46 protein-coding genes (2 of these 46 only partly in view) are annotated in these 57,671 nt (G+C 69.2%); 30 read left to right on the top strand and 16 right to left on the bottom strand.

All coding sequences use genetic code 11. From position 1 onward, the window contains the following. Positions 1–797 carry the 5' portion of a trypsin-like serine peptidase gene (locus ACGFSB_RS27890; protein WP_393404756.1) on the bottom strand. 436 nt of this gene lie to the left of the window's left edge, so 797 of the gene's 1,233 nt are visible here — the first part of the coding sequence; it begins with the start codon at positions 795–797; its stop codon lies off the left edge, out of view. A 553-nt stretch (positions 798–1,350) separates the two neighbouring features. Here ACGFSB_RS27890 and ACGFSB_RS27885 point away from each other — a divergent pair. Continuing rightward, the gene (locus ACGFSB_RS27885) at positions 1,351–2,265 is read left to right on the top strand and encodes a serine protein kinase RIO (RefSeq protein ID WP_393404753.1); all 915 of its coding nucleotides are present in this window, start codon (positions 1,351–1,353) and stop codon (positions 2,263–2,265) included. A gap of 33 nt (positions 2,266–2,298) precedes the next feature. On the opposite strand, the gene ACGFSB_RS27880 is transcribed toward ACGFSB_RS27885, so the two are convergent. Together ACGFSB_RS27880 and ACGFSB_RS27875 are read right to left on the bottom strand one after the other, a co-directional pair. Continuing rightward, a complete protein-coding gene (locus ACGFSB_RS27880; RefSeq protein WP_393404751.1) occupies positions 2,299–2,634 on the bottom strand; it encodes a hypothetical protein in 336 nt (111 codons plus the stop codon). A 648-nt stretch (positions 2,635–3,282) separates the two neighbouring features. Then, entirely contained in the window at positions 3,283–3,642 is a 360-nt protein-coding gene (locus ACGFSB_RS27875) for a hypothetical protein (RefSeq protein WP_393404900.1), read from the bottom strand. 523 nt (positions 3,643–4,165) lie between these two features. On the opposite strand from ACGFSB_RS27875, the gene ACGFSB_RS27870 reads away from it, so the two are divergent. The 5 genes from ACGFSB_RS27870 (at position 4,166) to ACGFSB_RS27850 (ending at position 12,638) form a co-directional block, all read left to right on the top strand. Next, positions 4,166–5,704 (top strand): diaminobutyrate--2-oxoglutarate transaminase family protein, encoded by a 1,539-nt coding sequence (locus ACGFSB_RS27870; RefSeq protein ID WP_393404749.1) that lies wholly within the window; start codon positions 4,166–4,168, stop codon positions 5,702–5,704. 238 nt (positions 5,705–5,942) lie between these two features. Next, complete coding sequence (locus ACGFSB_RS27865; RefSeq protein WP_393404897.1) at positions 5,943–7,865, top strand: IucA/IucC family protein; 1,923 nt, start codon at positions 5,943–5,945, stop codon at positions 7,863–7,865. A 36-nt stretch (positions 7,866–7,901) separates the two neighbouring features. Next, a complete protein-coding gene (locus ACGFSB_RS27860) occupies positions 7,902–8,651 on the top strand; it encodes a GNAT family N-acetyltransferase (protein ID WP_393404747.1) in 750 nt (249 codons plus the stop codon). Between the two features lie 59 nt (positions 8,652–8,710). Further along, positions 8,711–10,618, top strand: coding sequence for an IucA/IucC family protein (locus ACGFSB_RS27855; protein WP_393404744.1), 1,908 nt, complete (start codon positions 8,711–8,713; stop codon positions 10,616–10,618). A 40-nt stretch (positions 10,619–10,658) separates the two neighbouring features. Then, positions 10,659–12,638 (top strand): ATP-dependent DNA helicase, encoded by a 1,980-nt coding sequence (locus tag ACGFSB_RS27850; RefSeq protein ID WP_393404742.1) that lies wholly within the window; start codon positions 10,659–10,661, stop codon positions 12,636–12,638. Positions 12,639–12,715: 77 nt separating this feature from the next. On the opposite strand, the gene lexA is transcribed toward ACGFSB_RS27850, so the two are convergent. Continuing rightward, positions 12,716–13,501: a transcriptional repressor LexA gene (gene lexA / locus ACGFSB_RS27845; protein WP_393404739.1), complete on the bottom strand. Its 786-nt coding sequence runs from the start codon at positions 13,499–13,501 to the stop codon at positions 12,716–12,718. Between the two features lie 495 nt (positions 13,502–13,996). Here lexA and nrdR point away from each other — a divergent pair, with 495 nt between their 5' ends. Then, positions 13,997–14,551, top strand: coding sequence for a transcriptional regulator NrdR (nrdR, locus tag ACGFSB_RS27840; RefSeq protein WP_393404737.1), 555 nt, complete (start codon positions 13,997–13,999; stop codon positions 14,549–14,551). Between the two features lie 133 nt (positions 14,552–14,684). After that, positions 14,685–17,576, top strand: a complete 2,892-nt coding sequence (locus ACGFSB_RS27835) for a vitamin B12-dependent ribonucleotide reductase (RefSeq protein WP_393404734.1) — start codon at positions 14,685–14,687, stop codon at positions 17,574–17,576. Between the two features lie 124 nt (positions 17,577–17,700). Here ACGFSB_RS27835 and ACGFSB_RS27830 read toward each other — a convergent pair whose 3' ends face one another. From ACGFSB_RS27830 to ACGFSB_RS27815, 4 genes are all read right to left on the bottom strand, one after another. Beyond that, positions 17,701–18,483 (bottom strand): MerR family transcriptional regulator, encoded by a 783-nt coding sequence (locus tag ACGFSB_RS27830; protein WP_393404731.1) that lies wholly within the window; start codon positions 18,481–18,483, stop codon positions 17,701–17,703. 23 nt (positions 18,484–18,506) lie between these two features. Continuing rightward, positions 18,507–19,313, bottom strand: coding sequence for an ABC transporter permease (locus tag ACGFSB_RS27825; RefSeq protein ID WP_393404728.1), 807 nt, complete (start codon positions 19,311–19,313; stop codon positions 18,507–18,509). After that, a complete protein-coding gene (locus tag ACGFSB_RS27820) occupies positions 19,310–20,269 on the bottom strand; it encodes an ATP-binding cassette domain-containing protein (RefSeq protein WP_393404895.1) in 960 nt (319 codons plus the stop codon). The genes ACGFSB_RS27825 and ACGFSB_RS27820 overlap by 4 nt, the downstream gene beginning before the upstream one ends. Positions 20,270–20,347: 78 nt before the next feature. Continuing rightward, the gene (locus ACGFSB_RS27815; protein ID WP_393404725.1) at positions 20,348–20,875 is read right to left on the bottom strand and encodes a TerD family protein; all 528 of its coding nucleotides are present in this window, start codon (positions 20,873–20,875) and stop codon (positions 20,348–20,350) included. Positions 20,876–21,023: 148 nt separating this feature from the next. Here ACGFSB_RS27815 and ACGFSB_RS27810 point away from each other — a divergent pair, with 148 nt between their 5' ends. The 5 genes from ACGFSB_RS27810 to ACGFSB_RS27790 all read left to right on the top strand — a co-directional run bounded on the left by ACGFSB_RS27810 (position 21,024) and on the right by ACGFSB_RS27790 (position 26,104). Continuing rightward, positions 21,024–21,848 carry an arylamine N-acetyltransferase gene (locus tag ACGFSB_RS27810; protein ID WP_393404723.1) on the top strand — a complete coding sequence of 275 codons (825 nt, stop codon included), beginning with the start codon at positions 21,024–21,026 and terminating at the stop codon, positions 21,846–21,848. A 33-nt stretch (positions 21,849–21,881) separates the two neighbouring features. Further along, positions 21,882–22,487, top strand: coding sequence for a YdbC family protein (locus ACGFSB_RS27805; RefSeq protein ID WP_393404720.1), 606 nt, complete (start codon positions 21,882–21,884; stop codon positions 22,485–22,487). Between the two features lie 134 nt (positions 22,488–22,621). After that, the gene (locus ACGFSB_RS27800; RefSeq protein ID WP_393404718.1) at positions 22,622–23,281 is read left to right on the top strand and encodes a histidine phosphatase family protein; all 660 of its coding nucleotides are present in this window, start codon (positions 22,622–22,624) and stop codon (positions 23,279–23,281) included. Positions 23,282–23,293: 12 nt separating this feature from the next. Further along, positions 23,294–24,202: an ADP-ribosylglycohydrolase family protein gene (locus ACGFSB_RS27795; RefSeq protein ID WP_393404716.1), complete on the top strand. Its 909-nt coding sequence runs from the start codon at positions 23,294–23,296 to the stop codon at positions 24,200–24,202. A gap of 126 nt (positions 24,203–24,328) precedes the next feature. Further along, positions 24,329–26,104: a DUF4153 domain-containing protein gene (locus ACGFSB_RS27790; RefSeq protein WP_393404893.1), complete on the top strand. Its 1,776-nt coding sequence runs from the start codon at positions 24,329–24,331 to the stop codon at positions 26,102–26,104. Positions 26,105–26,152: 48 nt separating this feature from the next. Here ACGFSB_RS27790 and ACGFSB_RS27785 read toward each other — a convergent pair whose 3' ends face one another. After that, the gene (locus ACGFSB_RS27785; protein ID WP_393404714.1) at positions 26,153–27,709 is read right to left on the bottom strand and encodes an MFS transporter; all 1,557 of its coding nucleotides are present in this window, start codon (positions 27,707–27,709) and stop codon (positions 26,153–26,155) included. Positions 27,710–27,834: 125 nt separating this feature from the next. Between ACGFSB_RS27785 and ACGFSB_RS27780 the strand changes: the two genes are divergently transcribed. The 3 genes from ACGFSB_RS27780 to ACGFSB_RS27770 all read left to right on the top strand — a co-directional run bounded on the left by ACGFSB_RS27780 (position 27,835) and on the right by ACGFSB_RS27770 (position 29,947). Further along, a complete protein-coding gene (locus tag ACGFSB_RS27780) occupies positions 27,835–28,449 on the top strand; it encodes a TetR/AcrR family transcriptional regulator (protein ID WP_393404711.1) in 615 nt (204 codons plus the stop codon). Between the two features lie 47 nt (positions 28,450–28,496). Next, positions 28,497–29,198: a ribonuclease HII gene (locus tag ACGFSB_RS27775; RefSeq protein WP_393404708.1), complete on the top strand. Its 702-nt coding sequence runs from the start codon at positions 28,497–28,499 to the stop codon at positions 29,196–29,198. A 77-nt stretch (positions 29,199–29,275) separates the two neighbouring features. Continuing rightward, complete coding sequence (locus tag ACGFSB_RS27770) at positions 29,276–29,947, top strand: hypothetical protein (RefSeq protein WP_393404705.1); 672 nt, start codon at positions 29,276–29,278, stop codon at positions 29,945–29,947. Between the two features lie 119 nt (positions 29,948–30,066). Here the strand turns inward: ACGFSB_RS27770 and ACGFSB_RS27765 are convergent, their stop codons facing one another. Continuing rightward, the gene (locus tag ACGFSB_RS27765; RefSeq protein ID WP_393404702.1) at positions 30,067–30,705 is read right to left on the bottom strand and encodes a hypothetical protein; all 639 of its coding nucleotides are present in this window, start codon (positions 30,703–30,705) and stop codon (positions 30,067–30,069) included. A gap of 212 nt (positions 30,706–30,917) precedes the next feature. Beyond that, entirely contained in the window at positions 30,918–33,107 is a 2,190-nt protein-coding gene (locus ACGFSB_RS27760; RefSeq protein ID WP_393404699.1) for a RecQ family ATP-dependent DNA helicase, read from the bottom strand. A gap of 133 nt (positions 33,108–33,240) precedes the next feature. Between ACGFSB_RS27760 and ACGFSB_RS27755 the strand changes: the two genes are divergently transcribed. The 7 genes from ACGFSB_RS27755 to ACGFSB_RS27725 all read left to right on the top strand — a co-directional run bounded on the left by ACGFSB_RS27755 (position 33,241) and on the right by ACGFSB_RS27725 (position 43,915). Further along, positions 33,241–34,578 carry a DUF4192 domain-containing protein gene (locus ACGFSB_RS27755; protein ID WP_393404696.1) on the top strand — a complete coding sequence of 446 codons (1,338 nt, stop codon included), beginning with the start codon at positions 33,241–33,243 and terminating at the stop codon, positions 34,576–34,578. Between the two features lie 207 nt (positions 34,579–34,785). Then, on the top strand, positions 34,786–36,846 hold the full coding sequence (locus tag ACGFSB_RS27750) for a glycogen debranching N-terminal domain-containing protein (protein ID WP_393404693.1): 2,061 nt from the start codon (positions 34,786–34,788) through the stop codon (positions 36,844–36,846). Between the two features lie 117 nt (positions 36,847–36,963). Continuing rightward, positions 36,964–37,725, top strand: a complete 762-nt coding sequence (locus ACGFSB_RS27745; RefSeq protein WP_393404691.1) for an NUDIX domain-containing protein — start codon at positions 36,964–36,966, stop codon at positions 37,723–37,725. 193 nt (positions 37,726–37,918) lie between these two features. Beyond that, complete coding sequence (locus ACGFSB_RS27740) at positions 37,919–39,886, top strand: ATP-binding cassette domain-containing protein (protein WP_393404688.1); 1,968 nt, start codon at positions 37,919–37,921, stop codon at positions 39,884–39,886. A 161-nt stretch (positions 39,887–40,047) separates the two neighbouring features. Beyond that, positions 40,048–40,935: a FadR/GntR family transcriptional regulator gene (locus ACGFSB_RS27735; RefSeq protein ID WP_393404686.1), complete on the top strand. Its 888-nt coding sequence runs from the start codon at positions 40,048–40,050 to the stop codon at positions 40,933–40,935. Between the two features lie 419 nt (positions 40,936–41,354). Next, positions 41,355–42,899, top strand: coding sequence for an RNA polymerase sigma factor (locus tag ACGFSB_RS27730; RefSeq protein WP_393404683.1), 1,545 nt, complete (start codon positions 41,355–41,357; stop codon positions 42,897–42,899). A 185-nt stretch (positions 42,900–43,084) separates the two neighbouring features. Beyond that, positions 43,085–43,915 (top strand): S1 family peptidase, encoded by an 831-nt coding sequence (locus ACGFSB_RS27725; protein ID WP_393404680.1) that lies wholly within the window; start codon positions 43,085–43,087, stop codon positions 43,913–43,915. Positions 43,916–44,095: 180 nt separating this feature from the next. Here ACGFSB_RS27725 and ACGFSB_RS27720 read toward each other — a convergent pair whose 3' ends face one another. Beyond that, entirely contained in the window at positions 44,096–44,320 is a 225-nt protein-coding gene (locus ACGFSB_RS27720) for a hypothetical protein (RefSeq protein WP_393404677.1), read from the bottom strand. A 440-nt stretch (positions 44,321–44,760) separates the two neighbouring features. Between ACGFSB_RS27720 and ACGFSB_RS27715 the strand changes: the two genes are divergently transcribed. From ACGFSB_RS27715 to ACGFSB_RS27690, 6 genes are all read left to right on the top strand, one after another. Beyond that, positions 44,761–46,884, top strand: coding sequence for a type IIA DNA topoisomerase subunit B (locus ACGFSB_RS27715; RefSeq protein ID WP_393404674.1), 2,124 nt, complete (start codon positions 44,761–44,763; stop codon positions 46,882–46,884). Between the two features lie 183 nt (positions 46,885–47,067). Further along, complete coding sequence (locus tag ACGFSB_RS27710) at positions 47,068–47,580, top strand: DUF1453 domain-containing protein (protein WP_393404672.1); 513 nt, start codon at positions 47,068–47,070, stop codon at positions 47,578–47,580. Continuing rightward, a complete protein-coding gene (locus ACGFSB_RS27705) occupies positions 47,577–48,719 on the top strand; it encodes a sensor histidine kinase (RefSeq protein ID WP_393404669.1) in 1,143 nt (380 codons plus the stop codon). Before ACGFSB_RS27710 ends, ACGFSB_RS27705 begins: the two co-directional genes overlap by 4 nt. Continuing rightward, positions 48,716–49,417 (top strand): response regulator, encoded by a 702-nt coding sequence (locus ACGFSB_RS27700; protein WP_393404666.1) that lies wholly within the window; start codon positions 48,716–48,718, stop codon positions 49,415–49,417. The genes ACGFSB_RS27705 and ACGFSB_RS27700 overlap by 4 nt, the downstream gene beginning before the upstream one ends. A 143-nt stretch (positions 49,418–49,560) precedes the next feature. Then, positions 49,561–50,112 (top strand): DUF485 domain-containing protein, encoded by a 552-nt coding sequence (locus ACGFSB_RS27695; protein WP_393404663.1) that lies wholly within the window; start codon positions 49,561–49,563, stop codon positions 50,110–50,112. Further along, positions 50,109–51,701: a cation acetate symporter gene (locus ACGFSB_RS27690; protein WP_393404660.1), complete on the top strand. Its 1,593-nt coding sequence runs from the start codon at positions 50,109–50,111 to the stop codon at positions 51,699–51,701. The genes ACGFSB_RS27695 and ACGFSB_RS27690 overlap by 4 nt, the downstream gene beginning before the upstream one ends. Positions 51,702–51,708: 7 nt before the next feature. Here ACGFSB_RS27690 and ACGFSB_RS27685 read toward each other — a convergent pair whose 3' ends face one another. From ACGFSB_RS27685 to ACGFSB_RS27670, 4 genes are read right to left on the bottom strand one after another with little or no spacing between them, the layout of a single operon-like run. Continuing rightward, the gene (locus ACGFSB_RS27685; RefSeq protein WP_393404657.1) at positions 51,709–52,389 is read right to left on the bottom strand and encodes a response regulator; all 681 of its coding nucleotides are present in this window, start codon (positions 52,387–52,389) and stop codon (positions 51,709–51,711) included. Further along, on the bottom strand, positions 52,386–54,068 hold the full coding sequence (locus ACGFSB_RS27680) for an ATP-binding protein (protein ID WP_393404654.1): 1,683 nt from the start codon (positions 54,066–54,068) through the stop codon (positions 52,386–52,388). Before ACGFSB_RS27680 ends, ACGFSB_RS27685 begins: the two co-directional genes overlap by 4 nt. Before the next feature lie 28 nt (positions 54,069–54,096). Then, positions 54,097–55,044, bottom strand: a complete 948-nt coding sequence (locus tag ACGFSB_RS27675) for a sucrase ferredoxin (protein WP_393404651.1) — start codon at positions 55,042–55,044, stop codon at positions 54,097–54,099. 36 nt (positions 55,045–55,080) lie between these two features. Continuing rightward, positions 55,081–56,385, bottom strand: a complete 1,305-nt coding sequence (locus ACGFSB_RS27670; protein ID WP_393404648.1) for a citrate synthase family protein — start codon at positions 56,383–56,385, stop codon at positions 55,081–55,083. A gap of 122 nt (positions 56,386–56,507) precedes the next feature. Here ACGFSB_RS27670 and ACGFSB_RS27665 point away from each other — a divergent pair, with 122 nt between their 5' ends. Beyond that, on the top strand, positions 56,508–57,671 hold the 5' portion of the coding sequence (locus ACGFSB_RS27665) for a citrate synthase/methylcitrate synthase (protein WP_393404644.1). Its footprint extends 12 nt past the window's final position; only the first 1,164 of its 1,176 coding nucleotides appear in the window; the start codon lies at positions 56,508–56,510; its stop codon lies beyond the right edge, outside the window.

Below are 57,671 nucleotides of genomic sequence, written 5' to 3'. Positions count from 1 at the left end.
TTGCCGCCCGTCGGGCCGCCCCCTTCGATCCACTGGTCGGAGGTCTGTGCCCAGTCACCCCACCAGACGCCGTGCGGAGCGACCTCTTCCTTGGGGGTGTTCTCCAGCTCGTCGACCGACTTGCCCGTGTTGTTGTACGAGGGCACGAAGGCGATGTTCCTGTACCAGCCGCCGTCCGCGCCCGCGTGCACGCAGTGGCCCGCGGTCCACACCATGTTGGACTTGCCCGGGTGGGCCGGGTCCTTGACGACGGTGGCGGAGCAGACCATCGAGCCGTCAGGGCTGTCGAAGAACAGCTTGCCCGACGCCGGAACACTGGCCTCGTACGGCGTCTTCACGGCCGCGGCCTTCACCGGCGCGGGCGTCGGGTCGGTCACGCCCTGGTCGCCGGAGATGTCGTTGTCGTCGACTCCGCTGTCGGGGTTCTTGTCCGCGCCCCGCATCCGGTCGGAGTCCCACAGACCGTCGATGATCGGGTTGACGAAGTCCTTGGCGTCCCGCAGCCATTCCTTGTCGAAGTTCTTCCAGCCACCGTTCTTCCACTTGTCCAGGTCGATGCCGTGCTCTTTAAGCCGGTCCTGGATGTCGTCCGGGATCTTGACCTTGCCGTCGTCGTTGCCGTCGTCGGCGGGCTGGGACGCGGACGGTTCGTCGCCCGCGTTGTCCTCACTCGGGCCACAGGCCGTCGCGGTCAGAACGAGCGCCGCGCCGATGGCGACAGCGGCCGCCACGGGGGAGGTTCTGACGCGCGCGCTCCTGCCACGACGAGCGGTATTGAGCGGGCGTATGGGTCGCATAGAGAGATTCCCCCTGGGCTTCGAATTCGTTCCACGTACCGGACACCGCATGCCGCGCGGGTGCGTTGAGCAGGTGCGTTGAGCAGTGTGTTGCCGTGGCGCAGCGCACCCTGTTGCTGGTGAACGGCACCCCACACTATGCCGGTGCCGTAGGGGACCGCCGACGGAACGGCAACGGTTTCGCTACGACCTCGCTGACCTGGCAACTATCCAGAGATCTACCGATTTGGCAGCTTCTTGTGTCTGGGCCTGTCGGTAGATGTCGGATCCCGTTGACGTCAACGACTGATGTCAACAACCGATGTCAATAACTGACGTCAATAACTGATGTCAGCACCTGCGTTGAGATCAAACCGTGGGTCACGCCGGGAACCTACGGCACCGCTGGGCCGCTCGGCTTTATTCGGTTGCCGCTCCCCATGTCCGCCCCTCACCATGGGCGAGACACCGGGAGCTGCCCGGTGCTCCACGAGAGGAGGCACGACCGTGACCACAACTGTCCTCGGCCTGCCCGCAGACCGTCCCTCTCGCACTTCATGGAGCACCTCCAGCGATGTCTCACGACCATCTCTCGCAGCACGCCCGGCACACTCAGAACCCCCAGCCCCCTGCGTTTCCTGACGGCCTGGGCGACGTCGACGACCGGTTCATCTTCGACTTCCGTTCCTACGACGACCTCGAGGACGGCCAGCGTTGGTCGACTTGGCTCAGCGTCGAACCTCTCTGCCGGGGCCCCGAGCCGCTCCCGGACTGGGTGGTGACCTCGCAGGGCGCGATTGACACCGAGCTCGGCGTCCTCAAGACCGGCAAAGAGGCTGACGTCCATCTCGTCGAGCGCGCCGACCGGCTCGACCCCGCCGCCGGCGTGGTCATGGCTGCCAAGCGGTACCGCTCTCCCGAACACCGGACCTTCCACCGTGCCGCGTCCTACACCGAGGGCCGCTCGATGAAGCGCTCCCGTGACGAGCGGGCGGTCAAGCGGAAGAGCACCTTCGGCCGACAGGTCGCGGCCGGCGAGTGGGCGGTGTCCGAGTGGGGCGCTCTGGTGCGGTTTTGGGGCCTCGGGCTGCCAGTTCCCTACCCGGTCCAGATCGACGGCACCGAGATCCTGATGGAGTGGATCACTGTCGTCGACGAGGACGGCGCGGTAGAGACCGCGCCTCGGCTCGCCCAGACTCGACCTTCCCCCGAGCTGCTGGCGGCGTACTTCGAGCAGCTCACCGATGCGCTCGCGACCATGGTGCAGAACGGCATCGTGCACGGCGACCTCTCCGCGTACAACATCCTGGCGGCGGGCGAGCGGCTGGTCATCATCGACCTGCCACAGATCGTCGACCTGGTCGGCAACCTCAACGGGATGGCCTTCCTCCAGCGCGACTGCGCCAACATCTGCGGCTGGTTCCGCTCGCGGGGTCTCGAGGCCGACGAGCACGCGCTGTTCGCGGAGCTGATGGCGCACGCCTTCTGAGCCGGGCGGCGCGTCATGTCCTGTCCAGCGTGGTCAGAGGCGGCGCACGCGTCCGGCGATCGCGTGCCCGACGAGCAGGTAGATCACGGCGGGCAGGCCGTAGTTGAGGGTGACGCGCAGCCCTTCGGTGTCCATGGTGAAGATGTCCCGCGCCCACCAGGAGAGCGAGTCGGCCATGCCCTCCACGAACTGGACGAAGACATTCGCCTGGTTCGCTCCGAGCAGGTGGAGCAGGATCCACAGCGCCAGGAACGCGGCGGCGACGTCGGCAACGGTGTGGATGATCAGGGCCGCACGGTTGGCGGTGGTGCCGCCCCGGCCGCGGTTGTACTGATCATTGACGGGCCTGGATTCGGGGACGTTACTCACTGGATGTCCCAATCTGGCGCAGACAGCGCCTCGACGGCAGGGAAGAGCGATCACGGCCAGGGCAGCCACCCCCCACAGGAGTCACCCTGGCCGTGATCGGATACGGGTCACTCGCGCGCCCGCACTTAGCTCTGCGCCACCTGGGTCCTGCCGCGTTACTCGCCGAGTAATACGTCCGATATGCACGTCCGTTCGCGGTAGCGCGCATCCTTCAGTCTTCCGAACGCAAATCGTCGATCGAGGGATTTCGGGCTTCGGGCAACGTGGCGCCATTGCTGCACAGGCGGCATCGGCACCATCCGAATGAACCACTGCACTGCAATGTGAACCACTGCACTGCAACGTGAACCGCCGCCCTGCAATAGGTGCGCGCCAAATCAAAACGCCGAGCGCACTGCTCGCCGCAGATCTGAAAGAAGTCACCCAATGGCGACACACGTCTTAACGCGCACGTATCCCTGATAAGCCCTTCGATGCCGTCGTGTTCCGCGAGTCACGTCGATCCTGGGTTCGCCGGCTCGCCCCGCACCTCCCTCTGCGCCCGGGGGGTCGATCGTGTTACCGAGGCGTTCCGCCGACGCCTCGGAACGCGGTCCACACCGGCCCCGAGAGGAAGCGCTCGCGGCGGGACAGCCACACGCCCGCTACTCAAAGGCGCCGCAGCCAGGCGGCGGCACCATGGCCGACCGCAAGGTAGATCACCGCGGGCAGGGCGTGGTTGAAGAAGACGCGCAGGCCTTCGGTGTCCATGATGAAGATGTCCTGCGACCAGCCGGCGAGCCAGTTGGCCACGCCGTGCACGAAGTCGACGAAGGCGTTCGCCTGATTCGCTTCGAGCAGATACATCAGGATCCACAGCCCGAGGAATACCGCGGCGATATCGGCAAGACTGTGGATGATCAGGGCCAGTCGGTCCGTCCCGACGCCCTTTCGGTTGGCTGCCGGGCGCCTTGGGGCATCGTACGGAGCGTTCGGAGCTCCTCCGTGCGGGGCATAACCTCCAGTCACCGGCAAAGGGGCCGTATCCCCGCGCTGCGGGGCGTTTGGGCTGCCCTGGTAGCGGGGATTTGCATTGGGGTCGTATGGGGCATTTTGGGGTATGCCGTCGTTGGTGTGATTCACGATCCGGTGTGTTGCCCGTCCAGTATTTCCCAAACCCCCTTCACGGTCATTTCACATTCATGCCTTGAGGTGGCCACTTTACCTTTGCAGGAAGCCGACCGATCGCGACGGAGATGTGCAATACACCGAGTTCGGTGGCAAGGAAAAGACTGAGTTGTGGCGGGGCAGCCGACTGGAGGCCGCCCGGGGCCGCGCGCGACGATCTTGAACTGGCGCATGGGGTTCCGCCTTCGACGGCGCCGGGCTCCGGCACGGCAAGGATCTTCTGATTACCCGTGATCCCCCGCAGCCCCCGTCGTTGGTACGTATGGGGGACTGGCGGCCTGCGTTCATCTCCCCTGCCAACTCGTCGGTGTGCTCGCCCAGATCGAGTGGGAAGCGCCCATTCCCAGCGGGAGGACCAACAGTCGTGGCCGTGACCGAACCGGCGCTCGCGGCGGTTTCCGCCGGACAGCCCGCAGCACACTCCTCGGCCCACTACGCGGCACAGTCCGGGGCCCACGAGGGGATTCTGAGACGCCAGTCGGCGCGCGAGTCGGCGGCGCGCACCTATGCGCGTGCCCTGCCGATCGTGCCGGTACGGGCGCGGGGTCTGACGATCGAGGGCGCCGACGGACAGCGCTACCTCGACTGCCTCTCGGGCGCGGGGACCCTGGCCCTCGGGCACAACCATCCGGTCGTGCTCGAAGCGATCAGAAATGTCCTCGACTCGGGGGCACCCCTGCACGTCCTGGACCTGGCCACGCCGGTCAAGGACGCCTTCACCACCGAGCTGTTCCGCACGCTGCCGCGTGGGCTCGCGGACCGCGCACGGATCCAGTTCTGCGGTCCCGCGGGCACGGACGCGGTAGAGGCTGCGCTCAAACTCGTGCGTACGGCGACCGGGCGCGACGGCATGATCGCCTTCACCGGCGCCTACCACGGGATGACGGCAGGGGCGCTCGAAGCATCGGGCGGCGCACCCGATGTACGCGTCGCGCGCCTGCCCTACCCGCAGGACTACCGCTGCCCGTTCGGGGTCGGCGGGGACCGCGGCGCTGAACTCTCGGCCCGCTGGACCGAGAGCCTCCTCGACGACCCCAAGTCGGGCGTACCGCATCCGGCCGGGATGATCCTCGAACCGGTGCAGGGCGAGGGCGGTGTGATCCCGGCCCCTGACGGCTGGCTGTGCCGGATGCGCGAGATCACCGCCGCACGCTCCATCCCGCTCATCGCGGACGAGGTGCAGACCGGCGTCGGGCGCACCGGCACCTTCTGGGCCGTGGAGCACAGCGGCGTCGTCCCGGACGTGATGGTGCTCTCCAAGGCCATCGGCGGCAGCCTGCCCCTCGCCGTCGTGATCTACCGCGACGACCTCGACGTCTGGCCGCCCGGAGCCCACGCGGGCACCTTCCGAGGCAACCAGCTCGCCATGGCGGCAGGCGCGGCCACGCTCGCGTACGTCCGCGAGAACGGCCTCGCGGAACGCGCGGGAGTCCTGGGCGCCCGCATGATCACCCAGCTGCGGTGCCTGGCCGCCGAGCACCCCTGCATCGGCGACGTCCGTGGCAGAGGCCTGATGATCGGCGTCGAGCTCGTGGACCCGGCTGCCGCGGACCGGCCCGGCGCGGGCACTTCTGACGGCACCTCGGTCGGCGACCATGCGCCTGCCGGTTCCACCGAATCCACCGGTTCCACCGGTTCCACCGAATCCACCAGTTGCACTCAACCCACGGGTTCCACCGGAGCCCTGGACCGCCCCACCCGCCCGCTTCCCCCGGCACCCGAACTGGCCGCCGCCGTACAGCGAGAGTGTCTGCGGCGCGGGCTCATCGTAGAACTGGGCGGACGCCACTCCAGCGTCGTACGCCTCCTTCCTCCTCTCACCATCACGGACGAGCAGGCGACCGCGATCCTCGACCGCCTCGCCGACGCGCTCTGCGCGGTGGCGCAACCGCACCACGGATAGTCACGTCGGCCCCGGGCCGTCCCGCGGACGGCCAAGAGGCATCAGCACAGCTCCAGCCCCCGTCGCCACGGAGTCCGAACGACCCCACAAGGAAGCTCTCTTGAACGCCACCCCCACATCCGACGGCCCACCCCACCCCCACGTGCCAGGCGCGTGCGGTACGCAATCCTCGCTGGTGGCAGAGCACGACACGGTCCCCCGGCAGAAGGGAAGCCGGCAGGCCGAGCATCTGGGAGGCATGACCGCCGACCTCCTGGAGCACCCGGATCCGCACACCGCCGCGCAGCTGGCCGCCATCGAGAACCTCCTGCGCTGCTGGGTACGCGAGAACGACCTGCCCGCCCCGGAGCAAGGCGCCCTGCGCATCCCGCTGGACGCCAGTGGCACCGCCCTCCTCGTCCCCGTGAACTACTGGTCGGCGACCGGCTGGCACCGGTTCGGCCTCCCTTACCTGGAAGACGGCCCTCGGAGCGCACCTCCGGCCGACGCCGTCACCGTCGCCGCACTCCTGGGCCGTGAGACGGGCCAACAGAGCGAGGCCACCGAACCGGACGGCGCGGATGGGGTGGGTCGCGTGGGTGGCGTGGGTGCGGAGCACCAGCGGCTTCAGCAGCCAAGGCAAAACCAGCACTCCCAGCACCCCCTGCGTCCCCAGCAGAACCCACACAGCGAGCGCGTCGAGGGAGCCCAGGGCGTCGAGGGCGTCGAGGGAGGGGACCTTGTCGGCCGTGTCGCCGACTCTGTGCGGCGCACCGCCACCTTCATCGCCGAACGCCGGAACAATCCGGGGGAGGAGCCCGACCTCTTCCTCGCCGCCGAACAGTCCCTGCTCCTGGGCCACCCCCTGCACCCCACTCCGAAGAGCCGCGAGAGCCTCTCCGACACCGAATCCCGGCTCTACTCACCGGAGTTGCGCGGCGCCTTCGCGCTGCACTGGCTCGCCGTCGACCCCTCCGTGCTCGCCACGGACTCGGCGTGGACCGAGCGCGGCCGCACCCTCCCCGCCGAGCGGCTCACTGCCCGACTCGCAGGTCCGGAGCTCCCGCTGCCGGAAGGCCGCGCCGCCCTGCCTGTGCATCCGTGGCAGATCCGTGAACTCAGGCACCGCCCGGCGACCGCCGCGCTCCTGGAAGCCGGACTTCTCCAGGACCTCGGCCCGCACGGCGCACCGTGGTACCCCACCTCCTCCGTACGCACCCTCTATCGCTCGGGTGCCGCCGCCATGCTGAAGCTCTCGCTCGGCCTGCGCATCACCAACTCCCGTCGTGAGAATCTCCGTAAGGAACTCCACCGAGGCGTCGAGGTCCACCGGCTGCTGCGCAGCGGCCTCGCCGAGCAGTGGCAGGCGGTCCACTCGGGCTTCGATGTGATCCGCGACCCGGCCTGGCTCGCTGTGACCGGTACTGACGGCGTGCCTGTCCGCGGGCTCGACGTCATGATCCGGCACAACCCCTTCGGCCCCGGCGACGACGCCACCTGCATCGCGGGACTCGTATCGCCAAGGCCGTCGCCGCAGTCCACTGGACACGACCGCCCCGCGATGCGCTCCCGGCTCAGCGAGATCGTCATCCGCCTCGCCGGACGGACGGGCCGCTCCCGGGGAGCCGTCGCCACGGAGTGGTTCCTGCGCTACCTGGAGAACGTCGTGCGTCCCGTGCTCTGGCTGGACAGTGAGGCAGGTGTCGCCCTGGAGGCGCACCAGCAGAACACTCTCCTCCTGCTCGACTCCGACGGGTGGCCCGCGGGAGGGCGGTACCGCGACAATCAGGGCTACTACTTCCGAGAGTCGCGCCGTGCCGAACTCGACCGACGGCTTCCCGGCATCGGTGAGCACAGCGACACCTTCGTCTCCGACGCGGTGGCGGACGAGCGCTTCGCCTATTACCTCGGCATCAACAACATCTTCGGTCTCATCGGGGCCCTCGGTGCCGAACGTCTGGCTGACGAAAGGCTGTTGCTCGCCGCGTTCCGCCGTTTTCTCGGCGACACCGTCTCCGGCACCGCTCCATTGCGTACCCCCCTACCTGCCGTGCTTCTCGACTCGCCCGTGCTGCGGTGCAAGGCCAATCTGCTGACCCGGCTGCGCGGCCTCGACGAGCTCGTGGGTCCTGTCGACACCCAGTCCGTCTACGTCAACATCGCCAACCCCCTTCATTCCTGAGGAACATGCCCCACCCTCTCTGAGAGGAGCGACGCCGTGCCTCCCACTGATGCGAGCACCGACGCCGGAACCGAGCCCGCCACCGAGTCCGCCAGGGCCGCAAGGGCTGATGCTCAAGACACCTTGGACCTGCACCTTCCGGACGAACTCATCGCTCTGTTCGGCGCGCGCACGGGAGGCTGTGCCCCAGCACCGCCGGCCGTCTCGTCGGCCGATGACCTGCTCGACAACGTCGCCGACTGGGGCCCCGCGACCACTCCTGCCGGTGTCTTCCAACTTGTCCCCGTACGCATTGAACGCGATCTCCCTCTGATCAGCCGATGGATGAACGACCCCGCCGTGGCGGCGTTCTGGGAGCTGGCCGGTTCCGATGCCGTCACGGAGGCGCATCTGCGTCATCAGCTCGACGGTGACGGACGCAGCGTCCCCTGCCTCGGCGTCCTGGAGGGCACACCGATGAGTTACTGGGAGGTCTACCGCGCCGATCTCGACGCCTTGGCCCGCCACTATCCGGCACGCCCTCACGACACCGGTATCCACCTCCTCATCGGTGGTGTCGCCGACCGCGGCCGAGGGCTTGGCAGCTCCCTGCTGCGAGCCGTGGCCGATCTCGTGCTGGACCACCGCGCCGCATGTGCACGCGTCATCGCAGAACCCGATCTGCGCAACACCCCCTCTGTCTCAGCATTCCTGAGCGCCGGCTTCCGTTTCGCCGCCGAGGTGGATCTCCCCGACAAGCCCGCTGCACTCATGGTCCGTGACCGGACCCTGCGCACAGTGCTCTGATCCACTCACTCTCAGTAACGACGCTCGACCTGATCCGGTTCCCTCCCTCAGGAGTCCCCGTGCCGAATCCGTCCGTTCCTCCGACGTTCCGCGAACCGTCCGCTCTCTACGACCCGCCCGAGCTGACCCCGGACAGGTGGGTGCGGAGCGGACGCCGACTGCTCGCCAAAATGGTCGGCGAGTTCGCCTATGAGGAGATCATCAAGCCTGTCCCCACCGGGCCGGGCGATCCACGCAGCTACAGCCTCCGCCTCGACGGCGACAGCGAGGAGGGCGAATACAGCGAGGAGGGCCAACACAGCGAAGAGAGCGAAGGGCGCGAGGCCCGGCAGCCGACGGCGCCCCGTCTCACCTTCCGCGCCCGCCGCGGCTCGTACGGCAGTTGGCACGTAGACCCGGCCACCCTCGCCCTGGCCGAGGGTGAAGGGCCGCCGGTTCCCTTCAGTGATCCCCTCCGATTCCTCACCCGAGCACGCCGCACCCTGGGAATCGACGGCGCCACGCTCGGCCATCTCATCCGAGAGCTGACCGTCACGCTTTCCGCCGACACCCGGCTCGACCAGACCGCCCTCAGCGCGGCGGAGCTCGCCGACCTCGGCTACGCGGAACTCGAAGGCCATCAGACCGGCCACCCCTGGATCGTCCTCAACAAGGGCCGCATCGGCTTCTCCGCGAAGGATGCCGCCCGCTGGGCACCGGAGGCCCGTCTCTCCTCGCCACTGCCCTGGATCGCGGTCCACACCGACCTCGCCACGTACCGAGGCGTCACTGGCCTGGACACAGCGGAGAGGCTCTACGCCCGTGAACTCACGCCCGGCACAAGGGAGTCCTTCGCAGGCATACTCAGGGGACGCGGCCTCGACCCGCACGCTTATCTCTACTTGCCGGTGCACCCGTGGCAGTGGGACGACATCGTCCTGCCCCTCTACGCCCCTTCCGTTGCCGCGGGCGCGATCGTGCCCCTCCCCACCGACGGCGACGTGCGACTGCCTCAGCAGTCCATTCGTACGTTCCTGAACATGTCCCGTCCGGACCGGCACACCGTCAAGCTGCCGCTGTCGGTCCTCAACACCCTGGTATGGCGCGGGCTGCCGACCGAGCGCACCCTGGCCGCTCCGGCCGTGACCGCCTGGATGCACGCCGTGCGCGACGCCGACCCCTTCCTACGGGACGAATGCAGGGTGATCCTCCTCGGCGAGGTCGCGTCAGTGACCGTCGAGCACCCGCTGTACGAGGGCCTCGCCGAGGTCCCCTACCAGTACAAGGAGCTGCTCGGTGCGATCTGGCGTGAACCGATCACCCGGTACCTCGCTCCCGATGAGCGCGCCCGCACGCTCGCCTCCTTGTTGCACACCGACCCGCACGGCAGAGCCTTCGTCGCCGAGCTGGTCGACCGCTCGGGCCTGGCACCTGAGGCCTGGCTGAGGCGCCTCTTCGCCGCCCTGCTGCCTCCGCTCCTGCAGTTCCTGTATCGGTACGGCACTGTGTTCTCCCCTCACGGGGAGAACGCCATCGTCGTCTTCGACGACAAGGACGTCCCCGTCCGGCTCGCGGTGAAGGACTTCGTAGACGACGTGAACGTCAGCGCAGAGGCCCTGCCGGAGCACGCGTCGATGCCGGACGACGTCCGTGACGTACTGCTCACCGAGCGCCCCGACTTCCTCACTCAGTTCATCCACTCCGGGCTCTTCGTCGGGGTCTTCCGCTACCTCGCCCCGCTGTGCCAGGACCAGCTGGGCGTCCCGGAGTCCGCCTTCTGGTCCTTGGCCCGTGCCGAGATCCTCCGCCATCAGGCACGCGCCCCGCAGCTGAAGGAGCGGTACGAGATGTTCGACCTGCTCACCCCGCGAATCGAGCGGCTGTGCCTCAACCGGAACCGGCTCCATCTGGATGGGTACAGGGACCGTCCCGAGCGCCCGCACGCCGCCGTGTACGGGAGCGTGCCGAACCCTCTCCATCAGCCTTGATCGCGGGATTGTCAGTGGGGACCCGTAGGGTAGTCGCGCTATGACAAAGCCCTCCCTCCCCGAGCTCCTGCACGCCGCCGTCACCGCTGTCGGCGGCACGGAGCGCCCTGGCCAGGTGACCATGGCCGAGACCGTCGCCGAGGCGATCGACGACGGGTCCCACCTGCTGATCCAGGCCGGTACCGGCACGGGCAAGTCCCTCGGCTATCTGGTGCCCGCCCTCGCGCACGGCGAGCGCGTGGTGATCGCGACAGCCACGCTCGCACTGCAGCGCCAGCTCGTGGAGCGCGACCTGCCGAGGACGGTGGACGCCCTGCATCCGCTGCTGCGCCGCCGCCCTCAGTTCGCCATGCTGAAGGGCCGCTCGAACTACCTGTGCCTGCATCGCCTCCACGAAGGAGTGCCGCAGGAAGAGGAGGAGGGCCAGGGCCTCTTCGACCAGTTCGAGGCCGCCGCCCCCACCAGCAAGCTCGGTCAGGATCTGCTGCGGATGCGCGACTGGTCGGACGAGACCGAGACCGGCGACCGCGACGACCTCACTCCCGGGGTCTCCGACCGTGCCTGGTCCCAGGTGTCCGTCTCCTCCAGGGAGTGCCTGGGCGCGACGAAGTGTGCCTACGGAGCGGAGTGCTTCGCCGAGGCGGCGCGTGAGCGGGCCAAGCTCTCCGAGGTCGTGGTCACCAACCACGCGCTCCTCGCGATCGACGCCATCGAGGGTGCCCCGGTCCTCCCGCAGCACGAAGTGCTGATCGTGGACGAGGCCCATGAGCTGGTCTCCCGAGTCACCGGCGTCGCCACCGGCGAGCTCACCCCGGGCCAGGTCAACCGCGCTGTGCGCCGATCAGCCAAGCTCGTCAACGAGAAGGCCGCCGACCAGCTCCAGACCGCCTCCGAAGGCTTCGAGCGGGTGATGGAGCTAGCTCTGCCGGGCCGCCTCGAGGAAGTCCCGGAGGACCTTGGCTACGTCCTCATGGCCCTGCGTGACGCTGCCCGTACGGTCATCTCGGCGCTCGGCTCCACCCGCGACAAGTCGGTCCAGGACGAGGACGCCGTCCGCAAGCAGGCCCTGGCCTCCGTCGAGTCGATCCACGACGTGGCGGAGCGCATTACGAACGGCTCCGAGTGGGACGTCGTCTGGTACGAGCGCCACGATCGTTTCGGAGCCTCACTGCGGGTGGCGCCCATGTCCGTATCGGGCCTCCTCCGGGAGAAGCTCTTCAGCGACCGCTCCGTAGTCCTCACGTCGGCCACCCTCAAGCTCGGCGGCGATTTCAACGGGGTGGGAGCGTCCCTGGGACTCGCTCCCGAGGGCACCAAGGCCGAGGACGCCCCGGCCTGGAAGGGCCTCGACGTCGGCTCGCCCTTCGACTACCGCAAGCAAGGGATCCTGTACGTCGCCCAGCACCTGGCCCGACCGGGCCGTGAGGGCACGCGCAGCGACATGATCGAGGAGCTGGCCGAGCTGATCGAGGCGGCAGGCGGCCGCACGCTCGGTCTGTTCTCGTCCATGCGCGCCGCTCAGAACGCCGCCGAGGAGCTCCGTGGCCGCCTTGACATGCCCATTCTGCTGCAGGGCGAGGAGACGCTCGGTGAGCTGATCAAGAACTTCGCGGCGGACTCACAGACCTGCCTTTTCGGGACGCTCTCGCTCTGGCAGGGCGTCGACGTGCCGGGCGTCAGCTGCCAGCTGGTGGTCATGGACAAGATCCCCTTCCCACGCCCGGATGACCCGCTGATGAGCGCCCGCCAGAAGGCGGTGGACGACGGGGGTGGCAATGGCTTCATGGCCATCGCCGCGACACATGCGGCACTCCTGATGGCGCAGGGTGCGGGGCGGCTCGTGCGGGCCTCCGAGGACCGCGGAGTGGTCGCGGTCCTGGACCCCCGGCTCGCCACCGCGCGCTATGGCAGCTATCTGCGGGCTTCGCTGCCCGACTTCTGGTACACGACGGACCGTAATCAGGCCCGCCGCTCCTTGGCCGCGATCGACGCGGCGGCCAAGGCCCCCGGCGAGGGCTGACTCGCGTACCGCCGCAGGACGCAGCAGGGCCCCGGAACCGGCGCAGTTGGTTCCGGGGCCCGGTCAGGGGCGCAGACTCACACCCGGCGCAGCACCGCCACCACCTTGCCGAGGATCGTCGCCTCGTCACCGGGGATGGGCTGGTACGCGGAGTTGTGAGGCAGCAGCCACACGTGTCCGTCCTCGCGCTTGAACCGCTTGACCGTCGCTTCGCCGTCGAGCATGGCGGCGACGATGTCCCCGTTCTCCGCGACCGGCTGACGGCGGACCGTTACCCAGTCGCCGTCACAGATCGCGGCCTCGATCATCGAGTCGCCGACGACCTTGAGGACGAACAGTTCGCCGTCGCCGACGAGCTGCCGAGGGAGGGGGAAGACATCCTCCACCGACTCCTCGGCGAGGATCGGGCCACCTGCGGCGATGCGGCCGACCAGCGGGACGTACGAAGCGGCGGGCTTGCCTGCCGTGTCCGTGGGCTGGCTGCTCGGCTGGTCCGAGCCCCGCACCTCGTACGCACGCGGGCGGTGCGGGTCGCGGCGCAGGAAGCCCTTGCGCTCCAGGGCCATCAGCTGGTGTGCGACCGATGACGTGCTGGAGAGCCCCACCGCCTGTCCGATCTCCCGCATCGACGGCGGGTAACCCCGCCGCTGCACCGAGTCCCTGATGACCTCGATGACACGGCGCTGCCGGTCGGTGAGCCCCGAGCTGTCGGCGCGGATTCCAGGAGGTCGGCCCGGCAGGGAGCGTGTGGGCTTGGGGCCCTCCTGGTTCGTGGCTGCGTCATTCATGGCATGCACCGGCTCGAGTCGGCTCTGGCGGTCCTGGGCAGTGATGATGGCACTGTCTGCGGCGGTGGTGGTCACGTCGGTCGGCCCCTCTCGAGATGTTCTCCCTAGTTAGCCAACGGTAGTTGCTTTCGAAAGGTTGCGCCAAACACACGTTCGAGTGAAAAATCGCAGATTGCCTGTTGTGATCACGCGTCTGGGTGTATGGCTCACTCTGGGGCCGAAAGGCATTTCGGTTCATTACGGTACGCTTCACCGCCGGGGTCGCGACCCCCTCAGCAGGGCTCCCATAGTGCCACTCGGTGCCCCGTCGACCCGGCACCGGCCCCCTTCTCGTGCGGCGCGTCCGGCGGGCTCGTAACGTCCGCTGCGGGCCGTGGGTGCGCGACACGCGATGGTGTCGAATTTTCAGTCAAACCCTAGATCTAGTGGTTGGATTGCATCCGCAGCCCAGAAGTAGTGGTCCCCGGTCTTCCTGAGCCTCGGGCATCGCCTATGCTTGGGGCTGCTTCGAGGGCCTCAAGGGCCTGTTGAGGCCTATGAGTCGTGCCATGAAGGAGGGTTGGGAGTTCCATGCACTGCCCCTTCTGCAGGCACCCCGACAGTCGCGTAGTCGACAGTCGCACCACGGACGACGGCACGTCGATCCGCAGGCGCCGTCAGTGCCCCGACTGCTCCCGTCGTTTCACGACGGTGGAGACGTGTTCACTGATGGTGGTCAAGCGCAGCGGCGTGACCGAGCCCTTCAGTCGTACGAAGGTGATCAACGGCGTACGCAAGGCGTGCCAGGGGCGGCCGGTGACCGAGGACGCCCTCGCCCAGCTCGGCCAGCGGGTCGAAGAGGCGGTGCGTGCCACCGGAAGTGCCGAACTGACCACGCATGACGTGGGTCTGGCCATACTCGGTCCGCTGCAGGAGCTGGACCTAGTGGCCTACCTGCGCTTCGCGTCTGTGTATCGGGCGTTCGATTCACTTGAGGACTTCGAGGCTGCCATCGGGGAGCTGAGGGACCAGCGGGAAAAGCGGCTCGACGATGAGCCGCTGGGCGCCGGCGGCGAGCGCGGCGCGAAGGACTGCGGGCCCGGAGGGACTGTCGAAGTCCCGGTGCCCGCCACTGCCGCCGACTGACCGGCTGGACGGCCGACGGCGGCACACAGACCTGTTGCGGATGACCTTCGCGGGCTCCGCGGCACCAGACAACACCGTGTCACGGGAAGAACGTGGCACTTCAGGACGTTTTAGCCTGTTACAGGGAGGCGGCATGACCGAGACGACGAGCGGCCCGGCACGAGGTTCCCGAGCCAAGGGATCCAAGGCCAGCAAGGGTCTGCGTATCGAGCGCATCCATACGACGCCCGGCGTGCATCCGTACGACGAGGTGGCCTGGGAGCGCCGAGACGTCGTCATGACCAACTGGCGCGACGGCTCGGTCAACTTCGAGCAGCGTGGCGTCGAGTTCCCCGACTTCTGGTCGGTGAACGCGGTCAACATCGTCACCAGTAAGTACTTCCGCGGGGCCGTTGGCACCCCGCAGCGCGAGACCGGCCTCAAGCAGCTGATCGACCGCATCGTGAAGACTTACCGCAAGGCCGGCGAGGACTACAGCTACTTCTCCTCGCCCGCCGATGCCGAGATCTTCGAGCACGAGCTGGCGTACGCCCTCCTGCACCAGATCTTCAGCTTCAACTCGCCGGTCTGGTTCAACGTCGGTACGCCCCAGCCGCAGCAGGTCTCCGCCTGCTTCATCCTGGCCGTCGACGACTCCATGGACTCGATCCTCGACTGGTACAAGGAAGAGGGGATGATCTTCAAGGGCGGCTCGGGCGCCGGCCTGAACCTCTCCCGCATCCGTTCCTCGAAGGAACTGCTGTCCTCCGGAGGCAACGCCTCGGGGCCGGTCTCCTTCATGCGAGGTGCCGACGCGTCCGCAGGAACGATCAAGTCGGGTGGCGCCACGCGCCGCGCGGCCAAGATGGTCATCCTCGACGTCGACCACCCCGACATCGAGGGCTTCATCGAGACCAAGGTGAAGGAAGAGGAGAAGATCCGCGCCCTGCGTGACGCGGGCTTCGACATGGACCTGGGCGGCGACGACATCACGTCCGTCCAGTACCAGAACGCCAACAACTCGGTCCGCGTGAACGACACGTTCATGAAGGCGGTCGAGGAAGGCGGCAAGTTCGGCCTGACGTCCCGCATGACGGGCGACGTCATCGAGGAGGTCGACGCCAAGTCGCTCTTCCGCAAGATGGCCGAGGCCGCCTGGGCCTGCGCCGACCCCGGCATCCAGTACGACGACACAATCAACGCCTGGCACACCTGCCCGGAGTCCGGCCGGATCAACGGCTCGAACCCGTGCAGCGAGTACATGCACCTGGACAACACGTCCTGCAACCTCGCCTCGCTGAACCTGATGAAGTTCCTCAAGGACGATGGCCTGGGCAAGCAGTCCTTCGACGCCGAACGGTTCTCCAAGGTCGTCGAGCTGGTCATCACCGCGATGGACATCTCGATCTGCTTCGCGGACTTCCCGACGCAGAAGATCGGCGAGAACACCCGCGCCTTCCGTCAGTTGGGCATCGGCTACGCCAACCTCGGCGCCCTGCTGATGGCCACCGGCCATGCGTACGACTCCGACGGCGGCCGCTCCCTGGCCGGCGCCATCACCTCGCTGATGACGGGTACGTCGTACAAGCGCTCCGCCGAGCTCGCCGCGGTCGTCGGTCCCTACGACGGCTATGCCAAGAACGCGACGCCGCACAAGCGCGTCATGAAGCAGCACTCCGACGCCAACGCCACGGCGCCCCGTGTGGACGACCTGGACACGCCGATCTGGGCCGCCGCCACGGAGGCCTGGCAGGACGTGCTCCGCCTCGGTGAGAAGAACGGTTTCCGTAACTCTCAGGCGTCGGTCATCGCCCCGACCGGCACCATCGGTCTCGCGATGTCCTGCGACACCACCGGCCTCGAGCCCGACCTCGCCCTGGTCAAGTTCAAGAAGCTCGTCGGCGGCGGCTCGATGCAGATCGTCAACGGCACCGTGCCGCAGGCGCTGCGTCGCCTGGGCTACCAGGAGGAGCAAATCGAGGCGGTCGTCGCCCACATCGCCGAGAACGGCAACGTGATCGACGCTCCGGGTCTGAAGCCCGAGCACTACGAGGTCTTCGACTGCGCGATGGGCGAGCGTTCCATCTCCGCGATGGGTCACGTCCGGATGATGGCGGCCATCCAGCCGTGGATCTCCGGCGCGCTCTCCAAGACGGTCAACCTCCCGGAGACCGCCACCGTCGAGGACGTCGAAGAGGTCTACTACGAGGCGTGGAAGATGGGCGTCAAGGCGCTCGCCATCTACCGCGACAATTGCAAGGTCGGCCAGCCCCTCTCCGCCAAGAAGAAGGGCGACGACAAGGTCGAGGTCACCGCGAAGGCCGAGGACACGATCCGTGCCGCGGTCGAGAAGGTGGTCGAGTACCGCCCGGTCCGAAAGCGTCTTCCCAAGGGCCGTCCGGGGATCACCACCTCGTTCACCGTGGGTGGCGCCGAGGGCTACATGACCGCCAACTCCTACCCGGACGACGGTCTCGGCGAGGTCTTCCTGAAGATGTCCAAGCAGGGTTCGACCCTCGCGGGCATGATGGACGCCTTCTCGATCGCCGTCTCCGTAGGCCTGCAGTACGGCGTCCCGCTGGAGACGTACGTCTCGAAGTTCACGAACATGCGCTTCGAGCCGGCCGGCATGACGGACGACCCGGACGTGCGGATGGCGCAGTCGATCGTCGACTACATCTTCCGTCGCCTGGCGCTGGACTTCCTGCCCTTCGAGACTCGCTCCGCGCTCGGTATCCACTCGGCCGAGGAGCGTCAGCGTCACCTGGACACCGGTTCGTACGAGGCGTCACTGGACGACCCGGACGTCGAGGGCCTGGCCCAGTCCGCCCCCCGGCAGGCCGAGCCTCTGAAGTCGGTCGCTGTGCCGAAGGTCGAGGCCGAGAAGGCCGCTCCGCAGCAAGCTCACACCAGCGCCGAGCTGGTCGAGATGCAGCTGGGCATCCAGGCCGACGCGCCGCTGTGCTTCTCCTGCGGTACGAAGATGCAGCGTGCGGGATCCTGCTACATCTGCGAGGGCTGCGGCTCGACCAGTGGCTGCAGCTGAGAACGAGCGCAATGGCGTCTGATGCAGCCTTGAGAACCTGCTGCTGAGGGTGCTGAGCCGCACGTGAGAGAGGGTGTCGACCATCGGTCGGCACCCTCTCCGGCGTTTCGGATCCCGCCCGTAGTCACCGCCGACGGGGTGGCTCCACGCGCTTGAGCTTGGTCCAGCCGGTCCAGCCTCGCTTCTTCAGCAGCTCGATCAGTCGACGGGCCGGTGGCGCGGTGTCGAAAGCCAGTGCGTCCATCAGCTTGACGAACGGTGGCTCGATGTCGGCATCGTCTACGTAGTCCTCGCCCTGCTCGTCGGCCATCCGCGTGATGTACGCGGCCAGCTTGTCGGCAAGCTCGACAAGGCGTGGGTCGTCGTCGGTCCGGTCGAGAGCCTGGCTCAGGGTGAGATAGAAGTCGATGAGCTGCGGGTCGGCGATCTGCTCCCGCTTGCGCGCCACCCACTCCGCGACTCGCTCGGGTGAGTGCGCGACCAGCGGGATCCAGCCGTCACGTTCGACCTGGACGATCCGCTCGTCCACCCCGAGCGCCCGCAGCCGGTCAAGAAACTCGACCACCTCCGGGGGCAGCGCCAGGTTGTCCCCGGAGGCGAGACGGGCGACCCGCTCGCGGTGGCGTTGCCGCTCACCGATCTCCGCACGCAGGCGCTTGTCGATGTCCGCGACCGCCGCGGCGAACTCCTCCTCGTCGGCCTGGAGCAACTCCCGTACGCGCGCCAGCGGGACCCCGGCCTCGGCGAGGGTCCGGATCTTGATCAGCTCGACCACGGCGCCTGCGTCGTACCTGCGATAGCCGGAGTGATCCCGCTCCGGCTCCGGCAGCAGCCCCTTGGCGTGGTAATGCCGCACCGCGCGCACCGTCACTCCGGCGTACGACGCCAGCTCGCCGATGGTCAGCATCGGACCAGTCTCCTAGTTCGCGGTTAGTTCGCTGCTCGGGTCCGGTAGAGGCGTCGCGACCAGAGGTAGCCGAAGCCTCCGATCACCGCACACCAGCCGATGGCCCAGAGCGTGTCCGAACCACGCGGCGTACCGGCCAGCAGACCACGGAAGGCGTCCATGACCGGCGTGAACGGCTGGTTCTCGGCGAACCACCTCAGTCCGGTGGGCATCGAATCGACCGGCACGAATCCGCTGCCCACGAACGGCAGCATCACGAAGATCATGGGCCAGTTGCTCGCGCTCTCCGGGTTCGGGCTCGCAAGACCAAGACCCACGGTGAACCAGGTCATCGCCAAGGAGAGCAGCGTGAGCAGACCGACAAGGCCCCACCACTGCATCACCGAGGCGGCGGTCTCCAGACCGAGCAGGAACGCCACTCCGAAGACCACCGCGAGCGTGAGCGCGGTCTGGATCATCGCGCCGAGCACGTGGCCGGTGAGCACCGAGACCTTGGCGATGGGCATGGTCCGGAAACGGTCGATGATCCCGCTTGTCATGTCGGTGGAGACCGAGACGGCGGTGGCGATGGACACACTGGCCACCGCCATCATCAGGATTCCGGGAGTGATGTACGTCAGGTAGTGGCTCCGGCTTCCCGCCGGGCCTCCCGGCAGACCGGCACTGATGCTGCCGCCGAAGACGTAGACGAACAGCAGCAGGAACAGCAGCGGTTGGCAGATCAGTATCAGCGTCATCGACGGGTACCGAGCCATGTGCTTCACGTTGCGGCGCAGCATGGTCGCCGAGTCGCGGGCGGCGCACTTCGCGGTGCCCGTACCGGCGCTCATACCGGCACTTCCTTAGGAAGACCCTTGGTGGTGGGACGGCCGGTGAGGGCCAGGAACACGTCATCGAGGTCCGGGGTGTGCACGGCGAGCCCGGTGACCCCGCCGTCGTCGTGGATCCCGTCAAGCAGTCGTCGCAGCGCGGTGAGGCTGCCGTCGTGCGGCAGGGTCAGAGTGAGTGCCTCGGGGTTCGGGCTCGCTCCGGGCAACTGGCACGCAAGCTCGGCGACCCGCTCGCTGTCGGCGACCTGGAGTTCGATGTGGCCGCCGGGGACAAGACGCTTCAGCTCGGCCGCGGTGCCCTCGGCGACAAGGCGGCCCCTGTCGAGCACACCGATCCGGTCGGCGAGCTGATCGGCCTCCTCGAGGTACTGGGTGGTGAGGAACACGGTGATCCCGTCGGCCACCAACTCCCGAACGATCCCCCACAGATCACGCCGGCCGCGCGGGTCGAGGCCGGTGGTCGGCTCGTCGAGAAAGATCAGCCGCGGCCTTGCCACCAGCGTCATTGCCAGGTCAAGGCGCCGCTTCATGCCGCCGGAGTACGTCACCGCACGCCGGTCGGCGGCATCGACCAGGGAGAAGCGCTCAAGGAGTCGCCCGACCATGGTCTCCGCGCGGAGCCGGCCCAGGTGGCCGAGGTCGGCCATCAGCCGCAGATTCTCCCGCCCGGTCAGCAACTCGTCCACGGCGGAGAACTGTCCGGTCACTCCGATCGACGCGCGCACCAGGTCGGCCTCGCGGCGTACGTCGTACCCGGCGACCCGAACCTCACCGGCGCCCGCGGGAAGCAAGGTGGACAGGATCCGGACCATGGTGGTCTTGCCGGCCCCATTGGGTCCGAGCAGGGCGTAGACGGTGCCTGCGGGGACGGTCAGGTCGACTCCGGCGATCACCTCATGGTCGCCGTACGACTTGCGCAGTTCCGCGACCTCGATCGCATTGGCTCTCGTAGTCATGGTCATGCGAACCATGCTGAGAGGTTGCCCCTGCGTCAGGGTCAACCCTCGAGGGCCCCTAGACCCTTCACTGCGTTCTCACGTCTCGCTGCCCATCAGCGCTGCGAAGGACGTCGGGTCGGCGTCGAACCCGCGGACGATCTCGCGGAACGACCACGCCCCCGACTCGTCCCGGGTGAACTCGGCGACCGTGGCAGCCGTGTACCCGGAGACCGCTGAGAGGTCGTTCAGTGCGAGGTCCGCGTACCCCTCGCGGATGCGTACGGAGGTGTTCGCCACGTCGCCGAACACCTTCGGATCCTCGTGAGGCTGTATGGCCACACCGATCACCACGCGCGCGTACGTGTCGGCGAGTCGGTCGAGCTCCAGGGTCATGACCTCATCGAAGCCGAAGCCCTGACCTGTCTGGCTGTCCCGGTTGAGGGTGATCGTCCCGTCAGGGGCGCGGCTGTCGAAGTGCACCAGATACACGGGGGTGCCGTACGGAGCGTCCGCGGAGTAGGTCGCGGCGATGATGTCGAGGTCGTGCGGCGTGGCCCCCACAGGGCTCGGGTCCCATTTGAGCCCCACCTCGACCTTCTCGATCCCCTTGCTGACACTGCTCACCAGACTTCCCCCTCCTTGTGGTCCGGGCTGATGCTGCTGCCCGGAGTGCGTCCAAGAGACACGCTACGACGTATCACTGACATCACCGAAGTTTCCTGGTCGGCACCGCTGTTGGCGGACGGAGGCGGTCGTGTGAATCATTGTCCCCATGACATGGAACGGGGAAGAACTGGACATCGCGGCCTACTTGGCCAAGGTCGGCTACGAAGGCGAGGCGAAGCCTGATTTCGACACACTCCGTGCGCTCCACAGAGCGCATGTGGCCGCGATCCCCTTCGAGAACCTGGAGATGATGGTCGGCCGCCCTGTCCCGCTGGATCTGGCGGCGCTGCAGGACAAGCTGGTGCGGCAGCGCAGAGGCGGCTACTGCTACGAGCAGAACCTGCTGTTCGCGGCGGCTCTGGAGCGTATCGGCTTCCCCGTCACGGGACTTGGCGCCCGGGTCCGGGCGGGAGCATCGTCGCGTCGCGCGGTGACGCACATGCTCCTCAAGGTCGAGGCGGACGGGCAGCAGTGGCACTGTGATGTCGGCTTCGGCGCCGAAGGGCTGCTCGAACCGATCCTCATGGGGGACGACGAGGTCGACGTACGACAAGGAGCGTGGCGATTCGGGATCGTCCAGGCAGCGAACGGAGCGCGGGTGCTGCGGACCGAGCACGCGGACGGCTGGTTCGATCTCTACGAGTACACATGGGAAGAACGTCTTCCTGTCGACTACGTAGTGATGAACCACTACACATCGACCCACCCCAAGTCGTCGTTCATCCGCCGACCGGTGCTCCAGAGGGCCGCCCCGGACGCGCGTCGTATGTTGGTCGGCGAGCACTTGACGGTGACGCGACCGGACGGCACATCGGGCGAACGGGACGTATCCGCGGATGAGTTGGGGGACGTTCTCGCTCGGGAGTTCGGTATTGAACTGAACGCCGACGATTACGCCGAGTTGATCCGAAAGCACTACGCCGGAGCGTGACCTCGGCCACGCTCAGCGCCGTACGATGGCGCGGTGCTGGTCAAGTGGATTCGCTGCACCGTGGTGGACCGACGGGGGTTCGAGCGGGGACAGCGAAAGTGGGCGGGGCTTCTGGGGGAGCCGGGGTTCCGGGGACAGGGCGGGGGGTGGAGCAGGGGGCGGCCGGGCGTGGCTCACGTCTTCGCCTTCTGGGAGAGCCGGGCCTTCTACGACTCCTTCATGGCACGCTCCCATGACCGGCTCGCCGCCACACAGTCGGGCACCTTCAAGGACATCCAGGTCAAGCTCTTCGATCATCGTTTCGATGTGAAGACGGGGTTCGAGCCGCGCTTCACGGACGCCGATGTGGTCCGGGTGGCGCACTGCCGGGTCCGTGAGGCGCGGGTGGAGCACTTCGCGCTGATGCAGGAGAAGGTCTGGAATCCGGCGATGGCGGGCTCTCCCGGGATGCTGCGCGGGCTCTTCGGAGAGGCGCCCGGACACGAGTTCCTCATCCTCTCGATGTGGAAGTCGGCCGCCGAGCACGGCAAGTACCGCAGTGAACGGGTGGAACGCCTTTCGCTGCGCGCCCAGACGGACGCCGATGTCGCGGCGCTCGCCGGTGACATCGTCGAGCTGGAGCCGTCGTGGACGGTGTGACGTCGCGCGCGGTCGAGGGGGCCAAGGCCCAGGCCAAGACCGACCCTCTCCTTTGCCGTCGTCGCCTACGCCGGATGGAGCCCGTACGGCCGACCGGTTGAGCCGCCCGGGGTGGGCCGATCTAGGGTTTCCGTATGGCACGTCCGCGGCGCATCTTCCTGGTCCGGCACGGCGAGTCGGCCGGAAACGCCGACGACACCGTGTACGAACGCGAGCCCGACCACGCGCTGGCGCTCACCGAGAAGGGGTGGCGGCAGGCGGACGAGACGGGCGAGCAGCTGCGGGACGCGGTCGGCCGGGAGCGAGTGAGCGTGTATGTCTCGCCGTATCGCCGCACCCATGAGACCTTCCGCGCGCTGCGGCTCGACCCCGATCTTGTGCGGGTGCGCGAGGAGCCCCGGCTGCGGGAGCAGGACTGGGGGAACTGGCAGGACAGGGACGACGTCAGGCTGCAGAAGGCGTACCGCGACGCGTACGGCCACTTCTTCTACCGCTTCGCACAGGGCGAGTCGGGGGCTGATGTGTACGACAGGGTGGGTGCGTTCCTGGAGAGCCTGTACCGGAGCTTCGAGGCTCCGGATCATCCGCCGAACGTCCTTCTTGTCACCCATGGCCTGACCATGCGCCTGTTCTGTATGCGCTGGTTCCACTGGTCGGTGGCGGATTTCGAGTCGTTGTCCAACCCGGGGAACGGCGAGATGCGGACGCTGGTGCTCGGCGACGACGGCAAGTACGTACTCGACAGGCCATTCGAACGTTGGCGCGAACCTGAGCCCTACGGGGTCACCGGATAGAGTGGCAGGGCGATGACCGCTGACTCCTCTCCCGACCGGCGCCTGGCCCGCGCTCTGGCCAGCCTGCGTGGACTGGCGGTGGGGGACGCACTGGGCTCTCAGTTCTTCGTGCCCGCGAACTACCCGCTGCTGAAGCGCCGGGAAGTGCCCTCAGGCCCCTGGCAGTGGACCGACGACACCGAGATGGCCTGCTCCGTGCTTGCGATCCTGGTCGGACACGACCGGATCGACCAGGACGCGCTCGCCCTGTCCTTCGCCGAGCACCACGACTTCGACCGCGGCTACGGCCCCGCCGTGAACCGGCTGCTCAGGCAGGTCAGGGAGGGCGGGGACTGGCGGGAGCTGGCCTCGGCGCTGTTCAAGGGCCTTGGCTCCTGGGGGAACGGGGCGGCCATGCGGATCGCACCGCTCGGCGCCTGGTATGCGCATGATCCGGAGCAGGCGACGCACCAGGCGGAGATCTCGGCGTACCCCACGCATCAGCACCGTGAGGCGGTCGTGGGAGCCATGGCGGTGGCCGCCGCCGCTGCCCTGACGGCCGATCCCTCCGGGCCGCCGGCCCCGAAGGCACTGCTCGACGGTGTCATCGACCTGGTGCCACGCAGCGCCGTGGGGGCGGGGCTCCGCCGGGCTCGGGACATGCTCGACTACGGGGACGCGGGCACGGTCGCCGCGGTCCTCGGGTGCGGTCGCCGTACGACCGCTCATGACACGGTGCCGTTCGCGCTCTGGTCGGCCGCTCGCGGCCTCGGCGACTATGAGCGGGCCATCTGGGCCACCGCCCAGGTAGGCGGCGACATGGACACGACCTGCGCCATCGTGGGCGGTGTCGTGGCTTCCGGTGAGGGCGGGGCTCCGTCCGCTGAATGGCTGGAGCGGACCGAGGCGCTGCCTGACTGGATGCCGGTCGGGACGGCCTGACTTCGGGGCGCCGACGTGACTGTCACGGTCATGCCACAGCATGGCCGGCTCGGGGGCAGCTGCCGGCCGCGCGGCTACGCTTGCCGCGGGCCGTGAGTTGATCTTGACTTGCGTGCTCTCAACGAGATGCCGGTCCCCCGGCGGCCCCGCCACGCGTGCGTGCCGTCTGCTGCGTGTGCGGACCGGCCGGGAGGGGGTCCCGTGTCCGATACACCGTCACCGTCGAGTACACCGTCCACGCCTGAGCCATCAGGTAGGGAAGTGCCATCCGACGTGCCATCCGACGCCGCAGGCGCGTACGGCCCGCTCGGCGAAGCGGAGGAACCTGAGGACGTCGAGGATGCCGTGCCCGCGCAGCGCGCCGCAGAAGGCGGCTCACGGCCCCCACGGCCCCGTGCCGACTGGGAGTACCCGGCGGGCGCGAGCCCGCGTGAGCCGTTGCTCGCCGATCTGCGGGCCGGGCCGCCCTCCGCTGTCCGCACGGGAACGCTCTGTGCGGCACTCGCCACCGGCCTGCTCGCCATGCTGCTACTCGGCGACGGGCTTGCCCTCAATCTGCTGATCGTCGCCGTGCCGACCGCGCTCGCCGCTTACTTCGCCGCCGAGCAGGCCGGTCGCAGGCCGCGCCCCTGGACGCTGGCCTGGGCGATCGGGGGCCTCGCGCTGCTTTCCGTACCCGCGCTCCGGGATGCGGGCTTGCCTTCGTTCCTGGCCATCGTCTCCGCCATCGCGCTCGGCTCGCTCGCCCTGCACGGCTGCCGTACCTGGCCCGGGGTGCTGCTCGGCCCGCTCGGCCTCTTCGACGCGGTGCTCTCCGGCCTTGGCTGGGGCTGGCGCGGGGTGCGGGGGCGCGCGAGCGGCACCCGGAGTGCGCCCGTACTGAGGGCGGTCAGCGTGACGGTTGTGCTGCTGCTGGTCTTCGGCGCACTGTTCGCCGGAGCCGATGCCGCCTTTGCGGGTCTGCTGGGCGATCTGATGCCCGATGCGTCCGTCTCCGAGGGGCCGTGGCGACTGCTGCTCTTCGCGGCCGGTGTCGTCGGAGCGCTCGCGGTGGCGCACACCGCCGCCGCGCCGGTGCGCTGGGACCGGCTCGTCGTGGAACCTGGCCGGGCACGCGGACGCGTCGAATGGGCGCTGCCCTTGATCGTGCTCAACCTGCTGTTCGCGGCGTTCAACGTGGTGCAGCTTGCCGTGCTCTTCGGCGGGTACGACGCAGTCCTGGAGAAGACCGACCTCTCGTACTCCGCGTATGCGCGCCAGGGGTTCTGGCAGCTTCTTGTGGCCACGCTGCTGACCCTGGTCGTCATCGTCCTCGCCCAGCGCTGGGCACCGCGTGACGGAGCCCGCGACCGAAATCTGGTGCGGGCGGTGCTCGGTACGCTCTGCGCCCTCACGCTCGTCGTCGTGGCCTCGGCGGTGCGGCGCATGGACATGTACGTCGAGGCGTACGGCCTGACCAGGCTGCGGGTCTCGGTCGTGTCCGTGGAGCTCTGGCTCGGCCTGGTCGTCGTATTGATCATGGCGGCCGGAGTCTGGGGCGCCCGCTGGCTGCCGCGCGCGGTTGCCGCGGGGGCCGCGGCCGGAGTGCTGGCCTTCGGGCTCCTCTCGCCCGATGGACTCATCGCCGAGCGCAATGTCCAGCGCTACGAGGACACCGGAAAGTTCGACCTGGAGTACGCGCGCGGGCTTTCCGCCGATGCCGCACCGGCCTTCGACGGTCTGCCGGAGCCGCTCCGTTCCTGCGCGCTTGAGGGCATCGCGAACGGACTTGGAGCCGAGCAGGGCCCTTGGTACGCCACAAGCCTGGGGGAGTCGAGGGCCCGGGAGATCATCAAGGAGCGGCCACCGATGGCGGACTCGCAGTCCTGCCGCGAGTCCGGCCAGGAGAGCGCGTACCGCTGAGGTCCCTCCCCTTGCCGTATGACGGCAGGGGGCCGCACGCAACGCCCGTCAGCCCGCTGCGGGACCCGTGGCGCTCGCCGCCCCGGACAGCGCGTCCAGGTCGCTCTTACGCACACGGACCACCAGGAGGGCAGTGGCCAGGGCGAGCACAGCCATGGCGACGGCCGGAATGAAGGCCGTCGAGATCCCTTGGGCCAGCACCTCGTGCCCCCAAGGCGCGGGCAGCTCACCGGATTTGGCGAAGGCGGCCTTCTGCGCCGGTGAGGCGTTCGCCATGAAGTCCGCGACCTGTTCCTTGCCTTCGTCCCGGCTCGCTGTGCCGAACACCGTGGTCAGGATGGAGAGGCCGAGTGAACCGCCCACCTGTTGCGTCGCGTTGAGCAGTCCCGATGCCGCTCCCGCCTCGTGTTGGGCCACTCCGGAGACGGCTGTCAATGTAAGGGTCACGAAGTTCAGACCCATGCCGAAGCCGAACAGCAGCATGGGGCCGAGCACGCCGCTCACGTACGTACTGTCCGGGCTGACAAAGGTCTGCCAGCCGAGTCCGACGGCGACAAGGGACGAGCCGGTCACCATGAACGGCTTGGGGCCGAGGACCGGAAGCAGCCGCTGGGAAATGCCCGCGCCCGCCACGATCGCGACCGTGACCGGCAGGAAGGCGAGGCCCGCCTCGATCGGTGTGTAGCCCAGTACGTTCTGGACGAAGAGCACGATGAAGAAGAACATGCCGAACATCGCCGCGGCCAGGCTCAGCATGATCACGTACGTGCCCGAGCGGTTGCGGTCGGCGAACATCTTCAGCGGAGTGATCGGTTCCTTGGCCCGGCTCTCGATCAGGGCGAAGGCCAGGAGCAGCACGATCGCCGTGCCGAACGACCCCATGGTGAGGCTGTCGCGCCAGCCGTCCTCGGACGCCCGGATGAATCCGTAGACCAGGGAAGCCATGCCCAGGGTCGACGTGAGCGCGCCCGCGATGTCGAAACGGCCCGGATGGCGCTCGGATTCGTTGATGTAGAGCGGAGCGAGGAAAGCGATCAGCAGGCCGATGGGTACGTTCACGAACAGCACCCAGCGCCAGTCGAGCCACTCTGTCAGCATGCCGCCGGCCAGCAGGCCGATGGCGCCGCCGCCCGCTGAGACGGCCGCGAAGACACCGAACGCGCGGTTGCGCTCGGGTCCTTCGGGGAAGGTCGTGGTGATAAGTGCCAGGGAGGTTGGCGATGCGATCGCGCCACCTGCGCCCTGAAGGGCACGTGCGGCCAGCAACTGCCAGGGTTCCTGGGCGAATCCGCCCAGGAACGAGGCGAGTGTGAAGACCAGGATGCCGGTCATGAAGACCCGGCGGCGGCCGAGGATGTCACCGGCGCGCCCACCGAGAAGCAGCAGGCCACCGAAGGTGAGCGTGTACGCGCTGACGACCCAAGTGAGGTCAGTTGTCGAGAATTTGAGCGCGTCCTGAATGTGCGGAAGCGCGATGTTCACAATCGTCGCATCGAGGACCACCATGAGTTGGCAGGCAGCGATGACGGTCAGTGCGATGCCGGGCCGGCTTCCGCGGCGGGCGGCGCCAGGCTTTTGATCTTGAACTAGCTGAGAGGTTGTCACTATGGATCCCCCATAAGTGCACTAGTGAACGGTACCGTTCACTGTCCTGTAAAAGGTAGTGACTCCCCATCAGTGAACGCAACCGTTCACTGACACTGCCTCGATCGTTCAACGGAGAGATCTAGATGGCTACTTCGCGCTGGAGCGCCGCTGCCGCTCAGACGGCCTCCCTGCGCCGCCGGGGCCCCGTACTCGAACGGGCGATCCTCGAGGCTGCGCTCGAACAGCTCAGTACCGTCGGCTGGAACGGCCTGACGATGGAGGGTGTGGCAGCGGGCGCCCAGACCGGCAAGGCGGCGGTCTACCGCCGCTGGCCCTCCAAGGAAGACCTCGTCGTGGACGCGCTGCAGGCCGGCCTGCCGAAGCTCGACTCCGCACCGGACTGCGGCGGGGTCAGGGAGGATCTCCTCCAGTTGTGCCGGCAGATGCGTGAGGCGATGTTCTCGCGCCCCGGATTCGCTCTTCGTGCAGTGCTTCACGAGTGCGACACGCGTACGGCCGAGCGTTTCCACGGAGTGATCTTCGAAGGGGTCGTCGGGCCGAGCGTAGAGCTGATCAAGGACGTCATCGGCCGCGGAGTCGAGCGCGGCGAAGTGCGTGCCGAGGCCATCGATCCCTATGTATGCGACGTCATTCCGGCGATGATGATGTATCGCTCCAAGGTGTGCGGGAGTGAATGGGGAGATGAGGAATTCGCCGATCTGATCGACCAGGTCATGGTTCCGCTGCTGCGCAGGTAGACCTGGGTGTCGCGGGTGGCGTCCGGCGGCGTACGCTGTCTGGCGCCATGCCGTACGAACCACCCACCCACACCGTCGAGCGCTCCCTTCGCGCTACCACCGGAGCGAAGGTCATCGCTGGCGTCGACGAAGTCGGACGCGGTGCGTGGGCGGGCCCGGTCACCGTCTGTGCGGCGGTCACGGGACTGCGCAGGCCGCCCGAAGGGCTCACCGATTCCAAGCTGATCAGCCCCAAGCGGCGCACCGCGCTCGCCGGGGAGCTGGAGGGCTGGGTCACGGCCTACGCCCTGGGGCACTCCTCGCCGGAGGAGATCGACCAGCTGGGGATGACTGCCGCGCTGCGGCTCGCCGCGGTGCGCGCCCTCGAGGAGCTGCCGGTGCGTCCGGAAGCCGTCATCCTCGACGGGAAGCACGACTATCTCGGCATTCCCTGGCGGGTTCGTACGGTGATCAAAGGCGATCAGTCCTGCGTGGCTGTCGCCGCGGCTTCGGTGATCGCCAAGGTTCGGCGCGACAAAATGATGGCCGAACTGGGCATCGAACATGCAGACTTCGGTTTCGCGGCCAACGCAGGCTATCCGTCGCCGGTGCACAAGGCCGCTTTGGAGGAGCGGGGACCCACCCCGTACCACCGGATGTCGTGGGCGTATCTTGATTCGCTGCCCCAGTGGCGTCATCTCAAGAAGGCCCGCAGCTGGGCGGATGGAAGCGTTCCGGAAATCGAGGGCCAGCTCGGCTTTGAGTTCTGACGTCTCCGGCAGTTCCACTCGCACTCATGTGCCACCCGCCGATGCGACTCGCACCGGCGTTTGATAGACAACAACGCATGCCTCTCAGTCCCGAGGAGCCTCAGATTCACGAGAGTGCCCAGGGTCCCCGCGTGACCCCGGCCAGTGGCCGCACCACGCCGACCCCCCGCCCCGTACCCGGCCCGCGTCCCGCGACCGCGCCGCGTCCCGGCCGACCGGGCCCCGCCCGGCCGACGCCGCCGGCGCAGCGCACACCGCGTGAGCCGGCCGTCAAGCCAGGGCCTTCCGCCCCGGCTGCTTCCGGACCTTCCGCCGTTTCCGCTGGTCCCCCTGTGGGCGCCGCCGCGGATGCGGCTGCTTCGGTCCCGCAGATCCAGCTGATCCCCGCTTCGGCCGAGGGGGCGCTCGACGCCGCCGAGGAGGCCGTTGACCTGCTGCTCGACTCGGGTCGTGCTCCGGGTGAGGTCCTGGTGATCACCACCGGCGATCCGCACCCGTGGGCCACGCACGAGCTGTCGTTCGGCGAGGCTTCCTACTGGGCGCAGCACGACGCGGGGGACGACGTCTTCTACGCCGATGCCGTCGCCCTGGATCGTGCCGTGTCCCGCCCCGTGGTCGTCGTCGCCATCAACGGCAGCGAGGAGACCGCGGTGGGCGCGCTGCCGACGGCGCTCACCCGGGCCGGAGCCCTGCTGATCGTGTGCGGTGACCCGCAGCGGATCAACGCGATGCTGGGCGCCGGCGTCTGACGTTCGCGGCATGGCCCGGTGGGCCCGCCGTTGTGTGTGTCGCGCGGTGCGCGGCACGGGCGGCGACGCGCACCGGTCCATGCCTGGGGCCCGCCTCGTGGCGGCGGGCGGCGGACACTTCAGCGTGCCGCCGCCCGGCGCAGTACGTCCGAGGCGGCGCCGCCGGTACGTGGCGGTGGCGGATCGGTCTCGGCGAACGCCTCCGGACGTGAGCCGGAACTGGGCCGGCGGCCGCCGCGGCCCTCGCCGAGCACCTGCCAGCCGTCACGGGTCAGTGTGATGTAGGCGCCGCAGCGCAGCCCGTGCAGTGTGCAGGCGTCCCGCAGTCCCCACATCCACGCCCCGTCCTCCTGCGTCCAACGTGCGTCGCCGTCACGGCAGTAGAGCAGGACGGCGGTGCGCACCGGCGTACGGCGCCGGAGGTCGTGCGGAATGACTCGCCGCAACTGCGCGAGCAGTGCGTTACGGAACACCCAGCCGTCCGCCGCGCTCGGCCGCCGGGTGAACGAAGCGCTCGCCCGGAGCCGTTCCTCCGAATCGAGGACAGCGACTACAGCTGTCTCGGGCATCGGACGATGCCGGGAATGCAGGCCGCTGACGACCTCACGCGGATTGCGCAGCAGGGGAATTCCCGCGGCTGACCACTCCGCGGGCTCGAGCATCCGGGCCAGTCGGTTGGCGGAATCGGCGGACAACTCGGCCGGCGTCGAAGACTCCGACATCGATGCCGCAGCGGACGGAGTGAATCCGAAGGTCACGGTCCTCCCTTCGGCTACGCGCCCAGAGGGCGGGGTCGGACTGGGGAGCGCACCGCGGCACAGCCCTACCGGACCACGAGGGCCGCGCGGGGAGCAGTGCCGATTCTTCCCGTCGTACTGGCTTGCGGCAACGAGCAATTAGGTCCGCCGACCGGTATCTGGCGATGCGCCGCGTATATCCCTGCCCAAGGAGGCTCGCATCGACGCTTCCGTCAACCTTGCACGGCCAGGACCAGCGGCAACACCCCCTTGGCTCCGGCCCGGCGGAGCATGCGCGCGGCCACCGCCAGGGTCCAGCCGCTGTCCGTCAGATCGTCGACGAGCAGAACGGGACCATCCGCTTCCTGAAGTGCCGCGGCGAGCCCCGGGGGCACGATCAGCGTTCCGTCGAGGGCACGCAGGCGCTGCGCACTGTTGCTTCTCGGCACATGTGCTGTGTCGGCGCCGACGGCGTACTCGATGGATCCGAGGTGCGGCAGGCGGCCGATCTCGGCGATCCGCGCGCCCAGCGACTGGATCAGCTGGGGCCTGGTGTGCGAGGTCATGGTCACCACGCCCGCCGGCCGAGGCTGGGCGTCGGCTCCGCCTGAAGCCCAGCCACCGGGGCCCTTCGCCCAGTCGGCGAGCACGCCGACCACGGCCTTCGCCACATCGTCCGGTACCGGCCCGTCCGGTGCTTGCGGGGTGAGCATCGGACGCAGGCGGTTGCCCCACCCGATGTCCGAGAGCCGTCCCAAGGCCCGGCCCTGGAAAGCCTGTTCGCCCGCGGGAATGCGTCCCTTGAGGTCGACGCCGACCGCGGAGAGGCCGGTCGGCCACATCCTCCGGGGCTCCACATCGACACCCGCACGGACCAGCTCGCCCTTTGCCGTGTCCAGTGCTCCGGAGGACACGGCGTCCGTGAAGCGCGCGCCCACGCAGTTGTCGCAGCGTCCACAGGGGACCGCCGCCTCGTCGTCCAGCTGCCGTCGCAGAAATTCCATTCGGCAGCCGGGGGACGTGGCGTAATCACGCATCGCCTGCTGCTCGGCCTGCCGCTGCTTGGCGACCCAGGCATACCGCTCGGCGTCGTACGCCCAGGGCATCCCCGTGGAGATCCAGCCGCCCTTGACGCGCCGGACCGCGCCGTCCACGTCGAGGACCTTGAGCATCGTCTCAAGGCGTGACCGGCGCAGCTCGACCAGCGGCTCAAGCGCGGGCAGCGACAGTGGCCTGCCTGCCTGCGCCAGCACGTCCAGAGTGCGCCGGACCTGCTCTTCGGGCGGGAAGGCGAGCGAGGCGAAGTAGTTCCAGATCGCCTCGTCCTCCTTGCCGGGAAGGAGCAGTACCTCCGCGTGATCGACACCGCGGCCCGCGCGCCCCACCTGTTGGTAGTAGGCGATCGGCGAGGAGGGGGAGCCGAGATGTACCACGAAGCCGAGGTCGGGCTTGTCGAAGCCCATCCCCAGGGCGGAGGTGGCGACCAGAGCCTTCACACGGTTGGCGAGCAGATCCTCTTCGGCCTGCTGGCGGTCCGCGTTCTCCGTCTTTCCGGTGTACGACGTGACGGTGTGCCCGCACTGCCGCAAGAAGGCGGTGATCTCCTCGGCGGCGGCGACCGTGAGCGTATAGATGATCCCGGAACCCGGCAGCTCGTCCAGGTGGTCGGCGAGCCAGGCCAGCCGGTGTGCGGCGTTGGGCAGCTGGAGCACGCCCAGGCTAAGGCTCTCGCGGTCGAGGGGCCCGCGGAGCACGAGCGCGTCCGAGCTGCCGCCCGTACCCAGCTGCTCGGCCACGTCGGCCGTCACGCGCGCGTTGGCCGTCGCGGTGGTGGCGAGGACGGGGACGTCCGGCGGCAGGTCGGCGAGCATCGTGCGCAACCGCCGGTAGTCCGGCCGGAAGTCGTGGCCCCAGTCGGAGATGCAGTGGGCCTCGTCGACCACGAGCAGGCCGGTCGCCGCGGCGAGCTTGGGCAGGACCTGATCGCGGAAGTCCGGGTTGTTCAGCCGCTCCGGGCTGACGAGGAGGACGTCCACGTCGCCGGAGGCCACCTCGGCCTGGATGGTGTCCCACTCCTCTGTGTTGGAGGAGTTGATCGTGCGGGCGCGGATTCCGGCTCGCGCCGCGGACTCCACCTGGTTGCGCATGAGCGCGAGCAGCGGGGAGACGATCACGGTCGGGCCGCTGCCCCGCTCCCGCAACAGTGCGGTCGCGACGAAGTACACGGCGGACTTGCCCCAGCCCGTGCGCTGTACGACCAGCGCCCGGCGCTTGTCGGCGACCAGTGCCTCGATCGCACGCCACTGGTCCTCGCGCAGTCGAGGACTGTCCGACGGTGGTGCGTCGCCGGATGCGGCCGCGGGGCCGCCGACGAGGCGGGCGAGTACGGCATCGGCCGCCGTGCGCAGATCTTCGTTGCTCATGCCCCCATGCAACCCGATGGGTCTGACATTAGGCGAACGAGTCCGCCGAGCTGTGGATAACTCTTGGCGTGCCCCTGACTGCAGTTATCCACAGGGCAAACCGGAACCTTGTGATCTGCGGGAGAGTCGGCACATGACGAACCACAGCGAACAAAACGCCCCGATCGACTCCATCGACCAGACCCTGGTCACCCTGCGCACCCCGGCCGAATTGGCGGACGCACTGCCGTATTTGCTCGGGTTCCGGCCCGAGGAGAGCGTCGTCCTCATCGCTCTGCACGGAGAGCGGGGGCGGTTCGGCGGCCGGGTGCGCCTCGGTATTCCCGGGCGCGCGGAGGACTGGCCGCCCATCGCGGAGCAGCTCGCCCAATGCCTGGTGGGAGGCTGCGAGCGGCGCGGAGACCGGCCTGACGGCATTGTCGCTTTCCTCTGCGCGGAGCCTGTCGGCGCAGAGTCCGGACGGCAGGTCATGGAACGCCTGCGGCCGCTGGCGCAGGTGCTGCGCACCGCGTGCGGCAGCCTCGACGTCCCCGTGTTCGAAGTCGTCTGCATCTCGGCAGGCAACTTCTGGACCTACTGCTGTCCGAACGAGCAGTGCTGCCCGGCGGAGGGCGTCCCGCTGCTCCGCCCCGGCACGTCCGTCCTTGCCGCGGCCACGGCCTATGCCGGTGTTCAAGTGGGTGTCACCCCACGGGAGGTGCGAGCGCGGCTCACCCCATGGGAGTCCGTCGCGGCGGCGGACCAGGAGGCCGCACTCGACGCGGCGGGCATGGCGATCGTGCACCGGATCCTGGAGGAGGACGGGCATGCCGAAGTCGCCGCCGAAACGCTCGACCTGGCCAGCAGGATCATGGCGCGCCTCGACGCCGCACCGTCGGTCACCGGCACGCTGGAGGCGGATCTCCAGGACGACGAACTCCTCGCGCACGACGAGGCCGCGGCGCTGATCCTCGGCCTCCAGGACCGTACGACGCGCGATCAGGCGGCGGAATGGATGGAAGGCGCCGCCGCGACACCGGCGCTTCGCCTCTGGAGGGCCCTGGCACGCCGGTGCGTCGGCGCCTATGGAGAGCACGCCGCGGCACCGCTTTCCCTCGCGGGCTGGGTCGCGTGGTCCATCGGTGACACCACGGAGGGCCAGGAGGCCCTGGACATGGCGCTGTGCGCCGATCCCGGTTACGCCTTCGCCCAACTCCTGCACCACGCCTGTAACGGAGACCTGGACCCCGAGCCGATCCGCCGCTGCCTGCGCGGGCAGCGGACTGACGTCGGCGCGGCACAGACGCAGCCCGAACTGCCGCTCCCCGTCGAGTCGTTGGATTCCGCTGGGGATCCCGTGGGTTCCGCTCCCCGACGCCACCGCCCCGCACGTTCGAAGGGCGGCGCCGGGTCACGGGCCACGGACCGGCCGAGCACCGGGCCGCAGAACCGTCGTCGCACCATCCGGCGCAGTGCGAGGAACGACACGTGAGCGTGGGGGTGCGGCACCGGAGAGTAAAGGCGCGAGGGGCCTCGGCCGGGGAGACGGGGGCCGGAGACCGGGGCCGACCGAGTGGCTTCCCGCCCCGCGGGCGTGACTTGGAGCGGGACCGGTCCGTTCACCTGAGTGGCGGTACCTGTGTCCGGGTCGCGCCGTCGTACGACCTCCGACTCCCGGCAGCGCGGAAGAAGCCGCCTCATGCCCCTGCCCGCCCCGTCTTCTGTCTCCGGCAGAGACGGTCACCAGCGGCCCGCCTCGGCCTCGCCACGTCTGTCCGGTGGGCCCGCGTCGGGGCCCGCGCCGCGTCGCCCCGCACAGCTGCCGCCCGCACATGCCGCACTGGTCTGCGTCGCCCTGCCTGCCCTCGCGATCTCTCCGGACCAGGGGCAGTTGACCGGCCAGGGGCTCGAGGGGTTCTACCGCGCTGGGCGTCGGCTGCTGTCCCGCTGCCAGGTGCGGGTGGCCGGGCGCGAGCCGGTAGTCGTGCAGGCCCGGATGCTCTCGGCCGACAGCGCCCGCTTCGTCGCGACATTGCGTCCGTCCGCGGACGGTGGCCCGGATCCGGACGTCGTCGTCGAGCGGACCCGATACGCCGACGGTACGGAGCGGGTCATCCTGCGCAGTTCCGCCGGCCGCCACCTGCGGCTGCCCGTCGAGGTCTCGCTCGGCACGGATCTGGCGGAACTCGCTGCGGTCGCATCCGGCCATACGGGTCCCGAACTGCCCGCCAGCGTCCACGATTCCGGTATGCGGTGGTCCTCCCCTGCGGGCCACTGTGTGGTCACCGCCCACCCGGCGCCCGCGGACGCGCTGGCCTCCGCCGGGCTGCTGCGCTGGGAGGTGGAGCTGCCCCCGGGTGGCTCCTGGAGCCTGGAGCTGCGGGTACGGCCGGAAGGCGCGGGCCCGGTGAGGCCGGCCGGGCACGGTGCGTCGCTCTCTCTCGCCACGGCGCGGGCCGGGGGAGATGACCCCAGGGCCCGGACTCTGCTGGAGAGGTCCGTGGAGGATCTGCAGGCGTTGCTGCTGCGCGACCCCGAGCACCCGACCGACGTCCACTTGGCCGCGGGGGCACCGTGGCGCTGTGGTCTGGCTCCGGCGGAGGCGCTCGCGGCCGCCCGGATGGCCTTGCCGCTCGGCACTCGGATCGCCGCGGGGACGCTGCGCACGCTCGCCCGCCGTCAACTCGTGGGCAAGGGGCCGAGAGCCGGCATGATCCCGGGGCCGCTGCGGAACACGGGACCGCATCTGCCGCCGGGATGCACGGGGACCGAGGCGACGCTGCTCTTCCCGGTGCTCCTTGCGGAGGCGTGGCGCTGGGGGCTTTCGGCGCAGGAGACGGAGGAGTTGCTGCCGCCGGCCGAGCGTTGCCTGCGATGGCTGCTCGCCGCGGCGGACGATGGAGGGTGCTTGCCGGACCCGCATCCGGGTGGCCCCATGCGGTGTGAGACCCAGGCCCATGCCCACCGGGCGGCGCTGCTCGGGGCCGAGCTGCTCGACGCGCACGGTCGAGCGGGTGGCGCCGACCTGCGGCAGTGGGCGGAGCGGCTGAAGGCCACCTTCCGGGAGGATTTCTGGGTGGAGGACCGGGCGGGTGGCCGACCCGCCGCTGCCTGCCTGGCCGACGGGCGCCCCGTGCCCCTCCTCACCTGCGGTGCGGCCCACCTCCTCGACACGGGCCTGCTCGGGTCGGGGGCGCTCGCACCAGGGCTGCTCGACAAGGTGCAGACCGAACAGCTCGCCCGGCTGCTCGGGGGGCCCGCCATGGACTCGGGATGGGGGCTGCGCAGCCTGGGCGCCAAGGAAACCGCGTACAACCCCTTCGGTCATCGTGGGGGAGCGGTGCGCGTCCATGAAACGGCGGTCGCCGTCTCGGGTCTGGCCGCCGCGGGCTACGAGAAGGAGGCGAATTCGCTGCTGAGAGGGGTGCTCGCGGCAGCCGAGACGTTCGGCTACCGGCTGCCTGAGATGTACGCGGGGGAGCAGCGCACGGAGGACGGCGCTCCATTGCCGCACCCCGCAGCCTGCCGTCCGGCGGCCACCGCCGCGGCCGCCGGGGTGCACCTCCTCACGGCGCTCGCGGGGATCCGGCCGGACGCGCCGTCGGGCACGGTGACGCTGAGCCCTGTCCGGAGCGCCCCCCTGGGGGAGCTGGGCCTTACGGCGCTGCGCGTCGCGGGCGCCCCGTTCTCGGTACGTGTCAGCAGGCTCGGCCTCGCGATGGTGGAGGAGGCGGCCGAGGGGTTGCAGCTGGGCGTGTGACGCCTCGGAGCAGGGAGTGTGGCGCGTCGTGGGCCTGAAGCAGGGCTCTGGTGAATCGAACCGGGATCGGACGCCGGGGGAGCTGTTTATCGTCAGGAAGACGACTATGATCGCGGCATGTCGCCCTACGACCCGTCGGCCTTCCCGCCCTTCGCTGTCACCGTCGACCTGGTCGTGCTGACCGTGCGCCGTCACGCGCTCTGTGCGCTTGCCGTCCGTCGTGGTGAGCCGCCGTTCCAGGGCCGTTGGGCGCTTCCCGGTGGATTCGTGCGCGACGACGAGGATCTGTCGTCGGCCGCGGCGCGGGAGCTGGTCGAGGAGACCGGGCTGTGCGCTCACGACCCGGACACCCCGGTCCAGGTCAATGGCGCACATCTGGAGCAGCTCGCCACGTACGGCGATCCCAAGCGCGATCCGCGGATGCGGGTCGTCAGCGTCGCTCACCTCGCACTCGCTCCCGATCTGCCCGCGCCACGAGCCGGCGGTGACGCGAACAGCGCGCGCTGGGCGCCGGTCGAGGCGCTGCTCGAGCAAGGTGGCTACGGCCAGGAGGGTGAGCAGGCCGCGCCGCTCGCCTTCGACCACGCGCGGATCCTGGCGGACGGCGTGGAGCGTGCCCGCTCGAAGATCGAGTACTCGTCGCTGGCGACGGCCTTCTGCCCGCCCGAGTTCACCGTCGGCGAGCTACGCCGGGTGTACGAGGCCGTGTGGGGCGTCGTGCTCGACCCGCGCAACTTCCACCGCAAGGTGACCGGCACGCCGGGCTTTCTCGTCCCCACGGGCGGCACCACCACCCGACAGGGCGGCCGTCCCGCCCAGCTCTTCCGCGCGGGCGGCGCGACGCTGCTCAACCCGCCGATGCTGCGCCCCGAGGTCTGAGGCCCGCGTCACCGGTCACCCTGCTGGTCACCTGTCTGTCTGTGCCATGTGCGGGACACCCGTGGCTCACACCCTGACCGAAATGCCGGAAATATAGCGTTATCTTGTTGCAGTACCCACGGGGTTCGTCCGTCCCCGACCCGGCGGACGAACCCTGGCCGACCGAGCGGTCGCACATCCCGCGAGAGAAGCGATGATCCAGGCCATCGGACTGACCAGCAATCCCCGCCAGGAACTGCCGCCCGCCGTCGACGACGTGTCCTTCGAGGCGCGAACAGGCCGTGTCACGGTGCTGCTCGGCGCGCAGGGCGCCGGCAAGACGACGGCGCTGAGGCTCATGCTCGAAATCCAACAGGGCCGCGGCGTCACCTACTTCAGAGGCCGCCCGCTGCACCGCATCACCCATCCGTCACGCGAGGTGGGCGTCCTTCTGGGTGAGGTCCCCGGACACCCCGGCCGCACGGTCCGCGGCCAGCTGCGCATGTTGTGCGCGGCCGCTGGGGTGCCCATCCAGCGCGCCGACGACGTACTCGAAGTCGTCGGTCTCGTCAGCCTCCGTGATCAGCGGCTCGGCACGCTCTCGCGCGGCATGGACCGCCGTCTCGGTCTGGCCTGCGCGCTGCTCGCCGACCCGCACACGCTCGTCCTCGACGGTCCCGCCGACGGCCTCTCGGCCCGGGAGGGCGGATGGCTGCACGGGATCCTGCGTGCGCACGCCGCCCAGGGCGGAACCGTCCTGTTCTCGACGGCCGACCCCAAGGAGGCCGCACGGACCGCCGACCGGGTCGTCACGCTGGAAGCGGGCCGAGTGGTCGCCGACCAGGAAGCAGGGGACTTCGCCCGCACCCGGCTGCGTCCTCGTGTAGCCGTACGCAGTCCGCACGCGGCGCGCCTCGGAGCGCTGCTGTCCAAGGAGGCCCGTGCGGGGCAGCGCTCCATCGAGGTGGTGAAGGAGGACGGCAACAGGCTTTCGGTGTACGGCAGCAATTGCGCCGATGTCGGTGAGACGGCGTTCCGGCACGGCATCCTCGTCCATCAACTGGCCGATGAAATCGGGGATGCGGGGCCTGATACCGCGCACGCCCCCGAATCTGTGATCGAGCCTTCTGGGGCGGCAGCTCCGACAGCTCCGACAGCTCCGACAGCTCCGACAGCTCCGGCACGTACGGATGCGGATACGAGGCAAGCGCCATGCCAGGACGATCTGGGCGAGAGCGCAGCCGTGGCCGCCGAGGTGCGGCCCGGGAACGTGTCCACAGCCCCGAAGCTCATCCCGCTCGCCACCACCGATCCGATCGCTACCACCGACCCGATCACCACGAGCGCCGCAACGGGCCCGCAGACTCCCGCGACTCCGTCCGCCTTGCCGCCCCCCATCTCGATCCGCCCCGCTCGCAGCCCCCTCCGCCCTTTGCGTTACGAGCTGCGCCGCGCCGCGGGTGTCGGCACCGGCTACCTCATCACAGCCGCCGTGCTCGCCGTCTCCGCCGTGCTCTGCGTCTTCCTCGCCAGGAGTGGTCACACGCCGCAGCCGCGCCTGCTGGCCGCCTGGCCCCTGGAACTGCCCCTGCCGCCCGCGGCCCTTGGCGCCGGGATGCTCGGCGCACTCGCCTTCGGTGAGGAGTTCCGCCACCCTGCCCTCGCCGCTGACCGGGGCACCGTCCCCCGCCGCCTGGGGCTGCTCTGCGCCAAATTGCTCGTCGCGGCGGCCACCGCGCTCCTGCTGAGTCTGCTCGTCCTGGCAGCGGACGCCGCGCTGCTTCACCTGGTATACGGAGACGAGGTCGCGAAAGTTCCCGCCGACTGGCTTTCGCTGAGTGCGAGTTGGGTTGCCCTGGTGATGGGCTGCGCCTGGGCTGGGGTGCTTGCCGGGGGTGTCTTCCGGTCCACGACCGCGGGCCTGGCCGCTGTTCTCGCGGTGCCGATCGTCGTCGTACCGCTCGTACAGAAAGCCTTGGAGGGGCCGTCTGTGCGATCGGCGGCCGGGCTGCCCGGGAGGCTCCGTGATCTTGCATTGGTGCAGTGGCCGTTCGGGGTGGAGCGCTATCTGGCAGGCGGAGTCCGGATGGTCGCCCAACCTGTGGGCAGCGCACTGATGTTGTCGCTGACCGCTCTACTCTGCGCATATCTGCTCACCGGGATGCGTGGCAGAGCCCGATAACGACCGCCCGGCGCTTCCGTTCCCGTGCTGCGCACAAGTCCCCGGAGAACGCTCATTTCTTTCCGATAAGGCGTCAATTGCGGCGAGGTAAGCGATCACCCTTTCGTGTGCTTTTCACCAAAGACCTCAAGGGACTTGGAGGCCACGCCGACAAAGGTTCCGTGAGTACCCTTGCGCACACCATGATGACCGCCGCCCGCTCCGCAGACTCCGGCCTCGCCGGACCGGGCGAACTCGACCGCTACCCCTTCGCCGAGGCCCCTGGTGCCGACCGCGTCGTCGCGCCCTCGTGGGACAGCGCTGACCAGGACCTGGGCCGCGTAGGCCGACGCGCCGGCGGCAACCGCGGCCGCGGGCTGCACGGCCAACTCGTCCAGCAGCTCGGCCAGATGATCGTCTCCGGTGACCTGGGCGCCGACCGCCCGCTGGTCCCCGAGGAGATCGGCCAGCGTTTCGAGGTCTCCCGCACCGTCGTCCGGGAGTCGCTGCGCGTGCTGGAGGCCAAGGGCCTTGTCAGCGCCCGGCCCAACGTCGGCACGCGCGTGCGCCCCGTCAGCGACTGGAACCTGCTGGACCCGGACATCATCGAATGGCGGGCGTTCGGGCCGCAGCGCGACGACCAGCGCCGTGAACTCAGCGAGCTGCGCTGGACGATCGAGCCTCTCGCCGCCCGGCTCGCCGCGGGCCACGGCCGCGAGGAGGTGCAGCAGCGGCTCGCCGACATGGTCGAGATCATGGGCCACACGCTGAGCCAGGGCGACTCGATCACGTTCTCCCGCGCCGACGCGGAGTTCCACTCGCTGCTCATCCAGCTCGCGAGCAACCGCATGCTGGAGCACCTGTCCGGCATCGTCTCGGCCGCACTCCAGGTCTCGGGTGGCCCGGTCATCGGTTGTGACCGTCCTACCGAGACGTCCCTGGTCCACCACTCGCGCATCGTCGACGCCCTCGGGGCGGGCGACGGCCCCGGTGCCGAGGCTGCCATGCGCCAGCTGCTCACCGTCCACCCGGAGGTGGAGCGCGTCGTGCCCGCCCCTCGCGAGCACTGACGGGCCGGGTCTGCGTCCGTACGGCCGGCGGATGAGCGCCTCTCGGCCCCACCTCATCACTCCGTTGACACGGCACCGTCGCCGGCCTCTGTGGGTTCCTCGGGGATCCGGTGGGGCTCGGCGACGCGGTCGTTGCCCTCTGGAGGGCCGCCGGGGCTTGGATGTGACCGCTTATGGCGGTATCTAGCTGCTTTTGAGCGCTTACGGGGTGTGACTCGGGCCACGTAGATTGGGCGTAACGCTCCTCGGGGCAGCGCGATGACCTAAGAGGTGATAGCCGAGGAGGGAATACAGCAGCCGTTCGTGGCGCTGTGTAGCTCCCCGGCCCGCCTGCGCCGTCGGCCCATCCCTAGTCGTCGGTCGTCGGTCCTGGTCCACAATGGACGGGGCCGGAAGCCGTTTTTCAACGTTCCGAGAGGTTGTTCGTGTCGGCCAGCACATCCCGTACGCTCCCGCCGGAGATCGCCGAATCCGTCTCTGTCATGGCGCTCATCGAGCGGGGAAAGGCTGATGGGCAGATCGCCGGCGATGACGTGCGTCGTGCCTTCGAAGCTGACCAGATTCCGGCCACTCAGTGGAAGAACGTTCTGCGCAGCCTCAACCAGATCCTCGAGGAAGAGGGTGTGACGCTGATGGTCAGTGCCGCGGAGCCGAAGCGCCCCCGCAAGAGCGTCGCAGCGAAGAGCCCGGTCAAGCGCACCGCGACCAAGACCGTCGCGGCCAAGACGGTCACGGCGAAGCAGACCACCGCGACCGCCGCCCCCGAGGCGTCGGCCGTGGATGTCGCAGCTGAGGACGCGCCCGCGAAGAAGGTCGCTGCCAAGAAGACGACGGCAAAGAAGGCCGTCGCCAAGAAGACCGTCGCCAAGAAGGCGACGGCCAAGAAGACGTCCAAGCAGGACGACGAGATGGTGGACGACGAGGCCACCGAGGAGACGCCTGCCAAGGGCAAGCCCGGTGAGGGCGAGTCCACGGAAGAGGGCGCCCAGGCCGGCTTCGTGCTGTCCGACGAGGACGAGGACGACGCGCCGGCCCAGCAGGTCGCCGCGGCCGGTGCCACCGCCGACCCCGTCAAGGACTACCTGAAGCAGATCGGCAAGGTCCCGCTCCTCAACGCGGAGCAGGAGGTCGAGCTCGCCAAGCGCATCGAGGCCGGCCTGTTCGCCGAGGACAAGCTGGCGAACGCCGACAAGCTCGCACCGAAGCTCAAGCGCGAGCTGGAGATCATCGCCGAGGACGGGCGCCGCGCCAAGAACCACCTCCTGGAGGCCAACCTCCGTCTGGTGGTCTCTCTGGCCAAGCGCTACACCGGCCGCGGCATGCTCTTCCTGGACCTCATCCAGGAGGGCAACCTCGGTCTGATCCGCGCGGTCGAGAAGTTCGACTACACCAAGGGCTACAAGTTCTCCACGTACGCCACCTGGTGGATCCGTCAGGCGATCACCCGCGCCATGGCCGACCAGGCCCGCACCATCCGTATCCCGGTGCACATGGTCGAGGTCATCAACAAGCTCGCGCGCGTGCAGCGTCAGATGCTCCAGGACCTGGGCCGTGAGCCCACCCCGGAGGAGCTGGCCAAGGAGCTCGACATGACCCCGGAGAAGGTCATCGAGGTCCAGAAGTACGGCCGTGAGCCGATCTCCCTCCACACCCCCCTGGGTGAGGACGGCGACAGCGAGTTCGGTGACCTCATCGAGGACTCCGAAGCGGTCGTCCCGGCCGACGCGGTCAGCTTCACGCTCCTCCAGGAGCAGCTGCACTCCGTGCTCGACACCCTGTCCGAGCGCGAGGCGGGCGTGGTCTCCATGCGCTTCGGTCTCACCGACGGCCAGCCGAAGACCCTCGACGAGATCGGCAAGGTCTACGGAGTGACGCGTGAGCGTATCCGTCAGATCGAGTCGAAGACGATGTCGAAGCTGCGTCACCCGTCGCGCTCGCAGGTCCTGCGCGACTACCTCGACTAGTCGTCGGCGCTCCAGCGCTCCACAAAGAAGGCCCGAAGCCCCATGTGAGGCTTCGGGCCTTCTGCTTGCCCTGTCTGTCTGCCCGGAGGCATGCGTCCTGGCGCGGACGCGCGTGGCGCGGGTGCGGGGTGTGCCGTGCTGGATCACTGTGGGTGTTTCACAGCAACCCAGAGTGAGGAGATCGCATGCCTCGTCCCTTTGCCCGAACGCTCACGGCGGCACTGGCCATCGCGGCATCGGCAGCCGCGCTGCCGCTGGCCGCTCCGGCCCCCGCGGTGGCCGACAGCGTGGTCATCGGCGGCAGCCCGGTCCGAGTGGCCGACAGCCCGTGGGTGGTGGCGCTGTCCAGCCGTGACCGGTTCGGGGGTACGCGTTCGGGACAGTTCTGCGGAGGAGTGGTCGTCGGGCGCTCGACGGTCCTCACCGCGGCTCACTGTCTGAGCGAGGAAGTCCTCGGAGTGCCGCTGAACGAGATGAGCGACCTGAAGGTGATCGCCGGACGTGAGGATCTGAGAACGTCGGCCGGCCGTGAGATTCCGGTGCGCGAGGCGTCGGTCAATCCGGCGTACGACAGCCACACGAACGCAGGTGATGTGGCGGTGGTGTCGCTGGCGAGACCGCTTCCGAAGGGCTACGCGATCCGCATGGCCGGGCAGGGCGACCGGGCGTACGAACCCGGCACGCGTGCCGCTGTCTACGGGTGGGGGGACACAACGGGGGCGGGTGATTACGCGCGCACATTGCGCTCCGCGCCCGTGCGGGTGCTGCCCGACTCCACCTGCGGGGAGGCCTACCCCGGCAGCTCTGACGGAACGTACACGGCCGAATCCATGCTGTGTGCGGGGGAGCCTGGAGGCGGGCGTGACGCCTGCCAGGGGGACAGCGGTGGTCCACTCGTCGCACGGGGGCGGCTCATCGGCCTCGTGTCATGGGGGAGTGGCTGCGGGCGGGCCGGGAGTCCCGGGGTCTACACACGGATCTCCGGCGTCGCGCGGGAGATGCCTCTGCGTGGCTGAGGGGCGCGGGAATTGTCCGGTGCCGCGAGCGCGGGGAGCGCCGGATGCCGCAGGGGGCCGCCGAGGAGGCGCCTGGGCGCCCGTCTGACGAGAGCGGGCGGCCGTCCCTGGGGTTGGCAGGGTCGGCCGCCCGATCGCCGGTCTGGAGTGCACCGGATGGCTCGTCGTGGATGCGAGGTGTCAGCCCTCGTCGGTGGTCTCCGGGACGGCCGTCAGCCGCTCCGTCTCGTCCTGTATCTCAGCGGCGATCTTCTTGAGTTCCGGCTCGAACTTGCGGCCGTGGTGGGCGCAGAAGAGCAGTTCACCGCCGCTCAACAGGACGACGCGCAGGTATGCCTGGGCGCCGCAGCGGTCGCAGCGATCAGCGGCCGTCAGGGGGCTCGCGGGGGTCAGAACAGTAGTCACGTCGCCTCTTCTCTAGCTCGACGAGCTGTCGTACCAGGGTCAACATCCAACCAGGCCGAAAACGTTCCCGCTCGTGGCTTTTCCTCGAAGTTTTTTCCGAGGCGGCTGTCTGCTGCCGGTTGGCGGCGAATGTGCCGTATTGCGTCTCTTACGTGTCTTACGGTTTCGCGCTGTCTGTCAGGTCGGTCGTCCGCCGGCTGGCTTGCCGGTTGTTCATGAGGACGTGCCCGGAGCCTAAATGGTTCATGCCTGGAAGGGAACGTGACGTGCGCTTCACTCCATTGAGGGATCGAACAGGCGTACGGCACTGGACTAGTCTGAGTTGAGACGAGGGTGGCGTTACAACGGCTCTACCAGGCCTCGGTACCCTCTGACCGGCAACCGAAGTCGGGTCCTTACCCAAAAGGACCCCCCTTGAAATTCAGCGAGGAGCGAACCGCGTGACCGCCGAGACGTCCGTGCCGTCCACAGCGTTGCTGACCGGAGCAGACCGGGACGGTTCCAACTACACCGCGCGGCACCTGCTCGTCCTGGAGGGGCTCGAGGCCGTTCGTAAGCGCCCGGGCATGTACATCGGGTCGACGGACAGCCGTGGCCTGGTGCACTGCCTCTGGGAGATCATCGACAACTCCGTCGATGAGGCTCTGGGCGGCTACTGCGACCACATCGAAGTCATCCTTCACGACGACGCCTCCGTGGAGGTCCGGGACAACGGCCGAGGCATCCCGGTGGATGTCGAGCCCAAGACCGGCCTCTCCGGAGTCGAGGTCGTCATGACGAAGCTGCACGCGGGCGGAAAGTTCGGCGGTGGCTCCTACGCCGCCTCGGGCGGCCTGCACGGTGTGGGTGCCTCCGTCGTGAACGCTCTGTCCGCGCGCCTCGACGTGGAGGTGGACCGCGCGGGGCACACCCACGCGATCAGCTTCCGGCGGGGTGTCCCCGGTGCCTTCGCCAAGCCTGGGCCCGACGCCGAATTCGATTCGTCGGCCAGGCAGCGCAAGACCAAAAAGATCCCCAAGACCCGCACCGGCACACGCGTGCGCTACTGGGCCGACCGCCAGATCTTCCTCAAGGACGCCAAGCTCAATCTCGACACGCTGCACCAGCGCGCCCGCCAGACTGCGTTCCTGGTGCCGGGCCTGACCATCGTCGTGCGCGACGAGTACGGTCTCGGGGAAGGTGGCAGCAAGGGCGAGGAGTCCTTCCGCTTCGACGGCGGCATCAGCGAGTTCTGTGAGTACCTGGCCCAGGACAAGGCTGTCTGCGATGTCCTCCGTCTCACCGGGCAGGGCACCTTCAAGGAGACCGTCCCGGTCCTCGACGATCACGGCCAGATGACCCCCACCGAGGTCACCCGTGAGCTTGTCGTGGACGTCGCGATGCGCTGGGGCACGGGGTACGACACGACGCTGCGGTCCTTCGTCAACATCATTGCCACGCCCAAGGGCGGCACCCATGTATCGGGATTCGAGCGTTCCCTCACCAAGACGATGAACGAGGTGATGCGCACCCAGAAGGTGCTGCGCGTCGCCGAGGACGACATCGTCAAGGACGACGCCCTGGAGGGTCTTACCGCGGTTGTCACGGTCCGTCTCGCCGAGCCGCAGTTCGAGGGCCAGACCAAGGAGGTGCTCGGCACCTCGGCGGCCAACCGGATCGTCTCCAACGTCGTCGCCAAGGAGCTCAAGGAGTTCCTGACCTCCACCAAGCGCGACGCCAAGGCCCAGGCCCGCTCCGTGATGGAGAAGGCCGTCGCTGCCGCCCGCACGCGCATCGCGGCCCGCCAGCACAAGGACGCCCAGCGCCGGAAGACGGCCCTGGAATCCTCCTCGCTGCCCGCCAAGCTCGCCGACTGCCGCAGTGACGACGTGGAGCGCAGCGAGCTCTTCATCGTCGAGGGCGACTCGGCGCTCGGCACCGCGAAGCTGGCACGGAACTCAGAGTTCCAGGCCCTCCTGCCGATCCGCGGCAAGATCCTCAATGTTCAGAAGGCGTCCGTGACGGACATGCTGAAGAACGTCGAGTGCGGCGCGATCATCCAGGTCATAGGGGCAGGGTCCGGCCGGACCTTCGACATCGACGCGGCGCGCTACGGGAAGATCATTCTTCTCGTCGACGCCGATGTCGACGGCGCGCACATCCGGATTCTGCTGCTTACCCTCTTCCAGCGCTACATGCGTCCGATGGTGGAGGCGGGCCGGGTCTTCGCGGCCGTACCGCCGCTGCACCGGATCGAGCTGGTGCAGCCGAAGAAGGGCCAGGACAAGTACGTCTACACGTACTCGGACAACGAGCTGCGCGAGACGCTCCTGGAGTTCCAGCGCAAGGGGGTCCGCATCAAGGACTCCATCCAGCGTTACAAGGGTCTCGGCGAGATGGACGCCGACCAGCTCGCGGAGACCACCATGGACCCCCGTTTCCGCACCCTGCGGCGGGTCAACATCGGCGATCTGGATGCCGCGGAGCAGGTATTCGATCTGCTGATGGGCAACGATGTGGCGCCCCGCAAGGAGTTCATCACGAGCTCGGCGGCGACGCTGGACCGCTCGCGCATCGACGCGTAGCGCTCACGCGAGGTGAGAGTTGTGCTCCGCTCGTGCGGAGCACACTCCACCCGTGGGTGGAGCCCTCGGCTCCACCCACGTTCCACCCCTGCTCCGATGCCGTGACCAGGCCTTTTCCGTAGCGTCGAAGGCGTTGATCCTCCTCGGATCGGCTCCGCACTTCCTCGTCCCTCGGAGGCCGACATGTCCGGGCTCACCCATGTTCTGGTGATCTGCGCCGTCATCGCGTTGGTGATCGTGCGCCAGTTCAAGGCGCAGCAGATCAGCGCGGACAGGCGCTGGTGGGTTATACCTGCCGTGCTGGTGTTCCTGGCCGTGCGCGAGCCCGACGTGCTGGACGCCCATCACCAGGTGGTGTCCGCGGTCCTGCTCGGTGCGGAGGTGCTGGTCGGTCTGGCCATCGGCCTCGGCTGGGCGCGGACCACGCATGTGTGGACAGAGCCGGACGGTGCCGTGTGGGGCAAGGGAAGCAAGGCCACCGCGCTCGTCTGGGGCGTCGGGATCGGGCTGCGGCTCGGCCTGTTCGGTGTCGGTGCGTTGCTGGGGGTGCGGCAGGGCAGCGCGGCACTGATGCTGGCTCTCGCGGCGACGCTGCTGGTCCGTAGCGCCATGCTGGCGCAGCGGGCCGGTCTGTTCCGCCCGGCGTACGGTGTTGCGGATGCGGCGTACAAGCCGATGCGGAAGGACCGCGTGTGAACTCGGACCGGTGGACGACGTGGCCCTCCCGGGAAGCGCTCACCCGGGAGGGGCAGAGCACTGCCCGGCTGTGGTTCGTCAGGGTCCTGCGCGTGGTGATCGCCGCCAGCCTGTTGTGGAACACCTTCCATGACGACAGGGGCTGGCGTCTGGCGGCCGGGATCGCCCTGGTCATGTTCTGCGGCGGGTTCGCCTGGGCGTTCTTCCGTGTCTCGTTCGCCCATCGACTGTGGCCTTCGGCCAGTCTGCTGGTCCTGCCGATGGGGGCCGGGTATGCCGCGCAGGCGGCCGACTGGAAGGTCCTCGCGCTCGTCCTCTGGTGCAGCACGGGAGTCCTGTCCCTGGAGCGGCTGCCGCTTCTGGCCGGTGCGGTCTGCGTGCCGCTGGCGATGACCGGGTTCGCGGCGTACAACGACGACGGCTGGCTTGTCACAAGCCTCATCGTCATCGGGCTCGCCCTGGCGGGATACACGCTGCGGCTCGACGCCGACGCGAGAGGCAACACCCAGCGACTGCTCGCCCAGGAGCTTGCCGCCCGCACCGCGGAGGCGGAGACGGCCGCCCTGGCGGAGCGGGCGCGGATCGCCAGGGAGATCCATGACGTGCTCGCGCACAGCCTCTCCGCACAGATGGTCCACCTGGAGGCGGCGCGTCTGCTGATCGAGGGGGAGGCGACGCGCGATCAGATACTCGAACGGGTGGTGGCGGCACGGTCCATGGCCCGCGAAGGGCTCGCGGAGACCCGGCAGGCGCTGTCCGCGCTGCGCGGCGAGATGACGCCGGTTGAGGACTTCCTGCGGGAACTGGTTGCCTCGGACAGGGCCTCGGTGTCCGTGACGGGGGCGCGGCGCGCTCTGCCCGCCGAGGCGTCACAGGCGGTGCGCCGAGTCGCGCAGGAGGCCCTGACGAACGTACGGAAGCACGCGCCGGGCGCCAAGGTGCGCGTGCACCTTGCGTATGGGGAGGGTGAAGTGACGCTGGACGTACGGGATTCAGGCGCGCCGCCGGGTGAACTCGCCGCCTCCGGAGCCGGGTACGGTCTGCTGGGAATGCGGGAGCGGGCTGAGCTGCTGGGCGGCTCTCTGGCCGCTGGGCCTGGTGAGGAGGGCTTCATCGTGACGCTGAAGGTGCCTACATGACGACCGAAGGCGGCGCCAAGGTGCCCGTGCCGGCGCCGGCACGGGTGGTCGTGGTCGATGACCAGACCGTGGTGCGAGAGGGCATCGTGATGCTGCTGGGGCTGCTGCCCGGTATCGAGGTCGTCGGTTCCGGAGGTGACGGCGAGGAAGCCGTTCGGCTCGTCGCCGAACTCTCTCCCGATGTCGTCCTGATGGACCTGCGCATGCCCCGGGTCGACGGCGCGGAGGCCACCCGCCGTATCCGTGCCGAGTACCCGGGAACGCAGGTCGTCGTACTGACCACCTTCGCCGACGACGAGTCGCTCTTCCCGGCGCTGAGAGCCGGCGCGCGCGGCTACCTCACCAAGGACGCCGGTGGGGACGAGATCGTGCGGGCCGTTCAGGACGTGCTCTCGGGCGATGCGGGGCTCTCGCCGCAGATTCAACGGCGGTTGCTGGAGCGGTTGTCGGAGCCCGACCAGCCGGTGCCCGCGGAGCCGCCCGACGGTCTCACCACGCGTGAGACGGAGGTGCTGGTCCTGATCGCGGAGGGGATGAACAACCAGGAGATCGCCCGCGAGATGCATGTCTCCCCTGCCACGGTGAAGACGCACATCAACAACCTCTTCGCGAAGACGGGAATCAAGGACCGCGCGCAGGCTGTCCGTTACGCCTACCGGCGCGGACTGGTGAAGCCCCCGAGAGCTACTTCCAGCTGAGTGGGTGCTTTGAGGAGGCCCTTCACCTGGACGAGGCCCTTCACCTGATGGGGTGAAGAGGAGGGAGAGAAGAGTCAGGGATCTTCCCGTTCTGTCCATCCTTGGGCACGCGGCCGAACAAGGCTGCGGACAAGGAGAGTTCGGTGGAGAAGCACGACGGGCGCGATGCCGGGCAGGCGCGGACCGGGGATCCGAGGGATCCCTGGTACGACGCTCTGGCCTCCGGCTGGGGCGAGTTGGACGGCATGGGTGCGCCGGCGCCCGCGGTGCCGCCCCAGGGCGTACCCGAGCGGAGCGCGAGCGCGGCCGACATCTATCTGGAGGTCCAGCGGAGCGCTGCCTTCCAGGAGGTGCGCCGTCGGTATCGGCGGTTCGTCATCCCCGGGGTGGCGCTCTTCTTCACCTGGTACGTCGCATACGTCGTGACGGCGACCACGGCGCCCGGCCTTATGGCGCGGCCCGTCGCCGGAGCCGTGAATGTCGCGATGCTCTCCGGCCTCGGACAGTTCCTCACGACTTTCCTGCTGACCTGGGCTTATGCCCGGCACGCCAGGCTGCGGAGGGATCGCGCGGCACTCGATCTGCGCTGGACCGTGTTCGAGCAGAAGCGGGAGCAGGACCAGAAGCGGGAGCAGGACCAGCGCAAAGACGACCAGTGGAGTGAGCAGGAACCGGCACGGGGGAGTGAGCGATGACCGGGGATCATCAGACGCTCGCGCTCCTGCTGTTCGGCGTGTTCGTGGCCGTCACGCTCGCGATCACGACGTGGGTGAGCCGGAACCGGCACGGCTCGGCTGAGGAGTTCTACACGGGCGGGCGGCTCTTCTCTCCCATGGAGAATGGTTTTGCCATCGCGGGCGACTACATGTCGGCCGCCTCCTTCCTCGGCATCTCCGGGCTGATCGCCCTCTTCGGCTACGACGGGCTGCTCTACTCGGTGGGTTTCCTCGTCGCCTGGCTCGTCGTGCTGTTCCTGGTGGCCGAACTGGTGCGCAACTGCGGCAGGTTCACGCTCGCCGATGTCGTCGCCGCCCGGATGAGGGAGCGGCCCGTGCGCATCGCGGCGGGAACTTCCTCGGTGACCGTGTCCGTTCTCTATCTGGTGGCGCAGATGGTGGGGGCGGGCTCACTCGTCGCGCTGCTGCTCGGCGGGACGAGCGCGGCTGCGCAGACCTGGACGGTGATCGGCGTCGGCGCGCTCATGGTCATCTATGTGTCGTTGGGAGGGATGCGGGCCACCACCTGGATCCAGATCGTCAAGGCGGTCCTGTTGATGTGCGGGGCGATCGCGCTGACCGTGCTCGTACTGGTGCGTTTCCACGGCGACTTCGACCAGTTGCTGCGGACCGCGGCCGACCGCAGCGGCCACGGCAGCCAGTTCCTCGCACCAGGCCTGAAGTACGGCGGCGACTGGACCGCGCGCCTTGACTTCATCAGCCTCGGGCTCGCGCTCGTCCTCGGCACGGCCGGACTGCCGCACATCCTCTCCCGCTTCTATACGGTGCCGACCGCGCGGGCCGCGCGCCGTTCCGTCGTCTGGTCCATCGGCCTCATCGGCGGCTTCTACCTGATGACGATCGTGCTCGGCTTCGGCGCCGCCGCGATCGTGGGCTCCGATGCCGTGCGGGGATCGAACGCCGCGGGGAACACGGCGGTTCCGCTCCTCGCGCTCGATCTGGGAGGCGGCGCGGACTCCACTGGCGGAACGGTTCTGTTCGCCGTCGTCGCCGCGATCGCCTTCGCCACGATCCTGGCCGTGGTAGCAGGGATCACCCTCGCCTCGTCGGCGTCCGTGGCCCACGACCTGTACGCGTCGCTGCGGCGCAAACACGCGAAGCCGCGCAGCGAGGTGGCGGTGGCGCGCCTCGCCGCGGCCGGGATCGGCGTGGTCGCGATCGGCCTCGGACTGCTGGCCCGCGATCTCAACGTGGCGTTCCTGGTGGGACTCGCCTTCGCGGTAGCCGCGTCCGCCAATCTGCCCGTACTGCTCTATTCGCTGTTCTGGCGGAACTTCACCACGCGGGGTGCGGTCTGGTCGGTGTACGCGGGCCTGGTGCCGTCCCTGGTGCTTGTCGTGCTGTCACCCGTGGTCTCCGGTGGGCCCAACTCCCTCTTCCCAGGGGTGGACTTCCAGTACTTCCCCCTGGAGAACCCGGGGCTCGTCTCCATCCCGCTGGGCTTCCTGGCCGGCTGGCTGGGCACCGTCACCTCGGCGGAGCCCGCGGACGAGGCCAAACACGCGGAGACCGAAGTGCGATCGCTCACCGGGGCGGGAGCGGTGTAACGCCCGGCTAGGAAGCGCTGGACGCCCACTCGTAGCGATGCTCCGGGCGACCCGTGTCGCCGTACTTGAGGCTGAGCCGGACTCGGCCCGAGCGCTCCAGGAGCTTCAGATAGCGCTGCGCCGTCTGGCGGCTCAGCAGGGTGAGGTCCGCCAGCTCTTGGGCGGAGAGAGGCCCTTCAGCGCCCATCAGGGCCCTGCGGACCAGCTCGGCCGTGGTGGGGGAGTGGCCTTTGGGCAGCTCGGGTGCCGGAGTCGCCGAGAGGGCGCCGAAGATCCGGTCGACTTCGGCCTGCTCGGCCTCGCCCCCGCCGTCAAGGGTGCGGCGCAGCGTCGCGTACGCATCGAGCTTGGCGCGAAGTCCCGCGTAGGAGAACGGTTTGACCAGGTACTGCAGGGCGCCGTGGCGCATCGCGGCCTGCACGGTGGCGACATCGCGGGCAGCGGTCACCATGATCACGTCGGTCTGATGGCCGCGCTCACGCAACGTACGGACGACCGCGAGACCCGTCTCGTCCGGCAGATAGTGGTCAAGGAGCACCAGATCGATGGGGAGCTCCTCGATGAGCCGCAGCGCCTCCGCGGCGTTGTGCGCCTTCGCCGCCACGCGGAAGCCGGGGACCTTCGCCACATAGGCGGCGTTGACGTCCGCGACCCGGACGTCGTCGTCCACGACGAGCACCTCGATCATCGCGTCTCCTCCGTGGCGGCCGGTTCGGGCTGCGCGAGCGCTTCTTCGGACGGCATGAGGGCTTCGGAGTGCACGAGTGCCTCGGGCAGTACGACGGTGAACTCGGCGCCCCCGTCGGGCGCCGCCTCGGCCCGTGCGCTGCCGCCCTGCCGCTCGGCGAGTCTGCGGACCAGGGCGAGCCCGATACCGCGCTTGCCGTGCGCCGGAGGCTCCTTGGTGGACCAGCCCTCCGTGAAGATCGTCTCGCGTTGTTCGGGCGGGACGCCGGGGCCCGTATCGCGCACCCGTAGGACGACAGCGCGTCCCTCGGTGCGCACATCGACCTCCACGCGCGCGTGGAGGCTGCCCGCCGCGGCGTCGAGCGCGTTGTCGACCAGATTGCCGACGATGGTGACGAGGCCGCCCGGGTCGATCAGGCGGTCGGGCAGCGCGGTGTCGCGTGGCACGGCGAGCACGACACCACGTTCCGCGGCGACCGTGGCTTTGCCCACGAGGAGGGCGGCGAGCAGCGGATCGCCGACCTTCTCCGTGATCTGCTCGGCGGTCACCCGGTGCGCGCCCGCCACCTCACCGACGAACTCCGCCGCCTCCTCGTACATCTCCAGCTCCAGGAGGCCGAGCAGCGTGTGCATCCGGTTGGCGTGCTCGTGGTCCTGGGCGCGCAGCGCGTCGATGAGGCCGCGGGTGGAGTCCAGCTCGCGGCCCAGCTGCTCCAGTTCGGTGCGGTCGCGCAGGGTGGCGACGGCGCCCCCGTCGTCCGTGGGCATCCGGTTGGCGACCAGGACGCGCTGGCCGCGGACGGTCAGGAGGTCGGTGCCCGTGACCCGTCCGGCGAGTACGTCGGTCGTACGTCCGGGGCCCAGCGCCGTGTCGAGCGGTTGGCCGATGGCTTCGGAACCGAGGCCCAGGAGGCGCTGTGCCTCGTCGTTGAGGAGGCGGATCCGGCCGGCGCGGTCCAGTGCGACGACGCCCTCACGGATGCTGTGTAGCATGGCCTCGCGTTCCGCGAGGAGGGCCGAGATATCGGAGAAGGCCAGGTCACGGGTCTGTCGCTGCACCCTGCGTGAGATCAGATAGGCGGCAAGGGCGCCCACGGCCAGCGCACCGCCCGCGTAGGCGAAGAGGCCCGGGATCGCGTGGACGAGGCGGGCGCGGACGCTGTCGTACTCGATGCCTACGGAGACGGCACCCACGATGTCCCCGTCGATGTCCCGCAGCGGTACCTTGCCCCGGGCCGAGCGGCCCAGGGTGCCGTTGTCGATCTCCATGACCTCGTCCCCGGCGAGCGCGTCGCTGGGGTCGGTCGAGACGACCTGGCCGATCTGGTCGCGATCGGTGTGGGACCAGCGAACGCCGTCCTTGTTCATGATCACGACGTACTCCGCGCCGCTGGCACGCCGGATCCGTTCCGCTTCCGTCTGCACGGGTCCGTCGACCGTGGGCTTCGAGGAGCGGAGGTCATCGGCGATCTGCGGCTGGGCTGCCGTGGTCTGCGCGATGGCGAGGGCACGCCGCATCGCCTGATCGTCCAGCTGATCGCTGAGGGGCGCGAGGAAGAGCCCCGTGGCGAGCACGGCGACCCCGGCGGCGATCGCCAGCTGCATCAGCAGCACCTGCGAGAAGACGCGCCGCGGCAGGCCGAGGCGGAGTCTTCGGGCAGGGGAGGAGGTCGGGCTCATGTGTACGAACGGTACGGCGACCGGAGGGCTACTCCGAAGTCACTGTGGCGGGGATCTCCTGTTCGGCGCCGTACGCGATACGCCGAACCGCGACGACATCCATGCGCGCCGGGGCCGCCAGTGCCGCGCCGCAGCTCTCCGGCCGTGGCGGCTGAGAGGCTCCCTGGGCGACCGTCACGCGCCAGTGCCGTCCGTCGGTGTGGGCCACCGTCACGTCCCAGCGTGGGGCCGTGCCGTCCGTGTGGACGACGCTCAGGGCGCCGACGGCGGCCTCGCCCGTCGCGGTGCGCACCGCGAGCTCGGCGGCCTGCCCAGGGCGGTCCCAGGCCGAATTGCCCCGGCAGCCCTCAGTGACGACGCGGCCCGTGCGCACCCCATCGAGGATTTCCTTGACAGCGGTGTGTCCGGAGCGGCCGTACGCGTAGCCGTAGGGCAGGACAAGGAGTGTGGGTGAGAAGCGGTGGCCACCCAGATGGGTGACTTCCCAGGTGCCTTGTTCACCGGACGCGCTGAGCGTGGCGGCGAGCGGCCTGCCGAGGAGGGCGCAACAGCGGTCCCGCTTGCCGTTCGTGCAGACCAGGGCGAGCGGGGCGCCGGTGTGCGGCGTGCCGAATCCGCTGTGGTCGCCCGCGCCGAGGGCGGCGAAGTCGAGGTCGAGCAGTCGCTCCGGTTCGTCCGTCACGTGGGCGCGCAGCCAGGTGTTGCCGGGCACGGTGTGGGCCACGTACACCTGGCGGCGCGCGGGGGCGTGGCAGTCGGCGTGGCGTCCGGGGCGGCGGATGAGCGCGATCCGTACGCCGGTTCCCTCCGCGGCGGCCTCAAGGGCGCGGCCGACCTCCGGATCCAGATGGCTCGATGTGAGCGCTTTGGCGCCCCAGGGGCCCGGCTGTTCAAGCAGTAGCCAGGTCCTGGCGGTGGCCGCGGTCCCCGCGAGAGGCTCGTCCAGATCCCGCGAAGCGGTGGCGCACGTACTCACAGAGGGGAGCCTAACCCGCGTCGGACGCGGGGTGACTCACGCGCCGCGCGGTGCGGGCATCGGCTGGGGCGGACGCAGTCCTACGTAGTGCCCGCTGGGGCGCATACGCAGCGGGCGTTCCTCGTACTCCTCCAGGGCGTGGGCGATCCAGCCCGCCGTGCGGGCCACGGCGAAGATCGTCTCGCCTGCCTCGGCGGGCATCCCCGACGAGGCGGTCAGGACGGCGAGAGCCAGGTCGACATTGGCGTGCAGGTCCGTGTGGCGGGCCGTGGTGGCCACCACGTCACGGGCCGCGGCCAGGGCGGGACCGGCCTTGGGGATGACCTCCAGGAGGGCGAACAGGGCCTCCGCGCGCGGGTCGTCGCCGGGGTAGAGCCGGTGGCCGAGGCCCGGGACGCGGCGGCCCGCGCGCAGTTCGTCGGCTACTACGGGGGCCGCGCTGCCCCGGTCGAGTACGTCGAGGAGCATGCGGTGCGCGAGGCCGCTGGCCGCGCCGTGCAGGGGGCCTTCCAGGACGCCGAGGCCGGCCGACACCGCTGCGTACGGGTGCGCGCGGGCGGAGGCGGCGACGCGGACGGCGAGTGTCGACGCGGCGAGGTCGTGGTCGACGAGCAGCCCGAGTGCGGTGTCCAGGGCGTGCAGGGAGGCGTCGTGGGGCTTCTGCCCTGACAGCCGTGCCCAGAGCTGGTGTGCCAGGGGGCCCTCGTCCCGGTGGGCGCGGCTGACCGGCGGGAGAGCGGTGACGAGGGTGGGGATGAGGGTGCGCGCGGTGCCGATGACGGCCTCTTCGGAGAGGTCGAAGCGGAGGGGGTCCGCTGCCGCGGCGGCGATGGCGGCCACGCGCAGGCGGTCGGTCGGGCCGCTGTGCTCGGGCAGCGCGTCGATGGCGCGACGGGCGACTTCGGCGGTGTCCTCGGGGGCGGTGAAACGGATTCCGGGGCGCATGACTCCGGTCCACAGCCACTCGGCGACCTCTTCGTAGGAGTGGTCCAGGGCCAGTTCCGTGGCGTCGACACCGCGGTAGTAGTAGCGGTCCTTGTCGATGAGCGTGATGCGGGTGCGGACGGAGAGTTCGCTGCTCGCGGAGGTCGCGGCGGGCTCTCTGCGGTTCTTGCGGGCGAGCGATTCGACCTCCTTGGCGTCGAAGGTGCTGCCCCGGGAGCCGGGGCCGCGGCGGCTGCTGAGCTGGCCGCGGCTCACGTACGCGTACACGGTCTCCGGCTTCACGCCGAGCAGTTCGGCGGCTTCCCGGGTGCTCAGGCGGCGGCCCTCGCGGGTGGTGGTCTCCGCGGTCTGACCCGTCGTCTCGCCGTCCGCGCGGGGCACTTCTCGATCCGTCATGGGCGCCACCGTATTCCGTATCTAGATCTAGTTGGGTCTGACATTGATTCAATCAATATTGACAGAGATTCAGTCAAGCATGGACAGTCGAATCAAGTCCAGGGAGGAAGTCGAGGAAGAACATGCCGATCAATGGCTCCACCACCACCCCCACCGCCCCCGTGGAGGTTCCCCGCGGGCTCGCGGGCGTCGTCGTGACCGAGACCCGGCTCGGCGACGTCAGGGGATACGAGGGCTTCTACCACTACCGCCAGTACTCGGCCGTCGAGCTCGCGCAGACACGCAGCTTCGAGGACGTCTGGCACCTGATGTTCCACGGTGCGCTGCCGGACGCCGGGCAGCGTGCCGCCTTCGCCGCGCAGACCGCGGCGTTGCGTCGGCTGCCGGACGAGGTGCGCGCCGCGCTGCCCGCCATAGCCCGCGCCAGTGCCCTGTCCGGGCCGCTCTCCGGGCTGCGTACGGCGCTGTCGCTCTTCGGTGCGGCGAAGGGCTTCCGCCCGGTGTACGACATCGACGCCGACCGGCGCCGTGCCGATGCCCTCGCCGCGTCCGCCGTGGTGCCGACCCTGCTCACGGCGCTGTACCGGCTGGGCCAGGGACTCGACCCGGTCGAGCCGCGCGACGACCTTTCGTACGCGGCCAACTACCTCTACATGCTGACGGGTTCGGAGCCGGACCCCGATCGTGCGCGGGCCATCGAGCAGTACTTGATCTCAACCATTGATCACGGCTTCAACGCGTCGACGTTCACGGCCAGGGTCATCACCTCGACCGGTGCGGATGTCGCGGCCTGTCTGGTGGGTGCCGTCGGCGCGCTGTCGGGCCCGCTGCACGGCGGGGCCCCGAGCCGCGCTCTCGACACGCTCGATGCCATCGGCACCCCCGACCGCATCGACGGCTGGATCCGCGAACGGGTCCTGGCAGGGGACCGCATCATGGGCTTCGGCCACCCCGTCTACCGCACCGAGGACCCGCGCTCGCGGATGCTGCGGGGCATCGCGCAGCAATTCGGCGGCCGGATGGTGGAGTTCGCGGTAGAGGTCGAGCGCCAGGTCGAGGCGATACTCGCCGAACTTAAGCCGGGTCGTGAGCTGCACACCAACGTGGAGTTCTACGCGGGCGTCGTCATGGAACTGTGCGGGCTGCCACGCGAGATGTTCACGCCTACGTTCGCTGCGGCGCGGGTGGTGGGCTGGGGAGCGAATGTCCTGGAGCAGGCGGAGGACTCGAAGATCATTCGGCCTGCGGCGCGGTATGTGGGGGAGCCGGCGCCGGTTCGCCTGCCG

The sequence above is a fragment of the Streptomyces sp. NPDC048441 genome (genome assembly GCF_043200235.1).
GTDB lineage: Bacteria > Actinomycetota > Actinomycetes > Streptomycetales > Streptomycetaceae > Streptomyces.
Note: the sequence above shows the minus strand (reverse complement) of the source record. Positions and strands in the feature narration are given on the sequence as shown.

Coding starts and splice junctions, on each gene's coding strand:
- ACGFSB_RS27885 (WP_393404753.1), top strand. CDS start 1,351: ATGTCTCACGACCATCTCTCGCAGCACGCCCGGCACACTCAGAACCCC.
- ACGFSB_RS27865 (WP_393404897.1), top strand. CDS start 5,943: ATGACCGCCGACCTCCTGGAGCACCCGGATCCGCACACCGCCGCGCAG.
- ACGFSB_RS27850 (WP_393404742.1), top strand. CDS start 10,659: ATGACAAAGCCCTCCCTCCCCGAGCTCCTGCACGCCGCCGTCACCGCT.
- nrdR (WP_393404737.1), top strand. CDS start 13,997: ATGCACTGCCCCTTCTGCAGGCACCCCGACAGTCGCGTAGTCGACAGT.
- ACGFSB_RS27835 (WP_393404734.1), top strand. CDS start 14,685: ATGACCGAGACGACGAGCGGCCCGGCACGAGGTTCCCGAGCCAAGGGA.
- ACGFSB_RS27830 (WP_393404731.1), bottom strand. CDS start 18,483: ATGCTGACCATCGGCGAGCTGGCGTCGTACGCCGGAGTGACGGTGCGC.
- ACGFSB_RS27825 (WP_393404728.1), bottom strand. CDS start 19,313: ATGAGCGCCGGTACGGGCACCGCGAAGTGCGCCGCCCGCGACTCGGCG.
- ACGFSB_RS27820 (WP_393404895.1), bottom strand. CDS start 20,269: ATGACTACGAGAGCCAATGCGATCGAGGTCGCGGAACTGCGCAAGTCG.
- ACGFSB_RS27810 (WP_393404723.1), top strand. CDS start 21,024: ATGACATGGAACGGGGAAGAACTGGACATCGCGGCCTACTTGGCCAAG.
- ACGFSB_RS27800 (WP_393404718.1), top strand. CDS start 22,622: ATGGCACGTCCGCGGCGCATCTTCCTGGTCCGGCACGGCGAGTCGGCC.
- ACGFSB_RS27795 (WP_393404716.1), top strand. CDS start 23,294: ATGACCGCTGACTCCTCTCCCGACCGGCGCCTGGCCCGCGCTCTGGCC.
- ACGFSB_RS27790 (WP_393404893.1), top strand. CDS start 24,329: ATGCCGGTCCCCCGGCGGCCCCGCCACGCGTGCGTGCCGTCTGCTGCG.
- ACGFSB_RS27780 (WP_393404711.1), top strand. CDS start 27,835: ATGGCTACTTCGCGCTGGAGCGCCGCTGCCGCTCAGACGGCCTCCCTG.
- ACGFSB_RS27775 (WP_393404708.1), top strand. CDS start 28,497: ATGCCGTACGAACCACCCACCCACACCGTCGAGCGCTCCCTTCGCGCT.
- ACGFSB_RS27770 (WP_393404705.1), top strand. CDS start 29,276: ATGCCTCTCAGTCCCGAGGAGCCTCAGATTCACGAGAGTGCCCAGGGT.
- ACGFSB_RS27760 (WP_393404699.1), bottom strand. CDS start 33,107: ATGAGCAACGAAGATCTGCGCACGGCGGCCGATGCCGTACTCGCCCGC.
- ACGFSB_RS27755 (WP_393404696.1), top strand. CDS start 33,241: ATGACGAACCACAGCGAACAAAACGCCCCGATCGACTCCATCGACCAG.
- ACGFSB_RS27750 (WP_393404693.1), top strand. CDS start 34,786: ATGCCCCTGCCCGCCCCGTCTTCTGTCTCCGGCAGAGACGGTCACCAG.
- ACGFSB_RS27745 (WP_393404691.1), top strand. CDS start 36,964: ATGTCGCCCTACGACCCGTCGGCCTTCCCGCCCTTCGCTGTCACCGTC.
- ACGFSB_RS27740 (WP_393404688.1), top strand. CDS start 37,919: ATGATCCAGGCCATCGGACTGACCAGCAATCCCCGCCAGGAACTGCCG.
- ACGFSB_RS27725 (WP_393404680.1), top strand. CDS start 43,085: ATGCCTCGTCCCTTTGCCCGAACGCTCACGGCGGCACTGGCCATCGCG.
- ACGFSB_RS27710 (WP_393404672.1), top strand. CDS start 47,068: ATGTCCGGGCTCACCCATGTTCTGGTGATCTGCGCCGTCATCGCGTTG.
- ACGFSB_RS27700 (WP_393404666.1), top strand. CDS start 48,716: ATGACGACCGAAGGCGGCGCCAAGGTGCCCGTGCCGGCGCCGGCACGG.
- ACGFSB_RS27690 (WP_393404660.1), top strand. CDS start 50,109: ATGACCGGGGATCATCAGACGCTCGCGCTCCTGCTGTTCGGCGTGTTC.
- ACGFSB_RS27685 (WP_393404657.1), bottom strand. CDS start 52,389: ATGATCGAGGTGCTCGTCGTGGACGACGACGTCCGGGTCGCGGACGTC.
- ACGFSB_RS27680 (WP_393404654.1), bottom strand. CDS start 54,068: ATGAGCCCGACCTCCTCCCCTGCCCGAAGACTCCGCCTCGGCCTGCCG.
- ACGFSB_RS27670 (WP_393404648.1), bottom strand. CDS start 56,385: ATGACGGATCGAGAAGTGCCCCGCGCGGACGGCGAGACGACGGGTCAG.